Here is a 57,671-nt window from a genome sequence, read left to right as displayed (position 1 = left end):
TATATCACCAATGATGTCAGAAACTGCTTTATTAAGCTGTATTCCAAAGCTGTCATGAATGTCCGTTGATAGCTCCTGTATCGTTGCAAGAGCCAGCTTAACAGCACAAAGCTCTGTGTTATTCTCTCTTTGTTTTCGCTCCAGAGTATTAAGAACAGCCTTATTCTTTAAGAGCTTCGCTTCGTTGTCTTCTAAGGCTGTCAGTTCCCATTTTAACTTTTCGATTTGAAGCTTACAGTCATCATATTGTTTACTGGCCTCTGAATGTTTAGATGATTGTTCCAGCTTTCTATGATGTATTTCATCCTGCAGTCTCCTTATGGCATCGTTTGAAAGCTCTTCCTCCCTGATAAAAAACTGGATATACTTCATAATGGCATCGTGCAATAGATCTCTGTTGTCATCCAATTCATTTTTCCGGTAGTATAGTTCCTTTAACTGTTCCTCTTTATGAGTTAAGGCTAACGTATTTTGCAAATTTTCTGCCTGCTTTAGGGTAAGCTCCTCCGGTGTGGTTACTTTGTTTTTATATAAAATTTCACTCAATCTATCTTTTGCCTGGGATAGCTGTACGGACAAAGACTCGATATTACTATCCTTTTGATTGCTTTTTTCCTTGCTCTTTTTATGTAACAGAGAGACGAATAATCCTACGGTACAGACAGAACCGATTGACATAAATATTCGGCTACTCACAGTCTCTGCCGCCAAAAAGGATAATAAAATCATTACGAACGCCAGACTAATGCCAATCCCATAGCTTCGTAGAGCTGCTGCCTGTAAAGCGGCTTTCCTCTCATTATAAAGTCTCGTTAGATTTAGCTCATACTCAGGAATAGCAGCCTTAAGCCTACCGGATTCCAGAATATCTTCCTGTAGCTCTTGAGAGGCTTGTCCCGTCTTCTTCCAAAGGTTGATTACCTCCGTTAACTCGCTTATTTGTTTATCCAAATGTAAGCTACTTAATGTCATTTCCTGATAGATATGGTACTTCTCCAAGATGGCAGGAAGCTGATCTATACGCATTCTTTCCTCCCGATCCTTCTCAGTATCCGCTTGGTCAATTATCTTCTTTAGTTCCTGTTCCTTACCCAACAGTTCTTTTAACTGTAGAGTAAGAGTATCCATCCTCTCTTCCTTCATAAGTCCTTCTTCAATCTCTGTTTCTATGCTCTTCTTGAAAGACGTATCCTTACTAATCGCATTTTCCAAAGATTTCTTCTTCTCAGATAAGGTGCTGATAGCTTGTGTAACATTCACTTCCTTCGCTTTTGCCATAGATAAATTAGCAATATAATTGCGAACCTCTTCTGCCAAACCAGCATCGGTTTGCGCTTTTAGCTGCTCGATGCTAACCGTGTTTTTAAAAGCTGTTTCGGTCAGGCCCGGTACTATCTCACTAATCAGTCCTTCCTTCAGTTTTATCTCCCTACCTGTTGTTAAATCCAGAACAGTGAAGTATTTATCGTTTGCATGAAAACTCCGTTGCAGTCGGTATTCTCTCTCTCCGATTTGGATGTCCATAGTGCCTGCATAAGCTCCGGGATAATCCCAGGGCAGATATCTGGTATAGGTATCCTCCTTTGAAGCTGCCCCTCTACCCCGCATACGATCAATCCCAAAGAGCATTCCCTTAATAAATGCATGTATCGTAGATTTTCCGGCTTCATTATCTCCATAGATTAAATTAATCCCGGGCTTTAGGTCTATCTCTTTTCCCTGAAACTTTCCAAAATGACTAAGTTTAAGCTTTTTTAATTGCAAATACACCAATCCCTTTCCTTATCCACTATTCCCTGGCATTAAGAAGTGCTTCCAGCCCATAATATAACGCCTTTTTCGCAACTTCATCCTGCTCTACATTTTCCCTAATTCTTCGAATGAATAAGCCAATCATATTATCCTCGTTTTCCTGATAGAGTTGATCGAAATCATAATCCGGTACCGTTTCATCCGTAACTTCCAGTACATTCCCTAAGGATAATAAGGCCTGTTTATCAAAGTGGATATCTTCCTCCCGAAAGCCCCTAATCGTAAATTGATATATATGTTGACTACCCTGCTTTTGAATCAACAGTTTGGTCTTGTCTACCAAAGAACCGTTGGTAGTATTCTTATCTATCATAAGGTCTAATCTCTTATATTGTCGTAGGGAACCAGGGATAAAACGGATCATTGTCTTTTTGATAGGATCTAATGTGATTTCACCCAGAATATAACCTCTTTCCCCAGTCTCATTTTTATCCAGGGGTTCTAAGGATCCCGCATATGCCATCTTTTCACCAACAATCTCTGGTTTATGGATATGACCCAATGCAATATAATCAAATCCGGATACGGATAGCTTCTTACGGTTCATCGGAATATTCTTTTCATCACCACCGTGGGCTAAAAGTATCTGAACTTTGTCTTGTTTCCCGACTTTTAAAGAGTCATAAAGCGGTTCTGTGATGTCCCTGTTATGGTAGCTAAGCCCATAAATCTCCGTATTAAGTTTCGGTAGTTCTATCACATCAATCTCTTCCTTTATAAACATATGAACCCGCGCGTCCCACAAAAAACCCGGATAATAGGATCTGGGTCCAATGTAATCGTGATTCCCGGCCATAAGAACCACCTCTGCGGTTTCTATTTTGCTAAACAGGTAGTTAACCTCCTTAAGATCCCTCAATCTCGGCTGTTTATGAAACAAATCTCCTGCAATAAGTAGAAGGTCAACCTTATTCTGATTGCATAACTCTATCACATTATATAAGCTGTCCCAGAGTTCCTTTTCCCGATCAGCACCCCAAGGCATGTCAGAATCCGGTGTCGCGCCAAGATGCACATCTGCTATATGTATAAACTTCATAGAGACCTCCTAACACAATTCATTATTTATAACAGCGTAATATACAATAATTTTTAAGTATATATTTTACTTATTATATCACAGGCATCCTTGTAACTGCAATAAGTCAATCGAACATTTATTCTGTATTATACATGGATTTGACTCTTAGTTAAATAGCTTAATTTATGTAGTTACCTGTACGTTCTACAGAAATCCTTTAAAATCTTTCATATTTTTAACTTTATCTTCTACATAGAACAATTTGGTAAATACACTTGACGCACTCTTAACTTAACAGTATAATCATCAAAAGCTTAATTCGTATGAAGGGGGTAATTTTAGCATGACAAAATTAATCAAACCACAGCACTTAAAACCCGGAGATAAGATAGCCACCGTAAGTCTCTCCTGGGGAGGCGCGGGAGATCCGGAACTTTTATGGCGCTATCAATTAGGAAAAGAACGCTTACAGGATTTGTATGGGTTTCATATAGTTGAAATGCCCAATACTCTTAAAGGCAGTGACTATCTATATCGTCATCCTGAAAAAAGAGCACAGGATTTACTTGATGCTTTTGCTGACCCTTCCATCAAAGGTATCTTTTCCTGTATTGGCGGAGATGACAGCGTTCGTATGCTACCCTTTATCGATTTTGAAATTATTCGCAAAAACCCTAAAGTGTTCTTAGGATATTCCGACAGCACGATCACACATTTTATCTGCCTGAAGGCCGGGCTTTCCAGCTTCTATGGTGCCTCTATTTTGGCTGAGTTTGCTGAAAATATTCAGGTCTATGAATATACTAGTACATGGATTCAAAAAGTCTTATGCGATCCAAGTCCGATCGGGGAAATCCCTGCTGCCACCATGTGGACCGGTGAACGTATGCCCTGGCTTGAAGAAAATATGAATAAGGCAAAAAAGCTATTAAAGAATCAAGGCTATGAATTCTTACAGGGAACCGGAAAAGTACAGGGCCACTTAATCGGTGGTTGTATTGAAGTTCTGGAAATGATGAAGGGTACCACCCTATGGCCTTCCGATAATTATTTTAAAGATGCCATTTTATTCTTTGAAACATCAGAGGATATGCCGGATCCCAGCCTCATCATCTATTGGCTAAGAAATTATGGAACCCTAGGTATTCTACAAAATGCAAAGGCTGTTATATGGGGAAAGCCCTATCAGGAAAAATATTATGATGAATATAAAGCTAGTATCAAAAAAGTAATCATTGATGAACTGGGACTTACAAATCTTCCTATTATCTACAATATGACCTTCGGTCATATTGAGCCAATGACCTGTCTACCCTTCGGTGCTTTAGCTGAAATCGACTGTGATAATCAAACCTTTAGTATTCTTGAATCCGGTGTGATTTAAAAGAATATGCTAGCGGAAGTATTGATATACAAGAACAATATTTTGTATACAAAAAATCAAGTCACAATTAGAAATATATGTTATTATGTCATTATACGGTACCGTTATATTGTAATAGTAATTCTTTAGGAAGGTGGTTACTTTTGAAAAACTTCTATATACTAACGGATGCAATTAATTATATTGAGGACAACTTGTGTAATGATTTTACATTAGATGATATAGCAGCTTCCTGCTATTCTTCTTTATCAGGCTTGAAAAAACTATTTCGTTATGCATTACATCATGGATTAAAGGAATATATTTCAAAACGAAGGATAACCCATGCTGCTCATGATTTGCTAAATACAGATCTGTCCGTAACCGAGATTGCGATGAAGTATCAATATAATTCTCCCGAAGTATTTACAAGAGCCTTTTCAAAAGTATGGGGTACGACCCCTTCTGCCTTCAAGAAACAGTGGAAATTCTCCGGAATTTTCCCACGAATTTTATTCGAATATGACGGAGGCGAAATTATGAGTAAAAAAAATGTGGATTTATCTGAGTTGTATGATTTATTAAAAAGCAGAACCAACAGTTATGTATTATGTTTTGATATGATTTGTTTAAAGCCAATCAATGACACCTACGGCCATGAAGCCGGTGACAAAGCGATTCTAGAATGCCTGCGGAGAATTGATACCTTATCGGATGACAACTGCATCTTATTCCGTATTGGCGGCGATGAGTTTGCACTGGTAACCGATCTGCAGGATCCCAAGAAAGTGGAAGTCCTGGCTAAGAGAATACTTAAGGAAAACGGTCAGCCAATTCTTTACAGCAATACAGAAATACCAATTGGAATGAGGATTGGATGTACGCGAATTGTAGGAAGTAATATAAGATACAGTAATCTCTATGCGAATCTTTATCAGGCCATAGAAGGTGCCAGGGATAATAATGAATGCTATTATATAGCATGATTTTAACTAAAATAATATAAGACTACCCTTAGAATTAATCTATTCTTAAGCAGCTCCCTTATTGTATGAGAATATCCGCTATGATAATCCTTTTACCGGATGTTTTCTTATAATAGGTGAGTTGCTTAATTTTCTATTTATATCTAAGTTTATATATACCTCTCAAATTTCTTATAGATAAGCCTATCTTTCAATATACACAAACATACATTGTTAATAAATTGTATAAATACAGGTATTTTTTCTTTTTCCTATTGACAAAGCTTCTTTTATGTAATATATTACATATTAATAAGTAACATATTACCTATTGAGGAGGTGACGTATGAAACTACCTGATAGAGACAGCGAGCATTTGGTTTTTGGCTTACTCTTCCTACTTTCTAACAAGTTACAGACTTTAGGCGATACTTTCTTCGAGGAGGTCACTACAAAACAGTGGTTTATCTTACTGGTATTAAAAATCCTTTCAGGCAATGAACCAACGCTAAACGAATTATCCGACGCAGCAGGAAGCTCCCGACAGAATGTAAAACAAATTATATTAAAACTGGAGAAGAAAGGGTTTGTAGAGCTAAGGAAGGACGAAACCGATGGTAGAAAATTCAGAATTAAAATGACTCCAAAATGTGAAGAGTTTAGTAATGCTTATGCCCAAAAAAGTATAGAGTTCATGAAAAAACTATTTGCAAACATAGACGAAACAGATCTTAACACTACATTAAAAACACTAAATAGGTTGCAAGAAAACTTGGAGAGGATGGAGAATGAATATGTATAACAATAGAAAAGCCGTAGTAATTTATCGCTCTAAAACCGGATTTACCAAAAATTATGCCCAGTGGCTTGCTCAGGATTTAAACTGCGAGCTCATCAATGGAAAAAAGGTTAAAATCTCTGATTTACAAGGATATGATACGATTATTTACGGTGCCGGCTTATATGCTGCCGGAATCAGTGGCATCAAACTGATTACAAAAAATTATGAACAGCTAAAAGATAAAAACCTGCATGTATTTGCTGTGGGAGCTACGCCGGTTCGGGAGGAAACCACCGAGGAATTAAAAAATATGAATTTTACCGAAGAACAGCGTAAAAAGATACATTTTTACTACCTGAGAGGAGGTTTCGATTATACAAGACTTAGCCCCCTTTACCGATTTTTAATGACCCTGAAAAAGCTTCAGCTGAAAAAAGTTAAAAATCCGGATGCGGATGTCAATGGTATGCTGGCCAGCTATGACCATCCCTTGGACTTTACCAAAAAGAAGTATATCGAGCCCATTGTTAATGAAGTTATGAACTCTTAAAGCATCGTAGTAACTACGTTTTTATATCTGACTTAAATCATATTTTCGGCAACATACCGTTAGAATATAAGAAAAAATTAAATTATTTTAAAGGAGATCAAGATGGAAAAGAATAGAAAGAAAGGGCTTCTCACAGCAATCTTAATTTTGATGGTGGTTATAGTTGTAGCAGCTTTTGTAGTTCTTAAATTAGTTCAGAATAAATTAAACAGTTTTGAAACTGTGAATTCTACTGACTTGGATTTGACAACCGTTGAGGACGGAACCTATACCGGTAGCGCAGACGGGTTTATCGTAAAAGCAGAGGTGGAGGTTACGGTAAAAGATCATGTAATAACCGATATAAACCTTCTGTCACATGACAGCGGAAAGGGTCAACCTGCCGAGGTAATTGTGGAAGAGATAGTAAAACAAAACAGCCTGGAAGTGGATGGAGTAAGCGGTGCAACCCATTCCAGCAATATCATTAAAACAGCAATCTATAATGCTTTGAAAAATCAATAGACAAAAATTTTAGTTAACCAAGTTTTATTCTTTTCAGTTCATGATAGTCAACTCTGTGATTAGCAATTTCATTTTCTAAAAGAATATAAGGCTAGAACTAATTGTTTGTCAGGTTAGAAATATAATCACCCCTGTATTATTAAGGCAAACTGACTTTGATTACATCGGATTAGCGCTATGAAAATCACAGCTTATCGATGTAGCAAAAGTTCAGAAACTTAAAACAGGGGTGATTTAATTGTTAAAGATATAGAATCCGTAGGAAACTTCAAATTTACATTTCCTTTTTAACCCCAAACTTACCTGAGGCTTTTACTTTACTATCGAACGGATCCTTCTTCCAAACCAGATTCCGATACATCTCATGGGTTCCTGTGGATGCCAAACCGCTGATTAAACCACCAAGTAAAATCTCCGGTGTAAACTTCCATCCATTAATCCAAACATTTAAGATGGTACCTGCTATTGCCATAATCAGAGGTATATATTTATTAGGTATAAAGGAAATGCTGTGTTTTATAATATATCCTAAGCATAAGCAGATTGCCACTACGATAAGAACTATGTATTGAGATAAAAAGTCCATAATTACCCTCCCTTCTAAAGATATATCTATTTTACGCCAGCCTAAGTTTTCTCAAGAAAAAACCCATTTGTATCATTCTTAACCCTTATGGTATAACAAATATATCTTATATATAGAAATCATATGTATTTTTCACTACTGTAATGAGTATAACTTTCGTTTGAGATAAAATATAAAAGGACTGAGTCCGGTTCAATACCGAATTCAGCCCCTAGGACTAGCTTAGTCAAAACGCCCAACATTTGGTGTTAAGTTAATTTCGATGGTCTGTCTTTCATATAATAAAATATTACATACCGCATTTTTTTACAATTTTTACTTGAATTTAACTGCAGTTCCGTATGCCATAACCTCGGCTGCACCTTGAGTAACTGTGGCTGAAGCATAGCGAATATTAATAATAGCATCTGCCTGGAGCGCCTCTGCCTCAGCTACCATACGTTTTGTTGCAAGTGCTCTTGCAGTATTCATCATTTCCGTATAGGATTTCAATTCTCCGCCTACAATCGTTTTGAAACCTTGTGTGATATCACGACCAATATTTTTAGATTGGATCGTGCTGCCTTTCACAAGACCTAACATCTCAAGTTCTTTACCGGTAATATAATCAGTATTTACTAAGATCATCTTCCTCACCACTCCTTATTTCTTTGATTCGTTCTACAAGAACGTATATGCCAACCCCTGCAAAAAACAAAGGGATTATGCCGCCCAATAATTTGACATACATAGGGATACCGTCAATAAATATTAATAGACATGCAAACCCTATATAATATAATAATATAAAAATCGTTATTAGTATCGGAGCGATCATCTTTTTCATATGCATATTGTTACCTCACACAAATAAACTGTTATAAGTAAAGCCACTTGAATTTCATGTTATTATGGTAATTTCTTTTCTTTGGTGCTTCCTATATTCTTAGGATAACCCAAAGCAAAGTTTTTTACAATGGTTTTCTGGTTTATAAAATATATACTAACTTTAGGTTTCTGTTATACGGCTACAAGCTGTATTACCTCTTTCTATTGCTAGAGGTAATACAGCAAACTTCGAATGTAACCTGAATTCATCCAACATCTAGCTTGTAATAAGGATACGGGATACATAAAAACAGGATTTTTTCATATTACCTATGTTCTTTTTAGGTTAAAAGCTTAGAACGGTAATTATGCAAAAATCCCATTTTTATGTGTTTATATATCAGATATATCAGTTTATTGAAATCAACCCTTATGCTTCATTTCTGATCATATAATCAAATGCGCTTAATGCTGCATTCGCTCCGGATCCCATAGAGATGATGATTTGTTTATACGGACTATTCATACAGTCACCGGCTGCAAAGACTCCTGGAATGCTAGTTGCATTATGATCATCCACAACTATCTCACCCATTCTATTGCGTTCGAGGGTATCCTTTAACCATTCTGTGTTGGGTACAAGGCCGATTTGAACAAATACACCTTGTAGATTAATATGCTGTTCCTCACCGGTTTCACGCTTTTTATAGTTAATCCCATCCACCTTATCTGTGCCGGTTATCTCTGTTAACTGAGCGTTTTTTATAACGCTTATGTTCGAAAGACTGTAGAGACGTTTTTGTAATACAGCATCTGCCTTTAGCTCAGGCATGAATTCAAGTACCGTAACATGTTTTGCGATTCCGGCCAAATCAATCGCTGCCTCAATGCCGGAATTGCCTCCGCCGATGACTGCAATCTCTTTTCCTTGAAAGAGTGGTCCATCACAGTGAGGACAATAAGCAACCCCTTTATTCTTAAATTCGGCTTCACCCGGTACTCCGGTATTACGCCAACGGGCTCCTGTAGCGATAATAACCGTCTTAGCCTTTAAGACCGAACCATTTGCTAAGGTAACCTCTACGTATTCGTTTTTCTTAATGCTTGCGACCTGTTGAGCTGTTATGATATCTACATTATAATTTCTTACATGGGCTTCTAAATTATCAGCAAGCTTTGGTCCTTCAATATATGGAACACTGATTAGGTTTTCAATTCCTAAGGTATCCCTTACCTGTCCGCCAAATCGCTCTGCAACAATTCCTGTACGAATTCCCTTTCGAGCCGCATAGACTGCAGCGCTACATCCGGCCGGACCACCTCCAACCACCAATACGTCGAATGGTTCTTTTTCATCAAATTCCATTGTATCAGGAGCACTACCCAGTTTCACAAGAATTTCATCCAGCGTCATTCGTCCACTGCCAAAAACTTCTCCATTAAGGTAAATCGATGGTACTGCCATAATGTTTTTACTCTCAACTTCTTCTTTGTAAGCAGCTCCGTCAATCATAGTATGAGAAATGCTCGGATTTAAAACACTCATTAGGTTGAACGCTTGCACTACCTCCGGACAATTATGACAGGATAAACTAATGTAGGTTTCAAAATGGTAGGTTCCTTTAATATTCTTAATTTGATCTATTGTTTTTTGATCCGCTTTCGGCGCTCTTCCACTTACTTGTAATAACGCTAATACTAGCGAAGTAAACTCATGGCCCAGAGGAACTCCTGCAAAAGTTACTCCGGTATCCTCACCGACCCGATTAATACAAAAGCTCGGTGTCCTAGGTAGAACTGTCTGCTCTATCTTAATTTTAGAAGACATGACCTGTAATTCTTGGATTAATTCTGTCATATCCTTCGATACCTGATCTGCTCCTGCACTTACTTTAATCAGAACCTCATCTTCCATTAACTTAAGATACTCAGACAGTTGTACTTTAATCTCACTATCTAGAACCATAATGAACTCCTAGATCTTTCCTACAAGATCCAAACTTGGCTTCAGAGTTGCAGCTCCTTCTTTCCATTTTGCCGGGCAAACTTCACCAGGATGATTTCTAACGTACTGCGCTGCTTTGATTTTACTTACAAGAATATCTGCATCACGTCCAATATTTCCTGCGTTAATCTCAACAGATTGGATTACACCATCCGGATCAATGATAAAAGTACCGCGATCTGCAAGACCGTCTTCTTCGATTAAGACATCAAAGTTACGAGATAGCGTATGAGAAGGATCTCCGATCATGATATAGGTTAATTTACCGATTGCTTCTGAGCTATCATGCCAAGCTTTATGGGTAAAATGTGTATCCGTTGACACGGAATACACTTCTGCTCCCAGCTGCTTCAGCGCTTCATAATTATTCTGTAAATCCTCTAGCTCTGTTGGGCAAACAAAGGTAAAGTCTGCCGGATAAAAGCATACAACGCTCCACTTTCCTTTAAAATCCTCTTCCGTAACCTGAAGAAACTTTCCATTCTGGTAAGCCTGTGCTTTGAAAGGCTGTACTTGTTTTCCTACTAATGACATAATCAATACCTCCATATAATAATTTTATTGTTAATGATAATAGTAATCATTACTGATATTATCAATATAGTCCTTCAATATTCATTTGTCAAGTACTAAAATTGAATTTAAAGGTAAAAAGAATATGTTTGGGTTTACTCTTTTTATATATTCCCATCCATACCGATCTATTATGCATTACTATAATGACCGCTAACCAAAAAAATGATTATCCTCAACCGTCCATAAATTTATTATTTCCAAATCAAGTTAAAATCGTGTCAACGCTTGACATCCACCATTTTCATGCTATACTAAATAAGTCGCAAACCAATACAAATCAATGGTTTTGGCAAATCTTACAACGTCAGTTCGAGACCTTCCTGACGAAGGGATTATCACAAAACAAAGGAGTAATCCCTTAAAACAAAACTAAAGGAGAATGAAAAATGAATAAAAAAACGATCTTTATCACACAGGCTGCAGTAATTGCGGCCCTCTATACCGTGCTGGTATTAGTATTTCAGTTTTCCAGCTTCGGTCCTATCCAGTTTCGAGTAGCGGAAGCCTTAACGATCCTGCCTTATTTCACTCCGGCAGCGATACCGGGAGTAGCTATCGGGTGTTTCCTTAGCGCTATTCTATCCGGTGCAGATGTATTGGATATCGTATTCGGTTCTCTGGCAACCTTATTTGCCGCTCTATTATCCTATCAGCTAAGAAGGAGTAAATTCTTAGTACCCATACCCCCTATCCTTGTGAATGCTTTGGTCATTCCCTTCGTATTAAAGTATGCATACTTTGAGGCCGATCCGGTTCCCCTTATGATGCTGACTGTCGGAGCGGGACAATTATTTGCAGCCGGAATACTGGGAATGGTTTTACTCTTCGGTCTTGATAAGGTAAAGCATGTAATATTTAAAAATAATTAATCGAACATATTATGTTAAAAGAAATAATTAGGTCTGTAACAATGATATTAATAAGATAGTTTTCTTATAAAGAATATCTCCGTAAGCGATATTACTGCTGCCGGAGATATTTTTTTGTTTTCAACATTTACATTAAATACCATCTAAGCTATAATTGAAATTACACTTCACTGATAGAAACGACATGGAATTTTGTATAAAGCTATATCACTCTTTCTAAAATTGATTTGTTAACTTAGATTATATATAAACTATCCTAAATGGAGGTAACCATGGACCGGTTAGCAATTACTGCTCTACATAATCAATTTGAATCATCTTATCAGATGTTAGATAACCTTATTCAGGTGATACCGGAGGATAAATGGTATTCCAAATATCACGATATCCCCATGTGGAAACAGGTATTTCATATATTATATTTTATTGAGTTTTGGATCCGCCCCGAATATAATGACCGTGAATTTCGGTGCATGAAATTCGATGAACGGATCAGTCCTGAATTAGATGTACATACCGAAGGGGATATATCCATCTCCAAAGAACAGATGTTGGAATATCTTAATAATATTCATTTAAAAACCTTACAGGTGTTTGAAGAATTACAGGATAAGGATTTAGGCGAACCAATCATTAACGGAGTTGATAATTACACCTATCTTGATGTAATTACCGGTCAGATTCGACACATCATGTATAATATCGGCTACTGTAATGCATGTTTAAGAGAGCATGGACTGCCGGAATCGGACTGGTATTCCTATAATGAAAAGGACTAATCTGAAATACTCCTTTATATAAATTCCTCTTTATATGAAATTCAGAATATAGTTAAGTTCTATTAAATTTCGAATGGAAATTTTTAGATAACCACAGAAGAAAAAACAGAATAGGAGTACTGAAATATGCAAACATCATTTTACCAAAAAATCGAGAATTATATGCTACAGAATATGACGGACAGCGCCCATGATAAGGAGCACGTATACCGGGTGCTATATGCGGCACTAGATATTGCTAAGCAAGAAGATGAGGTTGATATGGATGTCCTTATTATAGCCTGCCTCTTACATGATATCGGCCGTGAAGACCAGTTTAAAGATCCAAGCCTTTGCCATGCAAAGGTAGGTAGTGAAAAAGCTTATTCCTATCTTACATCCAACGATTTTCCTGAAAAAAAAGCTGCTCATATAAGGGATTGCATCCGAACCCACAGATATCGGAGTGATAATCCTCCAAGCAGTATTGAAGCAAAGATCTTATTCGATGCGGATAAGTTAGATGTTACCGGCACTATAGGAATCGCCCGTACCTTTGTATATAAAGGAATTGTAACCGAGCCCTTGTATACCGTTGACCCCGATGGCAATGTCCTGGACGGTACTACCGATACAGAGCCTTCCTTTTTTCAGGAGTATAAATTTAAGCTTGAGAATATCTATGGATCCTTCTATACCAAACGGGGCTATGAAATTGCCAAGGAACGGCAACACTCTGCTGTATCCTTCTATAACAATATGCTAAAAGAAGTAAGAGACTGCTACTCGAAAGGTCAGATATACCTGAAGGATAATTTAGAATAAATGAATTGTATAAGGCACAGCTTTATTCAGCAAATACACAGGAGGAGCATTCATGCCACTAGATTTTTCTCATATTCTTGGAAAAAAAGTAAAAGGTATCATTGATCGGCCTATCGGCTGTACTCATCTCAACCGTTTTTCCGGTTTAACTTATCCCGTTAATTATGGATATGTGGAGGATGTGTTTGCTGCTGATAGCGAGGAACAGGATATATACTTTTTAGGAACCGATCACCCTTTATCCACATTTGAAGGTGTTGTGATCGCTGTTATCCACCGTTTAAACGATATTGAGGATAAATGGATTGTGGCACCAGAGGGTATGACTTTTACTGATGATGAAATCATACGTCAGATTGAATTCATGGAGAAACATTTTGATATAGAGCTATATCGTTAGAATGATACACGTAAGCACTCTATGGGGATATTACGTATAGCTATAGGATAATCTAAATTCTTTATAATGATTAAGAATACTATATTACAACTGACTCATTAATTTATCTAATCGAATGCATTGAATGAATGGAGGATTATTAATATGGCGAATAGGGAATTTCGAAAGCTCTTACCATCAGACCTTAACCTTGTTTTACAGATGAACTGGGATTTTAGGGAGGGTTTTACTCATGAAAGCAGTGCAAAGAAGTTTTTATCCAATCCGATGAATTGGATCTATGCCTGTATACAGGACAACCAAATCATTGGCTTTGCCTATGGATATGAATTAAATCGATTAGATAACAAAGGAAATATGCTATACATACATGAAGTCGGAGTTTTGGATTCATATCAACGACAGGGTATTGGTTATCAATTACTAACCGATCTCAAATACTTATGTAAAACCACCGGCATATGCCGAATTTTTTTATTTACTCAAAAACATAATACTGCTGCCTGCGCCTTATATGAAAAAGTAGGCGGTAAGAAAACTTCTGACTCTAGGGATGATGATATTACCTATTTTTTTAATGATTTTGACGACATTTCTGATAAACTAACGCAAATACTGACCTGTTCTAACTGATAATACCTTCATTCCCAAATCCACCAATTGATCAATTCCAAATAAATGTAAATTTAATCTTATGTTCGATTGAAACATATGTTCGCCTATGTTAAAATAGTGGTAAATTTTGCTTCTCGAGTAACATGGAGGTACCTATGAGCATTTCAAACGACCCATATCTACAATGTCCCAGCTACGAAGCTAACCATTTTATAATAAGACAAGTGAAGGAAGATGATGCTAAGGACTTATTAGCCTGTTATTCCGATCCAGTTTCGGCTCCTTATTTTAACAGTGATAATTGTACCAGTAATTTTGTTTTTCACACAGAAGTCGAAGTACTATCTTGTATCAGATTTTGGCTTATGGAGTATGAGAATAAAAACTATGTGCGTTTTAGCATCGTAGATAAGATAATTAATAAGGCAATTGGAACAATTGAAATATTTGCAAAGGAAGGCACCTTTCATGAATCCGGCAAGGTCGGCATATTAAGACTTGACTTGGCATCCGAATATGAAAACAGAGAAGATATTGGTGAAATTTTAGATTTAATTAACGATACTTTCTATGAAACTTTTCATGTAGACTCTATCGCAACAAAAGCTATTCCGGAAGCAGTTCAAAGAATAGAAGCCTTAAAAACTAGGCGATTTATAGCATTAACCTCTGGTAACATAGTATCCTATGATAACTATTTTATAGCCGCAAAACAAAAGCAAATAAACATCTCTCAATTAGATATATAGATAGGTTCATAAAATCAAGAAAAGTAGGAAGGTGAATGATATTGGTACATCACATAGAAAAGATTGCAACATCACACGGTGATAGGTTAAAGGTAATACCAATTGACCGATTACAGGATCTTAAGTTAACTATCGAACAATTTAAAGAAAATGAAGACTTAAATAATTTCCAACAGTGGATTATCGATAAACTGTACCGTTATAAGCTTCCAAATACCGATTTTACAATTAACTCTATTCTCCTCCTTGCAATTCATCATCCCTTTTATGCTAAAGTTAATTTTTATAAAGGCGGAGAAAAATATACTTTTTTAAGTCTGGTACGATCCAATTTTGAAGGGGCAGAGGCTTATCTGATACAATATGCCAAGGATAATGGCTATCATATAAAAAAGGCGAAAAATTTACCCTTAAAAAGATTAGGGGTACACAGTGGTTTGGCAAAGTACGGCCGTAATAACATTACCTATATAGATGGTTTCGGTAGTAATTTCTCATATGCGGCATATTTTTCAGATCTGCCTAGTATAGAAGATACTTGGGGTGATATGGATCTCTCAAAAACCTGCAGTAAATGTAATTTATGCATAGATAGCTGTCCTACCGGAGCCATCCGAAAGGATAGATTTTTAATTGATAACCAAAAATGTCTCTCCTGTATCAATGAAATAAAAGGTGAGTTTCCCGAATGGATCCCATTAACGGCACATCATACTTTGTATGACTGCCTAATTTGTCAACGCGTATGTCCTATGAATCATAAACAGTTAGGAGATGTGCTTGATCCTATCTCATTTACAGAGGAGGAAACCAATCTACTGTTAAAGGGGGAATCCCTTACCTCTTTCTCGGAAGAAGCAAAATCTAAGATTTACTTGCTGGGAATTCATGAATGGTATTCTGCTATACCAAGAAATCTACAGATATTATTTGAACATTATAAACCATAACATATGGTGAACGCATTTATATATTAACAAACCAATAAACGAAAAATACGAGGAGATAAAATCATGGAGCGAAGAGATAAGACAAACTATTATTTAGACTTAGCCGAAGTAGTATCCCAGAGAGGCACTTGCTTGCGTAAACGTTATGGGGCTGTGCTTGTTAAAAATGACGAAGTGATTTCCACCGGATATGTAGGCGCACCAAGAGGACGACAAAATTGCTCTGATATCGGTGAATGTATACGGGCAAAGCTCAATATACCCAGAGGCGAACGTTATGAGATGTGTCGCAGCATACATGCTGAGGCTAATGCTATCATAAGTGCTTCAAGGGATAAGATGATTAGCAGTTCCTTATATTTAACCGGTTTTGATATTGAAACAGATGCGTATGTTGAAAACGCAAGCTGCTGCTCTATGTGTAAACGAATGGTTATCAATGCCGGTATTGAAAAGGTCTATATCCGGGACACGAAAAATACCTATCGAATGATTGAAGTTAATGATTGGATTGAGGATGATGAATCTCTTAACGGTGTTTTTGGTTACTAACAAAATATATGAAAACCAAGAAGAAACTTTTCAATATTAAGAATATATAGACATATTAAGGATGTCTTTTATGAAAGATATTAGGGTGATTAACATACCACCTCTGAAAGTAGTAAGCTCTGGAGCAATCACTTGGTTAAGCTTTCAACGAGTGATAATAATTCTGTAGAATGTTACGATATGTGTCCTGTGTTAACACCAAAGATTTTCAAGGAAAAATGGGGTATCATTTATCTGATGTTTTTGTTCCTATTGTAATAAAATAAGAGGTATAGTATGCAACCAATTACATTAAAAGCGATACAAGAAATCAAATTTCTAAACAAAGAGTGCTCTGAGGGTTGTCATATTAAAACGAATGATATTCGAAAGCTATCAGCCCGATTGTACCAAACTATTAAGGCTAAATCAATACAATCTATGCTTCCCCTTTGCGAAGAGTTGTTAGAACAACGGGACTGGGCACTAGGTGTCATAGCATATGACTGGGCCTATCGCATTAAAAAACACTATAGTATAGAAACCTTTCCTATCTTTGAGGCCTGGTTGATTAAATATGTCCGGGGTTGGGGAGACTGTGATGATTTTTGTACCCACGCCTTCGGTGAATTGCTATGTCAGTATCCGGAACTGATAGAATCTATAATCCCCTGGACCCATAGAGAGGAATTTTGGTTACGAAGAGCCGCTGCCGTGATATTAATACCAGCTATCCGAAAGGATAAGCTTAATAAAGCCATACCCTTTCAGATCTCAGATCTTTTACTTATGGATGAACATGATCTGGTTTTAAAAGGTTATGGATGGATGCTTAAGGTATTTTCTCTTAAGGAACCGGGAATGGTTTATAATTATTTAGAAAGTCATACAGACGATATGCCAAGAGTTGCTTTTCGTTATGCACTGGAAAAACTGGACAAGCAGTTAAGAACAGAATTGATGCAAAAATAATACTATAAATAAAGGTGGAAAAAAAGATGAATTCTTTTTCAGAAGTTAAAACATTTCAAGTAAAACCGGATAAGGTTGATGAATTTGAAAACTTAATTAAAACTATAGTAGAAGAGCAGAAAATACAATGCGGTTGTATCAACGCTAAATACTTGAAACGATTTTATATCTTTGATGTAATCGGAGAATTACCTAGAAAATTAACGAAGATTGTAAAATGTGTAAGGTATTATTCCTTTTGGGAATTCGATACGATAGAAAACTATACGGCTGCCACAAATTGGTTTTTTAAAAAATATAACAAGCAAATTAATAAATGTCTCATCATGCCCTTTGAAATTAATTGCGGTGATACACTGTTATATTAATTCTTAGAAAAAGCCTGCCGATGTATTATTGATAAATCAGCAGGCTTTTTGAAAACAACATAAAATTTGAATTTGAGATTCTTCATATTTGGGAAAGACATTAAACTATAAGCGCTTTCCAGGCTTTCGAATTACTAGTTATATCTCATATCAATTATTATAACTCACAATTGTTAACCGTCCTAGGGAACGGTACAACATCACGGATATTACCCATTCCGGTCAGGTACATTACACAACGTTCAAAGCCAAGTCCAAAACCTGCATGTCTTGCTGTACCGTATTTTCTAAGATCAAGGTAGAATTCATAATCTTCTTTTTTAAGGTCCATCTCTTCCATACGTTTCACAAGCTTATCGTAATCATCTTCTCTCTGGCTTCCTCCGATAATTTCACCGATACCGGGCACCAGAAGATCCATAGCAGCAACGGTCTTGTTATCTTCATTAAGCTTCATATAGAAAGCTTTGATATCCTTAGGATAATCGGTTACAAATACAGGTTTTTTAAATACCTGCTCTGTCAGATATCTTTCATGCTCCGTCTGAAGATCACAGCCCCAGGTTACCTTATAGTCGAAGTTATCATTATTCTTTTCTAATAATTCAATAGCTTGGGTATAGGTTACATGTCCGAAATCTGAGTTAGCCACAATCTGTAGACGCTCTAAAAGTCCTTGATCAATGAATTGGTTAAAGAACTTCATCTCTTCCGGTGCATGTTCTAAAACATAGTTAATAATATATTTTAGCATTCCTTCCGCCAAAGCCATATCATCCTTTAAATCTGCAAATGCAATCTCCGGTTCAATCATCCAAAATTCCGCAGCATGACGAGTCGTATTGGAATTCTCAGCACGGAAGGTAGGTCCGAAGGTGTAGATATTCTTAAATGCCATAGCATAAGTCTCACCGTTTAACTGACCACTAACCGTTAGATTGGTCTCCTTACCAAAGAAGTCCTGTGTGGTATCAACCTTGCCATCTTCTGTTCTGGGAAGGTTCTCCATGTCTAGAGTTGTTACCCGAAACATCTCCCCGGCTCCCTCAGCATCACTGCCTGTGATAATGGGAGTATGAACATAAACGAAATCCCTGTCCTGAAAATATTTATGAATTGCGTAAGCAACTAAGGAACGGACACGAAATACCGCTTGGAACGTATTTGTTCTGGCTCTTAAATGGGTAATGGTTCTTAAGTATTCCAGCGTATGTCTCTTCTTTTGCAGTGGATAATCTGCCGTGGACGCTCCTTCTACCATCACTTCCTCAGCCTGTATCTCAAAGGGTTGCTTTGCTTGCGGTGTTGCGACTAATTCACCGGTTACGATAATTGCTGAACCAACGTTTAATTTTGAGATAACATTAAAATTATCTAATGTATCATGATAAACAATCTGTAGTGTCTCAAAGTAGGTTCCATCATTCATAACAACAAAACCAAAGGTTTTAGAGTCCCTGATACTACGAACCCAGCCACCAACTTTAATCTTTTTGCCGATATAGCTCTCTTTGTTACGATATAGTTCTCTGATCTCAACTAATTCCATACAATAAACTCCTTTGTCTATATATAATTAAGTATTTCTTTATCTTGTACTTTCTTCTATCTCTTAAACGTTCCATCTTAAGTTATGATTATTTATTAAATACTATTTTACTTATATTCATCTATTCATAGATTGTTTCTATTGCTTTACTGCAACTAAATTACCAACACAATTAGTCTTCTTGTTTATAAAAACTGTGCGAGACTATTATATCACAAGTTTCCTATATTACAATAGTTTACCTTTTTCTATGATAATAATTATGATTTCATAATTATTCTTTGCAAAGTTTATTTTAGTCAATAAATAAGTAAAATAATATCTGTATTATTGCCTGAAAGCATCGTCTCTATTTTCCTTTTTCAAACTATCCTTCTAAGGAAAGACTGCAACACGGAACTTATACTCCTATCTTCTGCCTGCAGATAATGGATGGGCTCATTAATCTTCTCCAGAGTATGCGCATCCGAATTTGTGATAAATAAGCAGCTTGTAAGATAAGGATTATTATTCTTTAACTCTTCTTTCTTACTTATATCCATAATTTCAACACAGGAAAACTTTGATTCCGGAGGGATAAATCCAAGATTTGACAAAAGACTGTTAGAGCTCTTATCAATATGAGCCGGAATATAAATTCCTTGAAATTCTTTCATAATTGATTCTAAATCATCAAAGGAAATATCCGTAGCATTAATTAATAGATATGGCTCATATCCAATGATTTTGTCGTCTGTATCATATAGCTCCTGCTTACCAAAAATCATTTCATCATTGGGAATTTTCATAAGTCTTTCAGATACATAAGAATCGAATCTTAATGCATCCTCTAAAGTGGTAAATAAGCATAGTACATGGACCTCTTCCATGGTACACAGCTCCATACCCGGTATCGCAACAATATTATTACGCTCTGCCATGTCTAAAACAGCCGGACAGTTTTTACAGGAGTTATGGTCTGTTACAGCAATAACATCCAGATTCTTAAGCTTTGCCATATGAACGATATTCGCCGGGGTCATATCCTCATCTCCACATGGAGATAGGCAGGAATGGATATGAAGATCATAAGAGAGACTAAGCATGCAGCTTTTGATAAACCATCAGAGCAGTCTCAAATATCGGGTTCTCGGTTAACAGAACCGTTACTCCCTGCTCTTTTGCTTTTTGATAAGCCGCATCATCCAATCGACTGCCCTCCGCCAGGATAATGCAGGCTGCATCGGCTAAGGTTGCTACTGCCAGTGTATTTATATTAGCCATGACTGTTACCCAGGCAGCGCCTGCCGGCATTCTCCCCATGGCGATACTAAGTAAATCACAGCAAAAGGGTATGGTAACCTCCCTGTCCGTATGATTGCCTTCATTCATTACCTCAAAACCACATTGATTAATAAGCTCATTTACCTTCATCATTTTGATATTAAGAAACAAAAACCATATAAATTAAATTTTTTAAGAGATGTTGTGCCTCATGATCCCTATTTAAATTATAGATTAATTTCTTAATTAACCTCCTTATCTATCTTAATATATATTACTTGAACAACCAACATCCTATCAATATGTATTTATGACCGATAGAGCAGCGTAAAAATAATAAGATATGCACTGATTACCGCCATAAACTTATACGGGGTAGCCTCCTTTTCCGGCTTTTTAATAGCATAAATAATTCCCATCACGAAAGTTAATGGGGTAAGCCATATGGTATAGATTCCCAAATCAACTAGGATGCTCATTAAATTCATTACTTAATTCCTCCTGTTTTTATACATTTGATATATCCGTCACTTCATATGATAAATGTAAATTAATTTTATAGTTTAGGTTTCCTTAACTTACTAATCCATAACCTCTATAAATACCGACACAGATTGACTATACTGGGAACCTATGCTATCCTCCATTTCTAAGGAGCAGCTGATTGCTGCTGAAATTTCGTATTTACCCGTAGGAAGCACTAGGTTCTTATCCGAATAGAATTTCTCATAAAACGCAGCGTTTGGATCATCTCCTGACCAGCCTCCGCTTTTCGCATAATCATACTTTATCGTCTGGCCTTTATAAATCGTTGTAGTGATTAAGACATCATTGACTATATATCCACCATCAAAATATTTATCATCCTTTAAGCCAAAACCCAGCAAAGGATCCGAGCTATATATTGTTATACTGTCACCTTCACCAATATACTCCAAGGTAGCATAACAAAAGATAATTTCATCCTTTGCATATGTGCTCTTATCTACATATAGCTTAAGCTCAAACAGATCATCTGTACCAACGACTATATTATCATACTCTTTTTCTTCATTACTTTTTGAACAAGCTGAGAGAATTAAAATAAAACTTATTAAAATTATGTTTAATACAGTGATCTTTCTTTTCATTCTTTTCTTTTCCTTTCCTAATAGCTTACAGATGACTTGGTGATTTAATAAAGATTATTCTCTGCTCATAAATATACTTATTTAGATTATACAGAATTTTCTTATTAGATACCAAATAAATCAAATCTATTATAATAAATCATTTTGATCCTGAATAACTTTACTTCTTAATATCAATCTTTGATAATTCATCAGAAAGCTTATGGATATAATCACGGAGGATATGTATACAATCCTGCTCTTTTGCTACTCCACGGACAATATCCTCTGCCAGGGCTTTGCAGGTCGGTGCTCCGCAGGAGCCACAATCCAACCCCGGAAATCTCTCACATAGCTCTTCTACCCTTGACATCTTGGATATACTTTCCTTCATGCTTTTTCCCAGATTAAAGACTGGTTCATACTGAACTTCACCGGTCCAATATGCTTCCTTTAACTCTTTATCATCCAGATGAGAACAAGCTACAGGAAGATATTTTCTAAGCCGTTTCAGTTTAACTTTAGCGGCATACGGATTCTCTACGGTTAATACTCCCCCTACACAGCCCCCTGCGCAGGCATTTAACTCTATAAATTCCAACTGATCCAGCTTACAGTCCTCAAGATCTTCTAATACTCTGATTACATTCTCAATACCATCCGCTGCCAGATAACTGTCACTGAGCAGTCCTCCGGCTTCTCCACCGGTTCCGCCCCAACTAATCCCTATCCTTCCGGATGTTTTTAATTCCTCTACATCATCGATGCTCTGCATCATTAACGGCAATAAAAGCGGATATACTTCCTTCATTGCCAGTACAGCATCGATATCACTTTTTTCTATACCAATTGGCGACTTTACCGCGGTCACTTTAGCTGGGCAGGGAGATATAAAGATAATACCGATCTTTTCCGAGGGTAGTCCTGTTTTCTCCATCGCCTTTTGCCTTGCCAGTGACGCTGCCAGATCTACCGGTGCACTGATTGGTAGCAGATGTTCAATCAGGTTGGGAAATCTGACTTGTATCAACCGAACAACCGTTGGACAAGCCGTACTGATAATCGGCCATTGTTCCTTGTGCTCTTCAACATATTTTCTTGATATTTCAGAAACCAGTTCAGCCGCACCACTTACCTCAAAAACATCATCAAATCCCATTTTTTTTAAAGCAGTAAGTATGATATTAATATCATCTAAATGATTGAACTGACCATAGAGGGAAGGTGCCGGTAAAGCAATGGTATATTCAAATTGCTTCATTACTTCAGGAGAATCATAGGTAGCTTCTTTGGCATGGTGGGGACAGATACGGATACATTCTCCGCAGTCAATGCAAAATTCTTTTGTAATTACTGCCTTACCGTTTCTTACTCGAATGGCTTGCGTAGGACATCTCTTTATACAATTGATACAACCCTTACATAAGTCCTCCTTAAGGTGAACCGAAGTGAAAAATTTACCCATAATAACCTCCATATTACCGCACTTTTCAGCACAAATGTAAATCAAACAGTTTTTATGTCAAAAGCCTTTTGACACCCTAACCTTATCACTTAAAATATAGATGAAATCTCCTGCCGATTATATGAAAGGCAGGAGATTTTACTTGAGTTGTCTAATTTTTGCCGTTATATTAAAGTCATTTCACTCTTATATTATCTTTCATTCATCTTTACCTTCATTGTAACCGTTGTTCCTACTCCGACGGTACTATCAATGTTTAGTTCATCGGTATACTTTTTCATATTGGGCAACCCCATTCCGGCTCCAAAGCCTAATGACCTTATATTATCCGGTGCCGTAGAGTATCCGGCCTGCATAGCTAGCTCTATGTTTTCAATTCCCGGTCCATCATCCTTAAGCACCATCTCTATCTCATCCGGTGTTATCACTACGTCTATCGTCCCTCCAAAAGCATGAATTACCATATTGATTTCACCTTCGTACATAGCAATAGCTACTTTTCGGATTATCTCTGGATTGACACCCATCATTTTTAATTTGCTTTTTACATTACTGGATGCTTCCCCTGCTCTTGTAAAATCATCAGCCGGAACATCGTAACATAGTTTTATTTTATCATTCATCATCGATATGGCGAGCCTCCACGTAAACCTTTTTCATAAAGCATTCCGCATGCAGAAAACATTCGGTGTCCGGTTGATAAAAGAGCAATTCCTTTTTCCCTAGCCATCTCTATCATATTATCATCCGGCATCTTGCCACGGACAAATACAATACAGATAATATCCATCATCTCCGCAGTCCTGATAACCTGTGGGTTACATAGACCGGTAAGCAGTACCGCACTATCCTTTACAAAAGCCAGTACATCGCTCATCATATCGGAGCCACAGGCTGCATGTACTTCCCGATCCTTATGATCCTCTCCATAGATAAACCGTGCTCCCAATATATCCCGTATATCCTTAATTGTCATATACTATGACTCCTCTCCTCAAGCTAATCCAACTTTATTTATTGCTAAAGAATTCGCTTATTTATTCGTCGTCTCATAGAACACTTCAAATGAATTGTTATTTTCTTTTTTTGCCATAATTAATGCCGTCTTAGCATTGGCAAGCAAAGCAGAATATTCCATTTGCTCTTCTTTTTTGAATGCTACTCCAATACTTATGGATAAACCATTCTTGGTATGCTCATAGGAATAGCGATTTTCTACTTCTTTACAGATTTGATCCGCTTTTTCGTATACATAACGATCTGTCCTAATATCCTTTACATATACTATAAATTCATTTAGACCCAGACGGCCAATAATATCCGTGGCACGAAACCGTTCTTTAAAATAACCGGCTAATGTGGTTAGAATATTCTCCCCTTTCACCGATGTCAAGATTTCATTTACCCCTTTGTAATTCCTGATTTCAATTAATAAAAGGGCTGAAAGAGCATCCGGTTCCTGTTTTGACATGGCTTCTGTAATCATACTTTCCGCGCTATCTTTCGTACATACCTTGGTTAAGTTATCTAACTGTGGTTTTTGTGTTACTGTCTCTGCTTCTTTTTTTATTGTGTTAATAGAAGCCAGTTTTCCAATTACTTTATAAGGATTTTTATTATCATCAAATATAATAGATGCATAGCAGATATACCAAGTTGGTGCTCCCTCTTTGGAAATCAGCCTCAATTCAAATCTAACCTGTTTTCTTCCACTCATCATACTGCTATAGACCTTAATTACACCCGGCACCTCATCCGGATGAATCATCTTTGTCTTATCAAGTTTTTTCCGAAAGCCTGATATAACCGAATCTTTCCCAAAAACCTCCCGAAAAAGTTCCGTAAATACCAATGTATCCGTTGCAATCTCATATTCAAAATATAACTCTTTGGATAATTCCGAGATGATTCTATGATAGTTGTTGACCTGTTCCAACTTTTTATATTTCAACATATGTTCTGTAACATCCATGGCTATACAGGAATAAACCGGCACGGACTTATTACCGGACTGATGTACTTCCTCGGTCTTACTTCCTGTAATCATAACCCACTTAAAGCTGCCATTGGATTGTAAGGTTCGAAAGTTGAAATTTATGATATTATCTTTTCTAATTTTTTGAGCTGCCAATTGCTGCGTAACATATATGATATCGGCTGAATAAACAATCCGAAGTAGTGCCAATGTTGTTTTTGTATTTATTTTTTCTGATACATTCTTTATCAAGGAAAAGAATGTATCTGTTGCATAGAGAATTGTTAAAGTATCGTCCAATGCTATTTTCGCAACCCCTCCGGGAACGGTATTTAACAGTTGGTCTTTTTGATCAGTTGTTTTGTCATCCATTGCATTCACCTTTCTATATCAACCCATGGAATATTAAAGGAAATCTCATTATAATAAATTTGCCTTGGCGTATCTATCACCCATATTTCGTATCCTTCTAATCACAATACATTACCATACGTGTTTAGAATAACTTTCATCCGTAGACTCTCATCAATTCGGAGAAAAACCACTCAACAACTTCTCATACCTTAGATTATATTATAATCAACTTTAGAAAAGATTGTTTAATAGTGAAAAATCAGGATCGGAAACAATGTCATTATTATAATATAATCTACCTTAAAATACAATGTTTGAAGACAGATTAAATCTGAATAAATACGAAGGTCCTCCACCCTAGAAATTACGGTATACCAATATTATACACTTTGCCCACAACTCTCCTTAATTTATCGATATTGTTGTCAAATTTTTTTGTAGATTTTTTAACACACTTATGCTATAATGTCAATATTCAACGCGACAAAATCAAATTTCAAGGAGGTTTATACAATGGGTTCGCTAACAGCAGCTGTACCCTTTGCAGGAACTAAGGAGCAGGAAGCTGCTCTATTAAAGGTCATTGCTGATCACAAAAATGATAAAGGATCACTGATGCCGATTCTGCAACAGGCGCAGGAAATTTATGGATATCTTCCTATTGAGGTGCAGACCATAATTTCAAATGAAATGGATGTTCCTCTCGAGAAGATATATGGTATCGTAACATTTTATTCTCAGTTTTCATTGAATCCCAAGGGCAAATATAAGATATCCGTTTGCCTCGGAACTGCTTGCTATGTAAAAGGAGCAGGTGAATTATTTAACAAACTAAAAGAGATTCTTGGTGTATCTGATGGAGAATGTACTCCGGACGGTAAGTTTTCATTGGAATCCTGCAGATGTATCGGCGCATGTGGTCTTGCACCGGTTCTTACCATCAATGATGATGTATACGGAAAGTTAACCGTAGATGATCTGGATGGTATTTTTGATAAGTATAAATAAATAAAATGATGACAGAACTTTCTCTTAATGTTCTAGATGTAGCAAATAATTCAATAAGAGCAGATGCTAATCTGATTGAAATCGCAATAAGGTTACATACTAAATCAGATTTGCTCACTATTATGATAGCAGATAACGGTTGTGGAATGACCAAAGAACAGCTTTCACAAGTTGAGGATCCTTTCTTTACCACCCGTACTACAAGAGGAGTTGGATTGGGTGTCCCCTTCTTCAAGCAGGCTGCTTTAAGCACCGGAGGGAGTTTTCATATGGAATCAATGCCCGGCAAAGGAACTATCGTTACTGCCGTGTTTTGCATGTCCCATATTGACTGTATTCCTTTGGGAGATATTAACAGTACGGTATATACACTGATTATTACGAACAATGAGATTGATTTTCTATATACCTATGAAGTTGACGGCAAGCGGTTTCAACTGGATACCAGGGAGTTTCGTAATATACTAGGTGATGTCCCGCTAAATTCACCGGAAGTATCTGCATATATAAAAAGCTATTTAGAGGAAAATCAAAAAGAAGTGGATGCTGAGTTATCCAAAACAGAAAAACAATAACGTAAATTTTCAAGGAATTGGGGATCCCAATTCACTTTTTCATGAAATCAACCAATCTATAGTTAGGAGGGAAACAGATGAAAACTTTAGAAGAACTGAAAGCAATCAGAGAATCGATGCAAAGTCAGATGGGTCTTCGAAAAGAATCCGGCGAACAGATCCGGGTTGTGGTCGGAATGGCAACCTGCGGTATCGCAAGCGGTGCAAGACCGGTTTTAAATGCTCTTTCCGATGCGGTTCAGGCAAAGGGTCTAAAAAATGTAGCTGTAACTCAGACCGGATGTATCGGTTTATGTCAATATGAGCCTATCGTTGAGGTTATGGAACCGGGTAAAGATAAAGTAACTTATGTAAAAATGACTCCGGAGAAGGCGAACGAAGTGATAGATCAACACTTAATCCGCGGTCAGGTTATAAAAAAATATACGATTACCGAGATGCTCGGATAACTTAAAGGAGGTCACACTATGTATCGTTCACACGTATTAGTTTGCGGTGGTACCGGATGTACTTCCTCAGGTTGTCCTAAAATCATCGAGGCACTGCAAACTGAAATTAAAAAAGCCGGACTTAAGGAAGAAGTTTCTGTTGTTCAGACAGGCTGCCATGGTCTTTGTGCTTTAGGTCCTATTATGATCGTTTACCCGGAAGCAACCTTTTATGCCTTGGTAAAACCGGAAGATGTTCCTGAGATTGTTTCAGAGCATCTGTTAAAGGGACGTATCGTAAATCGTCTGGTATACAAAGAGACGGTTACGGAAGAAGGAATCAAATCCTTAAATGACACAGATTTTTATAGAAAACAGCATAGAATTGCTCTACGTAACTGTGGTGTAATTAACCCTGAAAATATTGATGAATACATTGCTACCGATGGTTATGAAGCTCTTGGAAGAGTTTTAACGGAGTATACCCCTGATCAGGTAATTCAAACCATCTTAGACAGCGGACTCAGAGGCCGTGGTGGCGGTGGTTTCCCTACAGGAATGAAATGGAAGCTAGCGAAAGGTAATGATGCAGATCAAAAGTATGTCTGCTGTAATGCCGATGAAGGTGATCCAGGTGCTTTCATGGACCGTTCCGTTTTAGAAGGAGATCCCCATGTAGTATTAGAAGCAATGGCAATCGCCGGCTATGCGATTGGCGCTTCCCAGGGATATATCTATGTTCGAGCTGAGTATCCGATTGCAGTTGATCGTCTAAAGATAGCAATTGCACAGGCAAGAGAATATGGCTTATTAGGTAAAAATATATTTAACAGCGGTTTTGATTTTGATATCGACTTAAGACTGGGTGCCGGAGCATTTGTCTGCGGTGAAGAGACCGCTCTCATGACTTCCATCGAAGGAAATCGTGGTGAGCCTCGCCCTCGTCCTCCGTTCCCGGCGCAAAAGGGATTATTTGAAAAGCCGACCATTTTAAATAACGTAGAAACCTATGCAAATATTCCTCAGATCATTTTACATGGTGCAGAATGGTTTGCATCTATGGGTACTGAAAAATCAAAAGGTACTAAGGTATTTGCTCTTGGTGGTAAAATTAACAACACCGGTCTGGTTGAGATCCCTATGGGTACTACCCTTAGAGAAGTCATTGATGAAATCGGCGGCGGTATTCCAAACGGTAAGAAATTTAAGGCGGCTCAAACCGGTGGTCCTTCCGGTGGATGTATCCCTATGGAACACTTTGATATTCCGATTGATTACGATAACTTAATTGGAATCGGATCCATGATGGGCTCCGGCGGACTCATTGTAATGGATGAAGACAACTGTATGGTTGATATAGCAAAATTCTTCTTAGAGTTTACTGTGGATGAATCCTGTGGTAAATGTACTCCTTGCCGTATCGGTACGAAACGTCTTTATGAGATGCTTGAGAAGATAACTAACGGTAACGGTACATTAGAAGATTTAGACAAACTGGAAGAATTATGCTATTACATCAAAGAAAACGCTTTATGCGGTCTTGGTCAAACAGCACCAAACCCGGTATTATCAACATTACGTTTCTTTAAAGATGAATATCTCTCTCACGTTACAGATAAAAAATGTCCTGCCGGCGTATGTAAAGCTCTTCTTTCCTATATTATCGATGCGGATAAGTGTAAAGGTTGTACCCTTTGTGCAAGAATTTGTCCGAATGGCGCTATTATAGGCAAAGTAAAAGAAGCTCATATCATTGAACAGGATAAATGTATCAAATGTGGCGCTTGTATGGAAAAATGTAGATTTGGTGCTATTTCTAAGAAATAGATTACACTTTTCATCTTTATTTGAATGGAGGAAAATATGGAAACGCTTAATATTAAAATAAATGGTATGTCATATGAAGTACCAAAGGGTTCCACTATTTTAGAAGCTGCAAAGCAAGCACACATTGATATTCCTACTCTTTGCTATTTAAAGGAGATCAATGAAATCGGTGCCTGCCGTATCTGCGTAGTGGAAGTAAAGGGTGCCAGAAGCTTAGTAGCTTCCTGTATGCATCCGGTAGCTGATGGCATGGAGATTTATACCAATACCCCGAAGGTACTTACGTCCCGTAAAAAAACGCTGGAGCTGATTTTATCTGATCATGACAGAAAATGTTTATCCTGCGTTAGAAGCGGTAATTGCGAATTACAAAAGCTCTGTAACGATCTCAAAGTAGATAATGAACTATTTTATGAGGGGGAGCGCACTCACTACACCGTGGATGATACCTCACCTCATATGGTTCGTGATAACAATAAGTGTATTATCTGCAGACGTTGTTCCGCTGTCTGCGAAAAGGTACAAAGCATCGGAGTAATTGGTGCAAATGATCGTGGATTTATCACGAATATCTCTTGTGCATTTGATATGGACTTAGGAGAAACTAGCTGTGTATCCTGCGGACAATGTATCGCTGTCTGTCCTACCGGTGCTCTTGCTGAAAAGGATTATACAGAAGAAGTATTTGCAGCTTTAGCTGATCCTGATAAATATGTGTTCGTTCAAACAGCACCTGCTGTCCGCGCAGCACTGGGTGAAGCTTTTGGCCTTCCGATTGGAACTAACGTGGAAGGTAAAATGGTTACCGCCCTTCGCCGCCTCGGCTTTGATAAAGTATTTGATACAAACTTTGCCGCCGATCTCACTATTTTAGAGGAGGCACATGAGTTATTAGATCGAGTTCAAAATAATGGTGTCCTTCCGCTGATTACTTCTTGCTCACCGGGATGGATTAAGTATTGTGAACATTATTACCCTGACATGATTGATAATTTATCAAGCTGTAAATCTCCTCAGCAGATGTTCGGAGCAATTACTAAGACGTATCTGGCTGAGAAGCTGGGAATTAATCCGGAAGACATCGTAATGGTTAGTGTAATGCCATGTACGGCTAAAAAATTCGAAATCGGTAGAGAGAATCAGAATGCTGCCGGTGTTCCGGATGTTGATATCTCAATTACAACCCGCGAATTGGCAAGAATGATTGAACGTGTCGGTCTTAATTTCTTATCACTGCCTGATGAAGGCTTTGATGATCCTCTTGGAAGATCAACCGGTGCCGGTGTAATCTTCGGTGCAACCGGTGGTGTTATGGAAGCTGCTTTAAGAACTGCTGTAGAAACCTTAACAGGAGAAGAACTTAAAAATCTCGATTTCACAGAGGTTAGAGGTACGCAGGGAATTAAAGAAGCAACCTACCGTGCAGCTGGTATGGATATTAATGTGGCAGTTGCTTCCGGATTATCCAATGCAAGAAAGCTTCTTGATGACGTTAAGTCCGGTAAAGCGAATTATCATTTTATTGAAATCATGGGATGCCCCGGCGGTTGTGTAAACGGTGGCGGTCAACCACAACAGCCGGCCAGTGTAAGAAACTTTACAGATATTAGAACTCTGCGTGCAAAAGCACTTTATGACCAAGATGCGGCATCTGAGCTTCGTAAGTCCCATGAAAATCCTAATATTAAGATGCTTTATGACGAGTATCTTGGTAAGCCGGGAAGCCATAAAGCTCATGATCTATTGCATACAACCTATGTAAAAAGAACCGTTAATAAATTTTAGCTTTAAATAAATATATTCGCTATAATCCAAAGAAAGGGTTTTTTGTACATTAAGCTTAGGAATTTACTTCCCGGCTTATCCATGTATAAAAGACCCTTCTTTATTTCTATATAATTTCATACCATAGTGTTTAAGTTTACTATAGATTATTGAAAGACTTAATTATAATTTCTATCTCTATTTTTATCTCTAAAATTGTTTTATTCATCTCTGTCCTGGCTTTCAACTCTTTTTTCTGCCTATAACATCAACAATCTAATACCTCTTATTGACATTAAACCATAATTTACCTATACTAAATATAGAGGTTAAGAATATAATTTAACATTCACCAGTTCTTTAGGAATTTCCAACTTACCGAAACTTATTCGGTGTATATCAGAAAGGAGCGGAACCTATGGCAAAAAAACCGGATATACCTCTACTATTGCTTGATAACAGCAATATGAACACCCTATTTAACGAAGGGGAGTACAAGTGTACAAATATGACCTTTGAAGAGGTAAGGGAGATTATCGGTATGTATAACAAAGATGAGATAATTCTTTGCTTTAAGCATCCAGATACCTATGATCTCATCTTCAACTATATTGGTATCCCGAAAAAAGACTATGAGTATAAGGAGTTTCGCAACATGTGGGTAAACCAGGATGGTATTATATTCAAAATCTATACCACACCATCTGAAACACAACCCATCATCCATGTAGATGGTGTCGAGGCTAAGAAAATCGAGAACATCTATGTATACTGCGTACATATCTCCAGAACAAAGTAATATATTTATCTTAATAATCACATAGACTAATATAAGCTTTTATCTTAAAATGATTTACAAACAATATTTTTACCACAATACTCTTTAGGGCTAAGAAGATGTTAAAGATGAATCTTTAGGTAGTATAACTTCCAAAATATTCATTTTTAACAGTTCCTTAGTCCTTTGTAAATTCTAGAAAAATCAGATTATTTACCTTGTTCCTGTAAGGAAACAATATTTTTATAAAGCAAGAAACGCCCCGGGGGGACGGGACGTTTCTCATAGCTGGGAACAATATATAAGGGGAACGGGGACGTTTATTATGTTATCTGTATACTGTCAAATTATAAATCAAAGGTCCCCTGGATATAAGCTTAGTTCTGTATGTCTATTCGTTAAAATATCTTTTTAACATACATTCGAATGCTCAAGGGCATTCCTTTTTATTGGAAATATCTTTGTAGTAAGCCTTGAAATGCCTTACCGTGTCTGGCTTCATCCTTAGCCATTTCATGAACTGTATCATGAATTGCATCCAAATTCGCCGCTTTTGCACGGATTGCAAGATCTTTCTTGCCCATGCAGGCACCATTCTCTGCCTCAAGTCTTAGCTCAAGATTTTTCTTGGTACTATCAGTAACAACTTCTCCTAAAAGTTCTGCGAACTTAGCTGCATGTTCTGCCTCTTCCCAAGCAGCCTTTTCATAATACATACCAATCTCAGGATAGCCTTCTCTGTGAGCCACTCTTGCCATAGCCAGATACATACCTACTTCGGTACATTCACCCATGTAATTATCTCTTAAATCTTTAATAATATCTTCGCTGACACCCTTTGCAACTCCAACTACATGTTCATCAGCCCAGAACATCTCACCGGACTTCTCTACGAACTTTTCTTGACGGGCTTTACAGATAGGACATGCATCAGGTGCACTGTCTCCTTCGTGAACGTAACCACATACTTGACATATAAATTTTTTCATAAATTCTTACTACTCCTTATTCTGATCATATTATGTATTAGTAATAGTAATCATTACTGTTATTAATATATTATAATATAATTTATTATTTGTCAATATATTATCCTAAAATTTTTCCACTTTTTATAGACTGGCATAAAAAAAGCGATGAAATAGCTTCTTGGCAATAGGACAAGAGTGTACCTCCGATATACTTTTCTCACACACAGGTTAAAGGACACATCCTCAATTATGTCTAATATAATCGAACATGCTTGTTCTATATAAGCAGACATAATTAGCAACGTGTCCTTTAAAAAGTGTATTACGGTAAATTATATTTCAGATAGTTTGACTTTCGACAGCCTCTTCTACCAATTATAATTTGAAGTAGTATATGCTTACTGATTACAATCCGGGCATGATCCATAAAAGAATGTAATATGCCCTTCAATATTACCCTTGAAATGTTCACCAGCAATCACATTAATATGATCGATCGATTCCATCTCTAAATCAAATACCCGGCCACACCCATTACATATAAAATGATAATGGGGATTAGGGTTTCCATCGAAACGGTCACTACCATCTCTACAATTTATCTTGAGTATCTCTCCCTGCTCAGCCAGTAAATTTAAATTTCTGTAAACAGTACCTAAGCTGATATTGGGATATTGCTTTCGGATATTCATATAAACAGTATCTGCAGTTGGATGTTCTATGGTCTGTGACAAATACTCCTTAATCGCTTCCCTCTGTCGGCTATATTTCATTACCGCCATTTCGCCTTCACTCCTAATCTAATAATAGTAATTATTATTATAAATTACTAGAAAAGTAAAGTCAAGATAAACTACTGATTCATATAAAGTTATTAATTCCTTGTCTTTATTTTTTATTTGCCGGTTCAATATTTATGCTTTTTCCTTTAATCTTAGCCATTTTCATAACCTGTATTACATCGGAAGCATATTCTCTGGGCACTTCAACAAAGGTATATTTATCATACATATCGATGGATCCAATTAATTTACCGGGCATTCCGGTTTCTCCGGCTATTGCTCCAAGTATATCTCCGGGTCTGACATTTTGCTTCTTACCAAGGTTAACAAACAACCGAACCATCCCGGCTTCTGCACCTGTATCACCAAAATCAGCAAGGCTTTTTTCATCAGACTCTTTCCCTTCATCTCCCATGGACATCTTAAGGAAAGCAGCTGCAATATCCAGAGCTGTATAGCCTTCTTCGTTAATCCTCTCGTCGATTAGATTAATCATTTTGCTGAGATCTTCTTCTTTGATAATATTTTGAATTTTATCTAGTATCTTATCGGCTTTTACTGCTGTTACATCGTTGATGGATGGAATTGGTTGTACTTTGATTTTAGTTTTACAATACCTTTGAATATCCCTTAGCTTGAAAACTTCTTTTCCCACGACTAGAGTAAATGCTCTACCTTCTCTTCCCGCCCGTCCGGTTCGACCAATCCGGTGAACATAGTACTCATCGTCCTGCGGTACATCATAATTAAATACAGCTTCCACATCATCTACGTCAATACCTCTTGCAGCTACATCGGTAGCTACCAAAATCTCGGTCTTTCCATTACGGAAGCTATTCATTACTCTGTCTCTTTGCTGCTGCTTCATATCTCCATGCAGTCCTTCGGCAAAATATCCTCTGCCCTGAAGGCTGCTGGTTAACTCATCTACCTGCCTTTTTGTATTACAAAAGACTAAGGATAATTTTGGATTATACATATCCAGTAACCGCGACAGAACTTCCTCCTTATTCTTCGGGCTTACTTCATAATAATATTGTTCAATCTTTGGTACCGTAAGTTCTTTTTTTACCACGCGAATCATTTCCGCATTTTTTTGGTAGGTTCTTGCTATCTCAAGTATTGGTCCGGGCATAGTTGCAGAGAAGAGAATCGTCTGTCTCTCCTGTGGAACACCCTTTAAAATAGTCTCAATATCCTCTCGAAATCCCATATTAAGCATTTCATCTGCTTCATCTAATACAACCATCTTCATATGATCAAGGCGAATCGTTTTTCTACGCATATGATCCATAACTCGACCCGGCGTACCGATTATTATTTGTACACCGCCCTTTAAGGACCTAATCTGCTTGGATATCTCCTGTCCTCCATAGACCGGTAATATCTTAATTCCGTGCATAAACATTGCCAGCTGACGAAACTCTTCCGCTACCTGTATCGCAAGTTCTCTGGTAGGACATAATACCAACGCCTGCACTGCCCTTTCTTTGGTATCTATCAATTGCAGTAAAGGAATACCAAAAGCAGCTGTTTTACCTGTACCTGTCTGTGCCTGACCCACCACATCTTTTCCTGAGAGAATAGCCGGTATCGCTTTCGCCTGTATTGGGGACATTTCTTCAAAACCCATTTCCTCAACTGCCCTAAGGATTTGTGAGCTTAATTCAATTTCATTAAATTTTGTTGTTTCCATTTTTTATTTCCTTTCTTCTATCTTTCTATCTATAATTCCCGTCATCTATATTTCCTATGTATTTTCCAATCAAGGGTTTATAGATGAACAATTTATTTCCAATCTATATTTCCATAAAAAAGCTCTTAGTCTGCCTGGACCAAGAGCTGATACAAGTTAACACATAATTTAAAAAACAGATGCACTGCGTAGTATAACATCCTGACATTTTTTTGTCAAGACGTACGGATAAGTTCGACCATTTTATCTTTTGCTGTATTGCTTCTTACCCTTATTGAGTTTTTTACTTACTTGGGTCATTTGTTTTTGCCCTCTGGGTGTTGTTTTCTTACCATTTGTTTTTATTTTTGTTTTGCTCTTAGATACTTGAGAGTTGCTTTGTTCACTCGTTTTACTTTTTTTATTATACTCTTTTTTACCATTATATTTTTCACCATGGCTTGCTGCCCTTGCTCTTTGTTTTTCCTTTGCCAATTGCCGCGGTCTTACCAGACAATGTTTATCAAATCCGATCAGATCCGTTCTGCCGGCCTTAGTCAAAGCTTCAACAACAAGATTGTAGTTTTTGGGATTACGATATTGGATTAATGCTCTCTGCATTGCTTTCTCGTGAGGAGACTTGGGAACATACACCATCTTCATGGTTCTCGGATCTAAGCCGGTATAATACATACAGGTAGATATGGTTGATGGTGTGGGATAAAAATCCTGCACCTGCTCCGGCATATAACCTAAATCCCTCAGATATTCTGCCAATTCGATCGCTTCCTTCAAGGTAGACCCGGGATGAGAGGAGATTAGATAAGGAACTACAAATTGATTTTTACCAAGTTTCTCATTGGTTTTTTTATATTTAGACAAAAACTCCTCATATACCGAATTCTCCGGTTTACCCATGAGCTTTAAAACGCTGTCGCTGATATGCTCCGGCGCAACCTTTAGCTGGCCACTGACATGGTGCTCACAGAGCTCCCTCATAAAGGTGTCGTCCTTATCGTGAGTAAGATAATCAAACCGAATTCCGGAACGGATAAATACTTTTTTAACATTCGGCAACTCTCTAAGCTTTCGAAGTAAGTCCAGATAATCGGTATGATCTATCTTAAGGCTTTTGCAGGGAGTCGGATAAAGGCACTGTTTATTGACACAGGCCCCCTTCGTATTCTGCTTCTCACAGGCAACATGCCTAAAATTAGCCGTAGGGCCACCAACATCATGAATATAGCCTTTAAAATCTTTATCCCAAACCATAAGTCCGGCTTCTGCTACGATGGATTCATGGCTTCTTGTCTGTACAATCCTTCCCTGGTGAAAAGTTAGTGCACAGTAATTACATCCCCCAAAGCACCCGCGGTTACTGATTAGGCTGAACTTAACTTCTTCTATGGCAGGTATACCGCCCGCTTCCTGATAGTTAGGATGATAATCTCTCATATAAAACAAAGAGTAAACTCTGTCCATCTCCATCTGTGTCAGAGGTTTTGAGGGAGGATTTTGAACCACGAACTCATGATCCTTATATTTTTCAATTAACCTTTTCCCTGTATAAGGATCTGTATTTAAGTATTGGATATAAAAACTCTTAGCAAACTCCTCTTTACTTTCCAGAATACTTTCATAGTCCGGTAACATCCTTCCTTCATAAACCGTATCCAAGCTTTTTGTCTTAAATACGGTACCATTTATATAGGTGATGTCTTTCACTTCTATTCCACTACTTAACGCTTCTGCAATTTCAACAATTGAATGCTCGCCCATACCATAAGAGATAAGGTCTGCCTGTGAATCAAGTAATATAGATCTCTTAACCTTATCTCCCCAATAATCGTAATGGGCCAGTCTTCTTAAACTGGCTTCTATACCTCCGATAATAATCGGTATATGTTTATATCTTTTACGAATCAGATTTCCATATACGACAGTTGCGTGATCCGGCCGTAACCCCATCTGTCCTCCAGGAGAATAGGAATCCGTCTGTCTACGCTTTTTTGCAACCGTATAGTGATTTACCATAGAATCCATATTTCCCCCGCTGACTAAAAATCCCAGCTTGGGTTCACCTAATACGGTGATACTATTACTGTCCTTCCAATCCGGTTGAGCTATCATACCCACCTTATAACCATGGCTTTCCAGTAGCCTGCTGATGATTGCCGGTCCAAAAGATGGATGATCCACGTAAGCATCTCCTGTCACGAAGACAAAGTCACATTGATCCCATCCCCTTTTAATCATATCCTCTTTACTAATCGGTAAAAAATCCTTTATCATAGATCCCATCTTTCTTTCTAATTAGAAAAGTTTTTTGCTGAAAATACTTGGGTTGTTAATTATCTTATAATGCAATATTTTTATCATATCTACGCCTTCATTCGTAAACTAATATTTATTTAATCTCTAATATTACATTTCTTAGAATTCATTTAGATGATAGAAGCTGTTGCAATTAATGTCAATTACCCATTATGCAACAGCTTCCGATTATCATTTAACAAATTCAATAATTGTGAATTTAAGTTATTTTTATTATATCTCTACTGCTTCTGCAGATAAGAACTCTAATACTTTACGGAATAATATATCTTCTCTAAGAATATCTTCATCCGCTTCCTCAAGGAATTGCTCACTGGATTCATATCCGTATTCTGCTACGTATTCATCTACCTTAGTATTAAATTCTTCTTCGGTAATCTCAATGTTCTCTGCCTTAATGATTGCATTTAATATTAATTCTCTGGTAGCGATTGATTCCGCATACTCCTGGGAAGTAGAATTAAACACCTCTTCTGTCATCCCGTTAGCGGTGATAAAGGATGCTAAATCCATTCCATACATCTGAGCAGTATTTGTATAAATAACTTTTATATCATTAACATAATAGTCAATTAAGCTCTGAGGTATGGAGATAATCTCTGCATTCTCCAGAACCTTGCTATAAACATTATTCTCTTTTGTTACTTTCATTGTTTCTTCATTGACAAGCACTAACTCCTCGCGAATTGCATCGGTATATGCTTCTATCGATTCATATTCCGTATTATTTAAAACATAATCCTCGTTTAATTCATATTGCTTAATAGAATTTACGGTTACTTTAAATACAACATCTTGACCTGCTAAATCTTCTGATTGATAATCCTCCGGGAAGGTAAGATCTAAATCTACCTTGTCACCAACATTCGTTCCGATTAACTTCTCTTCAAAGCCCGGAATAAACTGTCCGGATCCGATGGTTAAATCCACTCCTGCAGCTGTACCACCCTCAAAAGCCACATCATCTTTAAAACCTTCAAAATCTATGTTTACCGTGTCTCCATTTTGAACCGGTCTGTCCGTAATCTCAGTCGGTGCTGCACCGTTAGCTATCATGTCGTTTTGAATTGCAGTGTTAAGATCCTCTTCTGTTACTTCCAGTTTTTCAACGGTTACTTCTACGCCTTTGTATTGTCCTAATGTAATATGATCCTCTAATTTATAATCACCTTTAGAAAGTGTATTAACCAAAGGTTCGGCTGCCGGTGTATCCGTTCCATCTGTTATATCTGCTGTATCCGTTTCATCGGTGTTCTCTGCTCCTTCGGTAACCGTAGGCGCATTCTCCGTATTATCATCCGTGTTATCTTTTTTACTGCATCCCCCTATAAGCAATAGCATGCTTATACTTAATACTAATAGTAATACATTCTTTTTCATGTAAATTATCCCTTTCCTCTTTTTACAACCGATCAATCCAATAATTATCGGTTAAAATTTAAGTGCTATATTAGGTTATACCATACTTTTATATAAAAAGAAAGACAAAAACATTATTTCACAAATATTTCAATATTATATGGAAACAACCCCTTTTTCCTTCATTATTTGGAACTCGGTTATTCTTTGGAGAAGGTTTTCATCTGACAAAGACTATATTTTTTCAAAGCGATCTACATCCATAACAAATATAGTTGCTCCGCCTACATTGACTACGGCGTTAATGGATGCATATTCAGCAGTACCTACCGGATTGGAATAGATCTGCTGTCTGGGGCCGCATTCTTTTTTAACAATATCTATGACCTCATCCACTTTTTCTTCATCCGTACCTATCATCAAAGTTGTATTACCTTCTCTTAAAAATCCACCGGTTGATGCCAGTTTTGTCACATAAAATCCCTTCTTATTTAATGCTGCTGTTACATCACCGCTATCAATATTACGAACAATTACATAAATTAATTTCATGTATCATCCCTCCCTTTCATCAATTACTAATGGGTCTTTTAGTTACCATCTATACTTATATTATAGTATAAATCCTGTCACTTGTAAATGAATTGAGACCTTATTATACAACTGTATACTTATGCTAAGGCACAACTTAACCAGATGCTAAAATAATAGATACCAGTTGTCCTGTAAGAAATTGCGTAATTGACAGAGAACTTATTCATTGCAGGGCCTGTTCTTCTTATCTCTGTGATACATTTCTTCAAAGGAAAGGGCTGTCAGAAAGCGAGATGAAAAAAGTAAATTCTGATTATGAAGAAACCCACTATAAAGATTTTTTGATTGCCTATGATAATAAGATCCGCTTGGATGCCATCAAATCAAGTCATAAATTATAACATAATTATATTTATATAATAGCTAATAGCTTTAGAAAAGGCGGGACCCTAGGGTCCCGCCTTCTTTTTAAAATTCACTGTTTGAAACGGTAAATTCTATTCTTGTGATACAAAACCTTTCATACTATAACAAGTACCTCAAGTTAGCCACGAACAACTTTCATTCATTACATTACAGCTTCTCTACACCAAGGGTTACATTTTCACCGTTTAAGTTCCAGTCTTTCGTAAATCCTTGCGTCTCTCCAAATTTCAGTTCTTCTGCTAATACTTCTGACTTAATCTCTTCTGCATTACGTTCCATAATGACTCTTATCTTATCATTGCCGCTTTGAGATACGCGGATATGATCCATCACCTCAAAACCGGCATCCTTACGCATGGTCTGAATCTTACTGATGATTTCTCTTACAAAACCCTCTTCAATCAGTTCCTCTGACAGGTTGGTATCCAGTACCACCGTAATTCCATGGTCGGAATCGGATACATAACCCTCAGCCTGAGCCGCTTCAATTAAAAGATCTTCCTTATCAAGAACCGCATCTGTTCCTTCCAGGTTAATTACCAGTTTACCTGTTGTATTGATTTCATTCATCGCCTCGTTACCATTAAGCTCAGCAAGTATATTGCGAATTGCGCCGATCTGTTTACCAAACTTCGGTCCCAGAGTCTTAAGCTGTGGCTTAAAGTTATAAGAGGTAAACTCTCTTACGTCATCGGTAAACAGAACCTCTTTCACATTCAACTCCTCAGCAATGATATCTTTATAGAAATCAGACAGCTTATCATCTGCCTTTACATACATTTTACCAATCGGCTGACGGTTCTTAATGTTAGCGGCATTTCTACAGGCACGGCCAAGGACTACTACCTCTAGTACCTCTTCCATGTTCGCTTCCAGCTCAGTATCGATGTATGCTTCGTTGTAGGCAGGATAATCGCACAGGTGAATACTCTTAGGCGCGTTTTTATCAAGTTTTACAACCAAGTTTTGATAAATATCTTCTGTCATAAACGGAATAAACGGAGCTGCCAGTTTCGCCACTTCAACTAAAGTAGTATAAAGGGTCATATATGCATTAATCTTATCCTGAGGCATCTCCTTAGCCCAAAAACGCTCCCTGCTTCTTCTAACATACCAGTTCGATAAATCATCCACGAAGTCGGCAAGCATTCTGGCACCTTCTGTTATTCTGTAATTTTCAAGATGTGTATCCACCGATTTGATTAAGGTATTTAACTTGGATAGTAACCATTTATCCATTACGGGCAACTTATCGTATTCTAACTTATATTTTGTAGCATCAAACTGATCAATATTAGCATAGAGAACAAAGAATGCATAGGTATTCCACAGGGTACCCATGAACTTTCTCTGTCCTTCCGTAACCGCACCATGATGGAAGCGGTTCGGCAACCATAATGCGGAGTTGATATAGAAATACCAACGGATTGCATCCGCTCCGTGTTGCTCAAGGGCGTCAAAGGGGTCTACGGCATTTCCTTTGGATTTGGACATCTTCTGACCGTTTTCATCCTGTACATGACCTAGTACGATTACATTCTTAAACGGTGCCTTATCAAAGATCAAAGTCGATATTGCCAACAGGGAATAGAACCAGCCCCTGGTTTGATCCACCGCTTCACTGATAAAGTCAGCCGGGAAATTATCTTCAAATACTTCTTTATTCTCAAATGGATAATGCCATTGTGCAAAAGGCATAGATCCGGAATCATACCAGCAGTCAATAACCGGTTTTACACGGGTCATTTGCTTGCCGCAATCCGGGCATTTGATTGTAACTGCATCAATAAACGGTCTGTGCAGTTCAATGTCATCCGGGCAATTATCTGACATTGCTTTCAATTCTTCAATACTGCCGATGCAGTGACGATGCCCGTCTTCACATTCCCAGATAGGAAGTGGTGTTCCCCAATAACGGTCACGAGAAAGTCCCCAATCCTGAACATTTTTCAGCCAGTCACCAAAGCGACCCTGACCGATGCTCTCCGGCATCCAGTTAATAGTATTGTTATTCTTAATTAGCTGATCTTTCACCTCAGTCATCTTGATAAACCAGGATTCTCTTGCATAATAGATAAGAGAGGTATCACAACGCCAGCAGAACGGATAGCTGTGTTCATATTTTAGTATCTTAAATAGCAACCCTTTTTGGGCAAGCATTTTCATAATCGGCTCATCTGCCTTCTTAACGAAAGTACCTGCTAAGTCAGTTGCTTCCGGCTTAAATTCACCTTTACCGTCAACCAATTGTATAAATGGCAGATCATATGCCTTGCCAACACGATTATCGTCTTCACCAAACGCCGGAGCGATGTGAACAACACCGGTACCGTCGGTTAAGGTTACATAATTATCACAGGTAACAAAGTGTGCCTTCTTATCGGCTTTTACATAGTCGAAAAGAGGTTCATATTCCATGTATTCTAAGTCTTTACCAATATAGGTTTCTTCAACTTCATAGTCACCATCGATAACTCCCAGAAGCTCCTTGGCAAGAATGTATTTTTCTGTACCTACCGCAACCTGTTCTTCCTGGTGATGGTCATGCTCCTTACCATGGCCACAATCACAGCCTGCTTTACCAATCACATTACCCTTCTCATCCACAGATACCTTTACTTTAACATAAGTCTCATTCGGATTTACACAAAGCGCGGTATTGGAGGGCAGGGTCCAAGGGGTTGTTGTCCATGCCAATATATATTCATTATCAGTTCCCTTGATTTTAAATTTCGCAATTACGGACTTTTCCTTTACATCCTTATAACCCTGGGCAACCTCATGGCTGGATAGCGGGGTTCCGCACCTTGGACAATAAGGAACGATTTTAAAGCCTTTATATAAGAGACCCTTATCCCATATCTGTTTTAAGGACCACCATACAGACTCAATATACTCATTATGATAGGTAACATAGGGATCGTCCATATCAGCCCAGAAGCCAACCGTTCCGGAGAAATCCTCCCACATACCCTTATACTTCCATACGCTTTCCTTACATTCCTTTAAGAACGGTTCCAGACCATACGCCTCAATCTGCTCCTTACCGTCAATACCAAGCTTTTTCTCAACCTCCAGCTCAACCGGTAGACCGTGAGTATCCCAGCCTGCTTTACGAAGAACCTTATTACCCTTCATTGTCTGATATCTCGGAATCATATCCTTGATAACTCTCGTTAATACGTGTCCAATATGAGGTTTACCGTTCGCCGTCGGTGGTCCATCATAGAAAGTAAAGGTTTCTCCGTCTTTTCTTTCCTCTATGCTGGCTTCAAAAATTTTGTTATCTTCCCAGAACTTTAAAACCTTCTTTTCCCTCTCGACAAAGTTTAAATCCGTTGACACCTTATCGTACATGTTAATCCTCCTTATATAAAAATTATATTATTTAGCTATTGATACAGGAAGCTTTTCCCTCCCTTGTTAAGAATATTTAGTTATTAGATCTATAGGCGGGTTATTGTCCTCCTTAAGATAGATTGTATTGTTATGTTGTAATGTTTTGATATAATATAGGAACATTTCTCCCCCCTATATATTAATTTACTTAAAAGGAGAAGTTATCCTTCGTATAAAGACTATATTATTTGTTATCTTCTATAGAAGAAATTATCCTTCATATTATATAATCAATATGAGAACAAAGAGTTTGCATTGGCAAACTCTCGCGTCTGGCACGTTCGGTAAAACCGACAAAATTCCTTACGTGCTAGTACGCATCCTGTCTGGAAGGCTTTAATTTTATAGAAAATTTGGAGTTATTTCCTATAAAACAAAAAGCTCTCATCCGAAAAAGGATGAGAGCATAAGCTTTCATTTTACCACCTGTTTCACATACTCCGTCCATCCGACTTCATATATTATCCCTATAACGGGGGATACCGACATAACCTACTTGGTACTTTGTTCCCTTTGGGCCATGCAACTTGGGAGTGATTTTCGGACATCTGCTACTCATACCGGGCTTACACTATCCCCGACTCGCTGTATTTTTTGCACAATGCTTACTCTCTCCGTCATCGTTTTTATCAATTTTTGTTTATGATAGTATATAATATGAATAATGTCAATACTTTTCTTGATTTAAGTACATGCAAAGCTTGACTTCTTCATGATTCTGGTATATCTTGTGTTATAATGCAGATAATAAAGAAATAATTTTTCAGCTACATATTCGTATCGTCGGTAGCAGGTAAGGAGATATTATGGGTAAACAAAATTTAACGTTATTAACTGATTTTTATGAACTCACAATGATGCAAGGTTATTATAATAACAAAAATAATGATACTGTCGTATTTGATGTGTTTTATCGTGAAAATCCTTGTGGCAGCGGCTATGCCATATGTGCCGGTTTAGAGCAGGTTATAGACTATATTAAAAATCTGCGGTTTAAGGAAGATGACATTGAATATCTTCGAAGTCTAAAGATCTTTGATGAAGATTTTTTAACCTACTTAAAAACCTTCCGTTTTTCCGGTGATATCTATGCTATTCCCGAGGGAACTGTCGTATTCCCCATGGAACCTTTAGTTAAAGTGATTGCACCAATTATGGAAGCTCAACTGGTTGAAACCGCCTTGTTAAACATTATCAATCATCAAAGCTTGATCGCTACAAAAGCATCCCGTGTTGTCTATGCTGCCAATGGCCAGCCCGTAATGGAATTCGGACTTAGAAGAGCACAGGGGCCCGATGCCGGAACCCTCGGTGCCAGAGCCGCGGTAATTGGTGGCTGTATCGGAACCAGTAACGTACTATCTGCTAAATTGTACGATTTACCTACGCTTGGTACCCATGCCCACAGTTGGATTATGAGTTTTGAGGATGAACTTGAGGCCTTTCGTAAATATGCACAACTTTATCCCCATAGTACTACGCTTCTGGTGGATACCTATGACACTCTACGCTCCGGTGTTCCTAATGCCATTAAAGTATTTGAAGAATTATTACAGGCAGGAAAAATGCCTGAAAGATACGGTATCCGATTGGATAGCGGTGATTTAGCTTATCTATCTAAGAAAGCCCGAAAGATGTTAGATGCGGCCGGCTTCCCTAAAGCAACCATTACCGCTTCCAGTGATTTGGATGAATATATTATCGATTCTTTGAAAACACAGGGTTGTAAAATCGATTCCTGGGGTGTGGGAACAAAATTAATTACCTCCAGAGATTGCCCTTCTTTTGGCGGTGTATATAAATTGGCCGCCATCAAAAAAGACGGTAATTTTATTCCTAAGATAAAACTTTCAGAGAATCAAACTAAAATCACCAATCCCGGTAACAAAAAGATTTATCGGGTCTACGAAAAAGATAGCAACAAGATTAAGGCAGACTTAATTACTTTGGTTGATGAAGAATATTCCTCTGATAATCCCTTACTGCTATTTGACCCGAACGCCACCTGGAAAAAGACCTATCTGGAGCCTAATACGTATACCTTGAGAGAACTCATGGTTCCTATCTTTCTATCCGGTGAATGTGTTTATACTTCTCCGTCAGTTATGGATATACGAGAGTATTGTAAAAAAGAGCAGGAAACATTGTGGGATGAGGCTAGACGTCTTATTAATCCACATATTGTATATGTTGATTTATCCAATAAATTATATCAGATGAAAACTGAGTTATTAGATCATTATGTTGATAATCAAATAATCTAGCATATTTTTCTAATATAAAATTCTACAATATACTAGTTTTTTGCACTATATATGGTATAATATTTTATTATGTGTATTTATTATACTCGGTAGCATGCAAAGAACTAGTTTTTATATGAATTATCTACGACTTAATATGCCTTATAGGCATTTTTTATCGTACCACGCACAAAGTATCATACGAAGATTTGCAACAGCCGCGGTAACCAAACTGTCCTAGCTTATATGAAAGGAGGCGTCAGGTTGGGAAGAAATAAATTTATTATAATAATGTCCGTTTCCGCTTTAATGTTCCTTACCGGTTTTGTTATTTACTCCGTTACAAGCGACGCCCCGGAAAAGAACTCTTATTATGTAAAAGGAAGTGTCTCTGCTTCCACGGTATCACCAAGCGCCATAAAATATGAAATTAATACTGAGACGAATACATACAACTCATCTACCATAGAATATGATGATAATATTATTAATGAGGATATGGTGAATATGGAAGAGAATTTACCAACCGGCATTCCCTGGACACCTGCAACCGAGATGGACTTAGAACCAAGCAGCATCACTGTTTTTATAAACAAAGAGTATGGCCTACCCAAAGACTACGTTCCCTATAAATTAGTGGAGCCGAACATTCCCTTTGATATACCTCATTATGAGGAGCGAAAATTATTACATCCGGAGGCTTCTGTAGCAATAGAGAATTTATTTGCTGCCGCCGAAAAAGACGGGTATGTTCTATACGGAATATCGGGATATCGATCTTACAAGCGACAGCATAACATTTTCATCGACAACATTGTGAAAAAAGGAAAGAAACATACCTTGAGATATTCAGCCGTTCCGGGAACCAGCGAGCATCAGACAGGTCTTGCAATGGATGTATCTTCAAAATCTTTAAGGTACAAGTTAACTACGGCTTTTTCTACCAGCCCGGAAGGTAAATGGCTTGCAGATAATGCCCATCATTATGGATACATTATACGTTATCCGAAAGATAAAGCTGATATCACAGGGTACGCCTATGAACCCTGGCATATTCGCTATGTAGGTAAGGATCTTGCTACATATCTTTATCAAAATGATCTAACCTTAGAAGAATATTATAACTACATACCAAGCGAAGAATTTAATTTTGAAGAAGAGTATTCTGATCTGATAAACTACACTCCAACACCAACACCTACGCCTACCCCTACTCCGTTACCGGAGGATTTAGACGAAGCTGAGGAAGATTTAGAGGGAGAAGAAACTTCCGAAGAAGAACTTTCTGAAAATGACGATACGAATATATCTGAGGATGAAGAGCCTAATGAGGATAACATTTCTAATGACGGAGAATCGAATGACGACATAACCGATCATGAAAGCTCTGATGGTGGTACCATAGATGATAATGATAATACGAAAACCACGGAAGATGAATCAGAAACTGAGGAAAATCTCCCAATAGATGATATTGGGGCTAATAACTTCAAAGAGGATAATGAGGACGACATGAACAATCCCGGTGTAACACCAACGCCTACGCCTTAATTCCTTACGTTCGAGTGTACATCCTGCTTGGAAGGCTTTTTATGATATAGGATATTCCGAGAACTTTCCTATATCAAAATAAAGAGATTTTTATAATTATCTATGCTATAATGATAAGAATCTCTTTTTTCATGCATCGAATATTAGAATCAAGAATATAACAAAACAAAATTATATATACTGATTTACTGAATTATCTTACTTTTTGTAATAAGAATCAGGGAGGATCTGTTTATGCGTTTAATTTTAACCGGCTTATTTTTAGTGATATTTTTTATTCTTAGCATACCTGTTTTTCTAATCGAGTTTATCTTGGAAAAATATAACCGTCGGGCTATGGCTGTTAGTTCACAAGCGATTGTATCAGCTGCTTTTAGGATTGTTTTATTTATATCCGGTGTTAAAAGAACCGTCATCGGCAGGGATAACATTCCCAAAAATGAAGCTGTATTGTATGTTGCCAATCACAGAAGCTATTTTGATGTACCTGTTACCTATGTTTCTTTACCGAATTTGACCGGCTTCATGGCCAAAAAAGAGATTGCTAAAATCCCTTTCTTACGAACTTGGATGAGATTTATCCAATGTCTTTTCTTAGACCGGGATGACATTAAACAAGGATTAAAAACCGTCTTACAGGGTATAGAACAGATAAAATCCGGGTATTCTGTTTTTATATCTCCCGAAGGAACCAGAAATCAGAGCAATGAGATGCTACCGTTTAAGGAAGGAAGCTTCAAAATGGCAGAAAAGACTGGATGTGCCATCATTCCTGTTGCCATCTCTAATACCGATGCCTTATTCGAGAAGCAGACTCCATGGATACGCTCCGCTCATGTTATAGTGGAATTTGGGAAGCCTATCTATCCTAATCAGTTGGACAAGGAAGAACGAAAATTTTTAGGTTCTTATGTACAAAACATCATTAAAGAAGCCTTAGATAAAAACTCAAAGTTAATCTAATGATTAACCGTTTCACTTATTTTTATAATTTTTATATTTACTATTTATTTTTTAACAAAAAAATGATACAATAAACGATGCCTAACAAGAGGCATTATGTGAATTTGTACAAACTAGGAGGTACATAGTTAATGGATACCGTTTTAACCGTATTATTGATTGTTGGAGCTATTGTAATTGTAGGTCTTATCGTTTTATATTTTGTCGGAAAGAAATTACAGAAAAAGCAAGCAGATTCAGAAGCACAGATGAAAGCTGCAGCCCAGACTGTTTCTATTCTAGTTATTGATAAAAAGAAATTAAAATTAAAAGAAGCAAACCTTCCAAAGATTGTACTCGATCAGACACCAAAATATATGCGAGCTTCTAAAGTTCCGATTGTAAAAGCTAAAATTGGACCGAAGGTAATGTCCCTTATTTGTGATGCTAAGGTGTTTGATATCATTCCTGTAAAGAAAGAAGTAAAAGCCGTTATCAGCGGTATCTATATTATGGATGTAAAAGGCTTAAGAAGCGGCTTGGATGCTAAGAAAGAAAAGAAAAGTTTTATGAAGAAAATAACCGGTAGCTTCAAAAAAAACAAATAGACATCGGCAGTACTTTAAATATCATATATACCCGATAAATTGATTTCATTATATGATTTTAACCTATATTAAACAAGCAATATTCCTCTTACCTTATAGACATAATGAATATATAGGGTAGGAGGTTTTTTGAAAATGAAAGTGTGAAAAACAAAATGTTCCACACTATATATTTGTGCTACCACCCAATTTCTCGGGTTGGGGCAGAATGGAGTAACTTATGAAAAAGAAGAATCTTATTTTATTTACATTAATCATTGCGATAATAATACTTGCAATAACCGGTGTTGTAGCATATTCCTTTGAACTCCAGAACAAGAAGGATGTAAAAGAAAATTCCGTTCCTGAAAAAGATATCAATGAAAATTCTGTTCCTGATGTTGATGAAACCATACCAGGTAACACCGATAATACGGACGAAGCAGATAACAATATACCTATCACACCTGAAGCAGACAAAAAAAATGAGGAAACACAACCCGGTAATGCATCTACCAATGGTTCCCCCGACGAATCTTCTATCAACACTCCAATTGTTTTAGCATTTGCAGGCGATATTAATTTTAATGAAGGCTCCAGGCCCATGGCCAAATACGACAGTGAAGCAAAAGGAATTCTGGGCGGTATTTCCCCTGAGCTGATTGAAGAAATGGAAAACGCTGATATTATGATGTTAAATAACGAATTTACCTATAGTCTCAGAGGGAAAAAAGTCCCTGACAAACAATATCATTTCCGAGCAAATCCAAAAAGAGTTAATATCCTAAAAGAAATGGGTGTGGATATCGTATCCCTTGCCAATAACCATACCCTGGATTACGGTATGGATGCATTTTTAGATACCCTTGAAACGTTAGAAGGCGCCGAGATTGACTATGTAGGTGCCGGTATAAATATGGAACGGGCAAAAGCCCCTATCTATTATACCTTTGGCGATACTAAGGTTGCCTACCTGGCCGCCTCCAGAGTTGTCTTTGCAATGGATTGGTATGCTACTGAGACACGGCCCGGTATGATAGGCACCTATGATCCTACTTTAATCCTTACCTCCGTGGAGGAGGCCAAAGCAAACAGTGATTTTGTTGTCATATATCTTCACTGGGGCAAGGAGAAAGAACATTATCCTTTAGAGTATCAGAAGGATTTAGCTAAAAAATATATTGATGCAGGAGCTGATGCTGTTATCGGTTGTCATCCGCACGTTATGCAGGGCCTTGAGTTTTATAAAGGAAAGCCTATCGCTTACAGCCTGGGCAATTATTGGTTTAACGGTGTCAAAAGAGAAACCGGTTTATTAAAGCTTTATCTCAATCCGGATGATACGGTGCAGGTACAACTCCTTCCTGCCATGGGAGAAAACACTTATACTTATTTAATTCAAGAGGAAGCAAAAAGAAAGGATTATTATAAATTTATGGAGGAGATATCTTTCAATGTCGAATTTGACGAGAATGGATATGCCACCGAAAAAACCAGATAGATTTAAATTGCTTTCACCACAATTTGTATCTGGTTGTCCGACAAGGGAACCTGATTGGAGGATAGCGTATACAAAAGAAGAATTCGAATTTCGTTCTCTTCTTCCTTTATCTTAAGTGTTGTTGTATGAATTTGCAGGTGCAGACTTCCATAAGAAGTGTGATATAGGGAAGTGGTATCCTCCTTCAAATCAAAAATCATATGGGTCTTTGAGCTGCCATTCTTTATCATATCTAACTGTCCGGAAGTAAATTTAATAATGTTCTTTATCTTACCTTTACCACCTTCTTCTGTCTCTTCGTACTGCAGATAATGTTTTTTGTTTCGATGCAGATACACTCCCTTAGTTTTGGTTACAATGAGATTATTATCCTCCGCTCCAAGCTGTGAGCCTTTGATCGTAATAAAAACTTCTTTTGTCATGTTAAACTCCCTTATATCATTAATTCCTCTATATTAACATCCTTTGTCTCAATCACTTCACAGGGTAAAATAGAATTGGCAAATCGCCTGAATTTTTCAGCACCGTCGCTGACATAGAAGGTATGATCCATCTGTAGCAAACTCTCATTTTCCAATCCGCAATCTATTAAAATTTCTTTTAGGCTTTTTGCCGTTTCGTAAGCCGGATTAACCAATCTAACTGTTCCTCCGACCGTTTTTCGTATTGTTCTTCTTAACAAAGGATAATGCGTACATCCTAACACAAGAGTATCTATATTATGTGCTAAAAGCTCACCAATATATCTTCTGGCCATTTCTAGAGTTACAGGATCCTCAATCAACCCTTCCTCTACTAAGGGTACAAAAAGAGGACAAGCCTTCCCATAAACCTGAACATTCGGATTCGTTAAACTTAAAAACTCATTATAAATCCCACTGCTTATGGTTCCTTCGGTTCCTATAATTCCTATATTCCCGTTTCTTGTAGCCTCCGCAGCCACTTTGGCACCGGGTTTTACAACTCCTATCATTGGAATATTTACTTCTGTTTTTACTGTCTCTAAGGCAAATGCACTGGCTGTATTACAGGCAACGACAATTGATTTCACACCCTTAGCCATTAAAAACCTTACAATCTGCCTTGTATATGTTATAATCGTCTCCTTAGACTTGGTTCCATATGGGAGTCTTGCCGTATCACCAAAATAAATAATTGACTCTCTCGGTAACTGATGCATAATCTCCTTAACTACAGTCAATCCTCCGACACCGGAATCAAATACGCCTATTGGTGCGCTATTCGTCATGATAACCCTCCATGCTACCGCCTTTGGCAGTTCATATATTCAGTAAATTATAGAATACCTTTTCATTGTACTATCAAAATATCATAAGTTCAAGTGATATGGTTTCTAATTACAATATGCCTTCGAATATCAGTTTATGCTTTTCGTCCTTTCCCGTTACCGTATAGAAATCCAATAATTGGTAATAATTAAAAAAGTAAATATAAAACCTGTTACATAAAAGCTAACAGGGAAGGAGGTAAACATGAATGCAGATAACATAAACGATCCAAACTTTAATCGTAACATTAACACACATAATACTAAGATCAATAAAAAAATCATTTCATTTTATATGAATCTTTTGAATAGTAAACTTCGTTTGACACTATTGGTTTCTATACTTTTCATTTCTTGGATATTAACCCTGCTGATAAAAGCAAATGTAGTGAATGCCAGCCAAATACAAGAAGGAATAGCACATGAAATCATAAGATTTCATGTAATTGCAAACAGCGACAGCATAGAGGATCAGGAGCTTAAATATAAAATTAAAGATGTCTTAGTAAAGGAAATGACCCCTTATCTGAAAGACGCAAAAAGTATCAATGAAGGTCGTAACATTATTAAAAGCCGACTAGTTTTTATACAGGAAAAAACCAAAGAGCTCATCTTAAGGGAAGGGTACAATTACCAAGTTAGTGTCAGCTTAGAAAAAACCTATTTTCCTATGAAGATATATGGAGAATATACCTTTCCTCCCGGTATTTATGAAGCTTTAAAAGTCAAAATAGGCGCCGCGAGGGGTAAGAACTGGTGGTGCGTCATGTTTCCGCCCCTATGTTTTGTCGATGAAACCTATAGTATTGTCGACGAAGGCACCGACAGGCAATTGAAATACCTACTCGATGAAGAAGAGTATGCAACCCTGCGGGATCAAAAAACCCCTGTGAAAGTAAAATTCAAGTTGTGGGAATCAATAAAAAAGCTATTCAAAAGCTGATTGTAAAGACTTTCTCAATATGATAGAATACGGATATCCTATATAACCGGAGGCAATCATGAATTCCATCACGATGAAAGCATATGCTAAGATAAATTTGGGGCTGGATGTCCTAAGAAAACGGGAAGACGGTTATCACGATGTCAGCATGATTATGCAGACTGTCAGTTTATACGATACCTTAACCTTCCGAAAATCCAGGAAAAGAGATATTACATTAAAAACGAATCTCCCTTATCTTCCCTCGGATCAAAAGAATATTGTATATAAAGCAATCGAATTATTTAAAAATACTTTCCATATTAGCGAAGGAATACATGCCACCATATACAAACGAATTCCGGTGGCAGCCGGCTTGGCCGGAGGTAGTTCGGATGCTGCGGCTGCCTTAAAAGGATTAAATACTCTTTACCGTACCGGACTTACGCTTAAGGAGCTTATGGAGTTAGGAGTTACGCTTGGAGCAGACGTCCCGTATTGCCTTTTGATGGGAACCGCCTTATCGGAAGGAATTGGTGAAATATTGACTCCACTTGGGCCTATGCCTTCCTGTAATATATTACTTGTAAAACCGGATCTTAATGTGTCTACCAAATACGTATATGAGAATTTAGTACTGGATCATACTGTGCCCCATCCGGATATTCCCTCCATGTTAAAAGCCATTGAACATGGTGATTTAGCAGAGCTTATCGTAACTATGGGTAATATTCTTGAGACGGTTACCGTCAAAGAATATCCCGTTATTAATCATATTAAGAATGATATGATTAATAACGGTGCCCTCACTTCGCTCATGAGCGGAAGCGGACCCACTGTATTCGGTATCTATGATAATCCCGCGACGGCGGAAAAGGCCTATAAGTATTTTAAGAACTCCTCCTATAAAAAACAGGTGTTTCTTACAAATCCCTATTGGCCGGATCTACCTCTAAAACAATAATCATGCAAAAGGCTGTTTCAAAATAGTTAAACGATGAATATGATTTTACCGTAATGCACTGTTTGACGGACATATTGCTGATTTTGTTATGACTAGTACGAACAGAAGTGTTCGAACTAGGCATACAAAATCGAAATATGTCCTTCAATCTGTGTGTGAGGTAAATCATATTCCCATTGTTTATTTTGAAACAGCCCCTTGGTACTCATTATTTATTTTGACAGCTGAGCCGATGCGGCCTGCTGTTGAAATGCATTCTTGGCTTCTTCATCCATAGAAACCTCATCCCTAATAGAATCTCTCCACTCTTCCAGCTTGCAAATCGTTGCATCCAAGGTCTCTTTACAAATCCCCGGAAGTTCGCCTCCCCAGGCCTTTGTCGCCTCCTCAAAGCCCTTTTTAACAGCATCGATCATCTTATCCGCCATAGAGGGGTCCCCTCCCGTTAAGGCTTTTGCAAAGGATACCAACCTCTCAGAGGTTTGCTTGACACCCCAGTATCCGTCCTCGGCTACATCTTCCGCAGCCTTTGCCCTCGTCTCGGGGTCTACCTCCAGCTTACCTTCCCGAAGTAGGGCATAGATGTCAGTGGCTTCATTTAAGGTCTGTCCCTGTTTTAAAAGCATCTTCTCCACAAGATCTCTTAGGCTTTGGGTTCTCTTCTCAGCTTCCTCTAATAGTCGGTTAATCGTAGCTTCGTCTCTTTGGTATACCTTCTTGCTTTCTGTTTCCTTATTGTTTTTCTCGTATACTACTGCCGTATCTTGACTTGATTGTTTGTCTTTCTCTTTTACTTTCTCCTTACTATTACCTGCTTGGGCTTTTCCCTTACTGCCGGCTTCATAGCTGCTAACTGCATTTGTTATCTGACTTATACTCATTCGAATCCTCCATTCTTACGATGAGATCTCTCACCAGTTCTTAAATATCTCCTACCATCCTTGGTTACTGGAGGATGCACCTTCCTTGGTACATTGGAAATGCTATCCTATGCTTATATTTCGGCAAAATGACAAAAAATCTTTATATTTATACCGTAGCTTTCCATCAAAAAAGAATAAAGGGGACGTTTCAAAATAGTGAAGCGGGAATATGATTTACCGTAAAGCACTGTTTGACGTCAATGTAGCTGATTTTGTTATGCCTAGAACGAACAGAAGTGTTCGAACTAGGCATACAAAATCGAAAATATGTCCTTCAGCCTGTGTGTGAGGTAAATTATATTCTCATTGTTTATTTTGAACAGCCCTTATCAATCGCTTATCTTTCTACAGCCATTACTGTAGCTTTCTCTTATCTGTTTCATATTATATTTTAGTGGTATTCTTTATATTGTAACATCAACTTTCTTTAGGATGATAAGCTTATCGCCCTCTCTAATCTTATCCTCCTCCATATTGTTAATGCTCATAATTGTATCCACAGTGGTATAGTATTTCTTTGCAATATTCCACAATGTATCATTTTTCTTAACAACGTATCCGATAATTCCGGGCATGGACTGTAATTTATCCATATCAATATCTGATACTTCAATATCGGTAATGATCGGTTCCGTGATCTTATCAAATACAATGGTATTCAGGCTCATAGTAGCCTTCACTTCGATTTCATCACTATCCAACATCATAACACTCAGTTGATCAATGTTCGGCTTAATATCAAAGCTACTGTCAGGTTTCATTCCCTTCACTTCAATCACCTGGGTGAATGGAATGGCTCCTTTTAGTGCGTTCATCGGCCTTAAATCATCTTCGGTGATATAGAGAATTCCAACCTCAATAATACCTTCTACCTGAAGCTCCGTACCCTCCGGAATTATTTCATCAATTTTGATGGTTCCGTTGGCATGGCAGATTTGTAGTATTGTAGGCTCATTTTCAGGAACCTTAATCCGATCAGCAATACGGTACTTACTGTTATTTTTTATAACCAGATTTTCGTAGGTTGCATTGCGGATAATAGGTGTAACCTCTTTTGTCGGACTGTAAACATCATAAAGTATCTCAGGCTCCTCAATTTCATAAACCTTGATGCCCATCTCAAGTATAACTTCAAAATCCAACACCCTCTCTTCACCATCCACATCCGGTTTCATCTCGAGGTTTTTACTTACGATACGGAAGGTAATATCCTCAATCATATCCTCATTACAGCCGTTACACTCAATATTACCGCTAAAGGGAATTTCTGTCTCATAATATTCAATCGGATTCTCTTCATCCTCACTTGTGTAAAGGATAAAAACAGGTATCTCACCTTTAATGCTAAATCTGTTCTCCAACATACGAACTTCAATATTATTAAGTTGAAGATCACTGTACAATATGGAGGATACATTCCCTTTGTTCGTTGGTAGCATAATCTCATCTTTTATTCGAAAGGTATCCTTTTTATTAATGCTTACATCTGTAATTTCTATTTTTTTATTTAAATATTGTACGTCATCCGTGTCTTCCACCATTACTGCTGTTTCTTCATCATAAAGCTCTTCTATAGCCACATTGAGCCTCACAATAGATCTTATACTTAACTTTCTTGAATTAATTAATCCGGCTGATAAATCTTCTAATTCCCATTTTATAATAGGGTCATCATCCGCACAGGAAACATCCATATTAATAACTTCGTCAAACGGAATTTCCCCTGAAATATTATGTATCGGTTTTGAATTCTCTCCACCCAGGTAAAGAACATTAAAGGCAAGCGAACCCTTCACCATAAGCTTTCCGTTCATCGCCTGAATATCCGTTATCTTAACATCACCCTGCTCCGTAATAATTTTATCAATGTCCGGTTTAATATCGGGGACATTACAGTCATCATCCAATGTAAGCTGCAGGGTACTCTTACATTTTAATTTATTCATATGAATATTCTTTTTAATTAACTCCACTTAAAATCCCTCCTTGTATTTGGACATACGATGGAATGCCTCTGTCATATCTTATTCAAGAAAAAAGGGATTTATGAATATAATTAAACAAACTATTACTATATATAATACAATCATAAAGAGATACTTAATTAGTTAATAGAATAGAGAGCTTGCCTTAGCAAACTCTCGTGCCGAGCGTTGTCGGTAAAAACGACAAAATTTCTTACGCGCGAGTATACATCATGCCTAGAATACATTTAATATATAGTAAATTCGGATAAATTCCCTATATATTTTAAAAGGCCAAAACCGTATATTATATATAACGGTTTTGGCCCTACCTTATACTTATCCTCAGCTGCATAAAATAAGTTCAACATCCTTTGTCAATACATCCGTATAGCTGTATGACATAATTCGGACTGGCATATCCTTGTTCTCCTGAATTTTAATTAAAAAGATACTCGGATATGTTTCAGATATAACTCCTTCTGTCTCATCAATTTTATGTCTGCCCCTATTAATTCTAACTTTTACCTTCCTACCCGTATGGCTTATAACTGCGTTTCGAACCTTATTAACGTCATTTTGCTTCATCATTATTTTACTCCTTACTAATGCATTCATCTCCATTGCACGAGCCGATCTTCCATATGGATATATCATACATTCTTCCAAATAAATCTGTTACAAATTCTATGCATCATAAGTATTATAACATGAAATTCTAATAATTGTCAATAAATTTTCAGACAATTCAACACAATTCTCGGGTTTGTATAGAAAAATATGCACATGAAACAATTGAAAATTTGTTGCTTTTTATGGAATATTTTCACAAGCTTAGTTCGTTGTGCCCAGATAAATACAGTAATTTGCACAAAAATCTAACATCTAAACCATCTAAATTTATCCAATGTTCCAAACTTCAATTATTTCACACAATATATAGATGTATTCTTTTACATATTACTAAATATTGTTGTATTTTTCCAAATTAGTAAATTTTCTGTCATTTTTTTTATTAATTGTATAAAATCTTAAATCAATATACAAGAGCAAGCACCCATTAAGCTAACAAGGGCTTGATAAGATACCTCTTAAGTAGACAAGGGAAATAACCAAAATCTACTTAGGAGGTATTTTTATGTCCAAATCACCACACACTACTGAGTTCCGTGCGAAAGTTTCACAGGAATATCTTGATGGACTT

Annotated in this window: 56 protein-coding genes (1 of these 56 running past the window's edge); 28 read left to right on the top strand and 28 right to left on the bottom strand. The window is 37.4% G+C overall.

Annotation, left to right across the window (positions count from 1 at the left end; translation table 11 throughout):
* Both I5677_RS14525 and I5677_RS14520 read right to left on the bottom strand, forming a co-directional pair.
* Positions 1-1,764 carry the 5' portion of an ATP-binding protein gene (locus tag I5677_RS14525; protein ID WP_197662364.1) on the bottom strand. The gene continues 342 nt to the left of window position 1, outside the view, so only the first 1,764 of its 2,106 coding nucleotides appear in the window; its start codon is at positions 1,762-1,764; its stop codon lies off the left edge, out of view.
* A gap of 25 nt (positions 1,765-1,789) precedes the next feature.
* On the bottom strand, positions 1,790-2,851 hold the full coding sequence (locus I5677_RS14520; RefSeq protein WP_197662363.1) for a metallophosphoesterase family protein: 1,062 nt from the start codon (positions 2,849-2,851) through the stop codon (positions 1,790-1,792).
* A 325-nt stretch (positions 2,852-3,176) separates the two neighbouring features.
* Here I5677_RS14520 and I5677_RS14515 point away from each other — a divergent pair, with 325 nt between their 5' ends.
* From I5677_RS14515 to I5677_RS14495, 5 genes are all read left to right on the top strand, one after another.
* Positions 3,177-4,217 (top strand): S66 family peptidase, encoded by a 1,041-nt coding sequence (locus I5677_RS14515; protein ID WP_197662362.1) that lies wholly within the window; start codon positions 3,177-3,179, stop codon positions 4,215-4,217.
* 143 nt (positions 4,218-4,360) lie between these two features.
* Entirely contained in the window at positions 4,361-5,182 is an 822-nt protein-coding gene (locus tag I5677_RS14510) for a diguanylate cyclase domain-containing protein (RefSeq protein WP_197662361.1), read from the top strand.
* Positions 5,183-5,507: 325 nt separating this feature from the next.
* Positions 5,508-5,963: a MarR family winged helix-turn-helix transcriptional regulator gene (locus I5677_RS14505; RefSeq protein WP_197662360.1), complete on the top strand. Its 456-nt coding sequence runs from the start codon at positions 5,508-5,510 to the stop codon at positions 5,961-5,963.
* Positions 5,956-6,492 carry a flavodoxin domain-containing protein gene (locus tag I5677_RS14500; protein WP_197662359.1) on the top strand — a complete coding sequence of 179 codons (537 nt, stop codon included), beginning with the start codon at positions 5,956-5,958 and terminating at the stop codon, positions 6,490-6,492. Before I5677_RS14505 ends, I5677_RS14500 begins: the two co-directional genes overlap by 8 nt.
* 102 nt (positions 6,493-6,594) lie before the next feature.
* Positions 6,595-6,996 (top strand): FMN-binding protein, encoded by a 402-nt coding sequence (locus I5677_RS14495; RefSeq protein ID WP_197662358.1) that lies wholly within the window; start codon positions 6,595-6,597, stop codon positions 6,994-6,996.
* Between the two features lie 274 nt (positions 6,997-7,270).
* Here I5677_RS14495 and I5677_RS14490 read toward each other — a convergent pair whose 3' ends face one another.
* The 5 genes from I5677_RS14490 to ahpC form a co-directional block, all read right to left on the bottom strand.
* The gene (locus I5677_RS14490) at positions 7,271-7,582 is read right to left on the bottom strand and encodes a phage holin family protein (RefSeq protein WP_197662357.1); all 312 of its coding nucleotides are present in this window, start codon (positions 7,580-7,582) and stop codon (positions 7,271-7,273) included.
* A 315-nt stretch (positions 7,583-7,897) separates the two neighbouring features.
* Complete coding sequence (locus I5677_RS14485) at positions 7,898-8,209, bottom strand: YbjQ family protein (RefSeq protein ID WP_197662356.1); 312 nt, start codon at positions 8,207-8,209, stop codon at positions 7,898-7,900.
* Positions 8,190-8,414 carry a hypothetical protein gene (locus I5677_RS14480; protein WP_197662355.1) on the bottom strand — a complete coding sequence of 75 codons (225 nt, stop codon included), beginning with the start codon at positions 8,412-8,414 and terminating at the stop codon, positions 8,190-8,192. Before I5677_RS14480 ends, I5677_RS14485 begins: the two co-directional genes overlap by 20 nt.
* Before the next feature lie 405 nt (positions 8,415-8,819).
* Positions 8,820-10,355 (bottom strand): alkyl hydroperoxide reductase subunit F, encoded by a 1,536-nt coding sequence (gene ahpF, locus I5677_RS14475; RefSeq protein WP_197662354.1) that lies wholly within the window; start codon positions 10,353-10,355, stop codon positions 8,820-8,822.
* A 9-nt stretch (positions 10,356-10,364) separates the two neighbouring features.
* Positions 10,365-10,928, bottom strand: coding sequence for an alkyl hydroperoxide reductase subunit C (gene ahpC / locus I5677_RS14470; RefSeq protein ID WP_197662353.1), 564 nt, complete (start codon positions 10,926-10,928; stop codon positions 10,365-10,367).
* A gap of 428 nt (positions 10,929-11,356) precedes the next feature.
* Between ahpC and I5677_RS14465 the strand changes: the two genes are divergently transcribed.
* The 10 genes from I5677_RS14465 to I5677_RS14420 all read left to right on the top strand — a co-directional run bounded on the left by I5677_RS14465 (position 11,357) and on the right by I5677_RS14420 (position 18,007).
* The gene (locus I5677_RS14465; protein ID WP_197662352.1) at positions 11,357-11,839 is read left to right on the top strand and encodes a QueT transporter family protein; all 483 of its coding nucleotides are present in this window, start codon (positions 11,357-11,359) and stop codon (positions 11,837-11,839) included.
* A gap of 272 nt (positions 11,840-12,111) precedes the next feature.
* Entirely contained in the window at positions 12,112-12,618 is a 507-nt protein-coding gene (locus I5677_RS14460) for a DinB family protein (RefSeq protein WP_197662351.1), read from the top strand.
* 126 nt (positions 12,619-12,744) lie between these two features.
* Positions 12,745-13,422, top strand: a complete 678-nt coding sequence (locus I5677_RS14455; protein ID WP_197662350.1) for an HD domain-containing protein — start codon at positions 12,745-12,747, stop codon at positions 13,420-13,422.
* Between the two features lie 52 nt (positions 13,423-13,474).
* A complete protein-coding gene (locus I5677_RS14450) occupies positions 13,475-13,822 on the top strand; it encodes an inorganic pyrophosphatase (RefSeq protein ID WP_197662349.1) in 348 nt (115 codons plus the stop codon).
* Between the two features lie 144 nt (positions 13,823-13,966).
* Entirely contained in the window at positions 13,967-14,455 is a 489-nt protein-coding gene (locus I5677_RS14445) for a GNAT family N-acetyltransferase (protein WP_197662348.1), read from the top strand.
* A gap of 137 nt (positions 14,456-14,592) precedes the next feature.
* Positions 14,593-15,186 (top strand): GNAT family N-acetyltransferase, encoded by a 594-nt coding sequence (locus tag I5677_RS14440; RefSeq protein ID WP_197662347.1) that lies wholly within the window; start codon positions 14,593-14,595, stop codon positions 15,184-15,186.
* 35 nt (positions 15,187-15,221) lie between these two features.
* Positions 15,222-16,136, top strand: a complete 915-nt coding sequence (locus tag I5677_RS14435) for a 4Fe-4S double cluster binding domain-containing protein (protein ID WP_197662346.1) — start codon at positions 15,222-15,224, stop codon at positions 16,134-16,136.
* A 63-nt stretch (positions 16,137-16,199) separates the two neighbouring features.
* A complete protein-coding gene (locus I5677_RS14430; protein ID WP_197662345.1) occupies positions 16,200-16,688 on the top strand; it encodes a deoxycytidylate deaminase in 489 nt (162 codons plus the stop codon).
* A 276-nt stretch (positions 16,689-16,964) separates the two neighbouring features.
* Entirely contained in the window at positions 16,965-17,639 is a 675-nt protein-coding gene (locus I5677_RS14425) for a DNA alkylation repair protein (protein ID WP_197662344.1), read from the top strand.
* A 26-nt stretch (positions 17,640-17,665) separates the two neighbouring features.
* Complete coding sequence (locus I5677_RS14420; RefSeq protein ID WP_197662343.1) at positions 17,666-18,007, top strand: hypothetical protein; 342 nt, start codon at positions 17,666-17,668, stop codon at positions 18,005-18,007.
* Positions 18,008-18,164: 157 nt separating this feature from the next.
* On the opposite strand, the gene asnS is transcribed toward I5677_RS14420, so the two are convergent.
* From asnS to I5677_RS14375, 9 genes are all read right to left on the bottom strand, one after another.
* The gene (gene asnS, locus I5677_RS14415) at positions 18,165-19,556 is read right to left on the bottom strand and encodes an asparagine--tRNA ligase (protein WP_197662342.1); all 1,392 of its coding nucleotides are present in this window, start codon (positions 19,554-19,556) and stop codon (positions 18,165-18,167) included.
* A gap of 362 nt (positions 19,557-19,918) precedes the next feature.
* Complete coding sequence (locus I5677_RS14410) at positions 19,919-20,641, bottom strand: PHP domain-containing protein (RefSeq protein ID WP_197662341.1); 723 nt, start codon at positions 20,639-20,641, stop codon at positions 19,919-19,921.
* On the bottom strand, positions 20,634-20,969 hold the full coding sequence (locus tag I5677_RS14405) for a DRTGG domain-containing protein (protein ID WP_197662423.1): 336 nt from the start codon (positions 20,967-20,969) through the stop codon (positions 20,634-20,636). Before I5677_RS14405 ends, I5677_RS14410 begins: the two co-directional genes overlap by 8 nt.
* Positions 20,970-21,127: 158 nt before the next feature.
* Positions 21,128-21,307, bottom strand: a complete 180-nt coding sequence (locus I5677_RS14400) for a hypothetical protein (RefSeq protein WP_197662340.1) — start codon at positions 21,305-21,307, stop codon at positions 21,128-21,130.
* Between the two features lie 93 nt (positions 21,308-21,400).
* A complete protein-coding gene (locus I5677_RS14395; RefSeq protein WP_197662339.1) occupies positions 21,401-21,949 on the bottom strand; it encodes a hypothetical protein in 549 nt (182 codons plus the stop codon).
* A 160-nt stretch (positions 21,950-22,109) separates the two neighbouring features.
* Positions 22,110-23,393 (bottom strand): [Fe-Fe] hydrogenase large subunit C-terminal domain-containing protein, encoded by a 1,284-nt coding sequence (locus tag I5677_RS14390; protein ID WP_197662338.1) that lies wholly within the window; start codon positions 23,391-23,393, stop codon positions 22,110-22,112.
* Positions 23,394-23,584: 191 nt separating this feature from the next.
* Positions 23,585-24,016: an ATP-binding protein gene (locus I5677_RS14385; protein WP_197662422.1), complete on the bottom strand. Its 432-nt coding sequence runs from the start codon at positions 24,014-24,016 to the stop codon at positions 23,585-23,587.
* Entirely contained in the window at positions 24,016-24,369 is a 354-nt protein-coding gene (locus I5677_RS14380) for a DRTGG domain-containing protein (RefSeq protein WP_197662337.1), read from the bottom strand. The genes I5677_RS14385 and I5677_RS14380 overlap by 1 nt, the downstream gene beginning before the upstream one ends.
* A 57-nt stretch (positions 24,370-24,426) precedes the next feature.
* The gene (locus I5677_RS14375) at positions 24,427-25,740 is read right to left on the bottom strand and encodes a sensor domain-containing diguanylate cyclase (RefSeq protein ID WP_197662336.1); all 1,314 of its coding nucleotides are present in this window, start codon (positions 25,738-25,740) and stop codon (positions 24,427-24,429) included.
* A gap of 495 nt (positions 25,741-26,235) precedes the next feature.
* Between I5677_RS14375 and I5677_RS14370 the strand changes: the two genes are divergently transcribed.
* The 6 genes from I5677_RS14370 to I5677_RS14345 all read left to right on the top strand — a co-directional run bounded on the left by I5677_RS14370 (position 26,236) and on the right by I5677_RS14345 (position 32,123).
* The gene (locus I5677_RS14370) at positions 26,236-26,730 is read left to right on the top strand and encodes an NADH-quinone oxidoreductase subunit NuoE family protein (RefSeq protein WP_197662335.1); all 495 of its coding nucleotides are present in this window, start codon (positions 26,236-26,238) and stop codon (positions 26,728-26,730) included.
* A 5-nt stretch (positions 26,731-26,735) separates the two neighbouring features.
* Positions 26,736-27,305: an ATP-binding protein gene (locus tag I5677_RS14365; protein WP_197662334.1), complete on the top strand. Its 570-nt coding sequence runs from the start codon at positions 26,736-26,738 to the stop codon at positions 27,303-27,305.
* A gap of 77 nt (positions 27,306-27,382) precedes the next feature.
* Positions 27,383-27,754 (top strand): (2Fe-2S) ferredoxin domain-containing protein, encoded by a 372-nt coding sequence (locus tag I5677_RS14360; protein ID WP_197662333.1) that lies wholly within the window; start codon positions 27,383-27,385, stop codon positions 27,752-27,754.
* Positions 27,755-27,772: 18 nt separating this feature from the next.
* The gene (locus I5677_RS14355) at positions 27,773-29,560 is read left to right on the top strand and encodes an NADH-quinone oxidoreductase subunit NuoF (protein WP_197662332.1); all 1,788 of its coding nucleotides are present in this window, start codon (positions 27,773-27,775) and stop codon (positions 29,558-29,560) included.
* A 36-nt stretch (positions 29,561-29,596) separates the two neighbouring features.
* Positions 29,597-31,345 (top strand): NADH-dependent [FeFe] hydrogenase, group A6, encoded by a 1,749-nt coding sequence (locus I5677_RS14350; protein ID WP_197662331.1) that lies wholly within the window; start codon positions 29,597-29,599, stop codon positions 31,343-31,345.
* Between the two features lie 397 nt (positions 31,346-31,742).
* Entirely contained in the window at positions 31,743-32,123 is a 381-nt protein-coding gene (locus tag I5677_RS14345; RefSeq protein ID WP_197662330.1) for a hypothetical protein, read from the top strand.
* A 425-nt stretch (positions 32,124-32,548) separates the two neighbouring features.
* Here the strand turns inward: I5677_RS14345 and I5677_RS14340 are convergent, their stop codons facing one another.
* The 7 genes from I5677_RS14340 to ileS all read right to left on the bottom strand — a co-directional run bounded on the left by I5677_RS14340 (position 32,549) and on the right by ileS (position 43,540).
* Positions 32,549-33,091, bottom strand: coding sequence for an NADH peroxidase (locus tag I5677_RS14340; protein WP_197662329.1), 543 nt, complete (start codon positions 33,089-33,091; stop codon positions 32,549-32,551).
* 380 nt (positions 33,092-33,471) lie between these two features.
* Complete coding sequence (locus tag I5677_RS14335; RefSeq protein ID WP_197662328.1) at positions 33,472-33,855, bottom strand: Fur family transcriptional regulator; 384 nt, start codon at positions 33,853-33,855, stop codon at positions 33,472-33,474.
* Between the two features lie 106 nt (positions 33,856-33,961).
* A complete protein-coding gene (locus I5677_RS14330) occupies positions 33,962-35,551 on the bottom strand; it encodes a DEAD/DEAH box helicase (protein WP_197662327.1) in 1,590 nt (529 codons plus the stop codon).
* Positions 35,552-35,794: 243 nt separating this feature from the next.
* The gene (locus I5677_RS14325) at positions 35,795-37,822 is read right to left on the bottom strand and encodes a YgiQ family radical SAM protein (RefSeq protein WP_197662326.1); all 2,028 of its coding nucleotides are present in this window, start codon (positions 37,820-37,822) and stop codon (positions 35,795-35,797) included.
* Positions 37,823-38,077: 255 nt separating this feature from the next.
* Positions 38,078-39,244: a trigger factor gene (gene tig / locus I5677_RS14320; protein ID WP_197662325.1), complete on the bottom strand. Its 1,167-nt coding sequence runs from the start codon at positions 39,242-39,244 to the stop codon at positions 38,078-38,080.
* 213 nt (positions 39,245-39,457) lie between these two features.
* Positions 39,458-39,775 (bottom strand): cyclic-di-AMP receptor, encoded by a 318-nt coding sequence (locus I5677_RS14315; RefSeq protein WP_197662324.1) that lies wholly within the window; start codon positions 39,773-39,775, stop codon positions 39,458-39,460.
* 555 nt (positions 39,776-40,330) lie between these two features.
* Positions 40,331-43,540, bottom strand: a complete 3,210-nt coding sequence (gene ileS, locus I5677_RS14310) for an isoleucine--tRNA ligase (RefSeq protein WP_197662323.1) — start codon at positions 43,538-43,540, stop codon at positions 40,331-40,333.
* Between the two features lie 848 nt (positions 43,541-44,388).
* Here ileS and I5677_RS14305 point away from each other — a divergent pair.
* From I5677_RS14305 to I5677_RS14285, 5 genes are all read left to right on the top strand, one after another.
* Positions 44,389-45,846: a nicotinate phosphoribosyltransferase gene (locus tag I5677_RS14305; protein ID WP_197662322.1), complete on the top strand. Its 1,458-nt coding sequence runs from the start codon at positions 44,389-44,391 to the stop codon at positions 45,844-45,846.
* Positions 45,847-46,089: 243 nt separating this feature from the next.
* Positions 46,090-47,376: a M15 family metallopeptidase gene (locus tag I5677_RS14300; protein ID WP_243456613.1), complete on the top strand. Its 1,287-nt coding sequence runs from the start codon at positions 46,090-46,092 to the stop codon at positions 47,374-47,376.
* A gap of 234 nt (positions 47,377-47,610) precedes the next feature.
* The gene (locus tag I5677_RS14295; protein WP_197662321.1) at positions 47,611-48,339 is read left to right on the top strand and encodes a lysophospholipid acyltransferase family protein; all 729 of its coding nucleotides are present in this window, start codon (positions 47,611-47,613) and stop codon (positions 48,337-48,339) included.
* A 131-nt stretch (positions 48,340-48,470) separates the two neighbouring features.
* Positions 48,471-48,926: a hypothetical protein gene (locus tag I5677_RS14290; RefSeq protein ID WP_197662320.1), complete on the top strand. Its 456-nt coding sequence runs from the start codon at positions 48,471-48,473 to the stop codon at positions 48,924-48,926.
* 220 nt (positions 48,927-49,146) lie between these two features.
* Positions 49,147-50,406, top strand: coding sequence for a CapA family protein (locus tag I5677_RS14285; RefSeq protein ID WP_197662319.1), 1,260 nt, complete (start codon positions 49,147-49,149; stop codon positions 50,404-50,406).
* A gap of 2 nt (positions 50,407-50,408) precedes the next feature.
* On the opposite strand, the gene I5677_RS14280 is transcribed toward I5677_RS14285, so the two are convergent.
* Together I5677_RS14280 and murI are read right to left on the bottom strand one after the other, a co-directional pair.
* Positions 50,409-50,828: a DUF1934 domain-containing protein gene (locus I5677_RS14280; RefSeq protein ID WP_197662318.1), complete on the bottom strand. Its 420-nt coding sequence runs from the start codon at positions 50,826-50,828 to the stop codon at positions 50,409-50,411.
* Between the two features lie 11 nt (positions 50,829-50,839).
* Positions 50,840-51,655: a glutamate racemase gene (gene murI, locus I5677_RS14275; protein WP_197662317.1), complete on the bottom strand. Its 816-nt coding sequence runs from the start codon at positions 51,653-51,655 to the stop codon at positions 50,840-50,842.
* 244 nt (positions 51,656-51,899) lie between these two features.
* Here murI and spoIIR point away from each other — a divergent pair, with 244 nt between their 5' ends.
* Both spoIIR and ispE read left to right on the top strand, forming a co-directional pair.
* Positions 51,900-52,637 carry a stage II sporulation protein R gene (gene spoIIR, locus I5677_RS14270; RefSeq protein ID WP_197662316.1) on the top strand — a complete coding sequence of 246 codons (738 nt, stop codon included), beginning with the start codon at positions 51,900-51,902 and terminating at the stop codon, positions 52,635-52,637.
* Between the two features lie 58 nt (positions 52,638-52,695).
* Positions 52,696-53,580, top strand: coding sequence for a 4-(cytidine 5'-diphospho)-2-C-methyl-D-erythritol kinase (ispE, locus tag I5677_RS14265; protein WP_197662315.1), 885 nt, complete (start codon positions 52,696-52,698; stop codon positions 53,578-53,580).
* Positions 53,581-53,792: 212 nt separating this feature from the next.
* Here the strand turns inward: ispE and I5677_RS14260 are convergent, their stop codons facing one another.
* The 3 genes from I5677_RS14260 to I5677_RS14250 all read right to left on the bottom strand — a co-directional run bounded on the left by I5677_RS14260 (position 53,793) and on the right by I5677_RS14250 (position 57,058).
* On the bottom strand, positions 53,793-54,461 hold the full coding sequence (locus I5677_RS14260; protein ID WP_197662314.1) for a hypothetical protein: 669 nt from the start codon (positions 54,459-54,461) through the stop codon (positions 53,793-53,795).
* 446 nt (positions 54,462-54,907) lie between these two features.
* Positions 54,908-56,476: a DUF3794 and LysM peptidoglycan-binding domain-containing protein gene (locus I5677_RS14255; RefSeq protein ID WP_197662313.1), complete on the bottom strand. Its 1,569-nt coding sequence runs from the start codon at positions 56,474-56,476 to the stop codon at positions 54,908-54,910.
* 336 nt (positions 56,477-56,812) lie between these two features.
* Positions 56,813-57,058, bottom strand: coding sequence for a Veg family protein (locus tag I5677_RS14250; protein ID WP_197662312.1), 246 nt, complete (start codon positions 57,056-57,058; stop codon positions 56,813-56,815).
* Between the last annotated feature and the right edge of the window lie 613 nt (positions 57,059-57,671).

This window comes from Mobilitalea sibirica, from assembly GCF_015999265.1.
Classification (GTDB): Bacteria; Bacillota; Clostridia; order Lachnospirales; family Lachnospiraceae; genus Mobilitalea; species Mobilitalea sibirica.
Note: the sequence above shows the minus strand (reverse complement) of the source record. Positions and strands in the feature narration are given on the sequence as shown.

Coding starts and splice junctions, on each gene's coding strand:
- I5677_RS14520 (WP_197662363.1), bottom strand. CDS start 2,851: ATGAAGTTTATACATATAGCAGATGTGCATCTTGGCGCGACACCGGAT.
- I5677_RS14515 (WP_197662362.1), top strand. CDS start 3,177: ATGACAAAATTAATCAAACCACAGCACTTAAAACCCGGAGATAAGATA.
- I5677_RS14505 (WP_197662360.1), top strand. CDS start 5,508: ATGAAACTACCTGATAGAGACAGCGAGCATTTGGTTTTTGGCTTACTC.
- I5677_RS14500 (WP_197662359.1), top strand. CDS start 5,956: ATGTATAACAATAGAAAAGCCGTAGTAATTTATCGCTCTAAAACCGGA.
- I5677_RS14495 (WP_197662358.1), top strand. CDS start 6,595: ATGGAAAAGAATAGAAAGAAAGGGCTTCTCACAGCAATCTTAATTTTG.
- I5677_RS14490 (WP_197662357.1), bottom strand. CDS start 7,582: ATGGACTTTTTATCTCAATACATAGTTCTTATCGTAGTGGCAATCTGC.
- I5677_RS14485 (WP_197662356.1), bottom strand. CDS start 8,209: ATGATCTTAGTAAATACTGATTATATTACCGGTAAAGAACTTGAGATG.
- I5677_RS14480 (WP_197662355.1), bottom strand. CDS start 8,414: ATGCATATGAAAAAGATGATCGCTCCGATACTAATAACGATTTTTATA.
- ahpF (WP_197662354.1), bottom strand. CDS start 10,355: ATGGTTCTAGATAGTGAGATTAAAGTACAACTGTCTGAGTATCTTAAG.
- ahpC (WP_197662353.1), bottom strand. CDS start 10,928: ATGTCATTAGTAGGAAAACAAGTACAGCCTTTCAAAGCACAGGCTTAC.
- I5677_RS14465 (WP_197662352.1), top strand. CDS start 11,357: ATGAATAAAAAAACGATCTTTATCACACAGGCTGCAGTAATTGCGGCC.
- I5677_RS14460 (WP_197662351.1), top strand. CDS start 12,112: ATGGACCGGTTAGCAATTACTGCTCTACATAATCAATTTGAATCATCT.
- I5677_RS14455 (WP_197662350.1), top strand. CDS start 12,745: ATGCAAACATCATTTTACCAAAAAATCGAGAATTATATGCTACAGAAT.
- I5677_RS14450 (WP_197662349.1), top strand. CDS start 13,475: ATGCCACTAGATTTTTCTCATATTCTTGGAAAAAAAGTAAAAGGTATC.
- I5677_RS14445 (WP_197662348.1), top strand. CDS start 13,967: ATGGCGAATAGGGAATTTCGAAAGCTCTTACCATCAGACCTTAACCTT.
- I5677_RS14440 (WP_197662347.1), top strand. CDS start 14,593: ATGAGCATTTCAAACGACCCATATCTACAATGTCCCAGCTACGAAGCT.
- I5677_RS14435 (WP_197662346.1), top strand. CDS start 15,222: ATGATATTGGTACATCACATAGAAAAGATTGCAACATCACACGGTGAT.
- I5677_RS14430 (WP_197662345.1), top strand. CDS start 16,200: ATGGAGCGAAGAGATAAGACAAACTATTATTTAGACTTAGCCGAAGTA.
- I5677_RS14425 (WP_197662344.1), top strand. CDS start 16,965: ATGCAACCAATTACATTAAAAGCGATACAAGAAATCAAATTTCTAAAC.
- I5677_RS14420 (WP_197662343.1), top strand. CDS start 17,666: ATGAATTCTTTTTCAGAAGTTAAAACATTTCAAGTAAAACCGGATAAG.
- asnS (WP_197662342.1), bottom strand. CDS start 19,556: ATGGAATTAGTTGAGATCAGAGAACTATATCGTAACAAAGAGAGCTAT.
- I5677_RS14410 (WP_197662341.1), bottom strand. CDS start 20,641: ATGCTTAGTCTCTCTTATGATCTTCATATCCATTCCTGCCTATCTCCA.
- I5677_RS14405 (WP_197662423.1), bottom strand. CDS start 20,969: ATGAAGGTAAATGAGCTTATTAATCAATGTGGTTTTGAGGTAATGAAT.
- I5677_RS14400 (WP_197662340.1), bottom strand. CDS start 21,307: ATGAATTTAATGAGCATCCTAGTTGATTTGGGAATCTATACCATATGG.
- I5677_RS14395 (WP_197662339.1), bottom strand. CDS start 21,949: ATGAAAAGAAAGATCACTGTATTAAACATAATTTTAATAAGTTTTATT.
- I5677_RS14390 (WP_197662338.1), bottom strand. CDS start 23,393: ATGGGTAAATTTTTCACTTCGGTTCACCTTAAGGAGGACTTATGTAAG.
- I5677_RS14385 (WP_197662422.1), bottom strand. CDS start 24,016: ATGAATGATAAAATAAAACTATGTTACGATGTTCCGGCTGATGATTTT.
- I5677_RS14380 (WP_197662337.1), bottom strand. CDS start 24,369: ATGACAATTAAGGATATACGGGATATATTGGGAGCACGGTTTATCTAT.
- I5677_RS14375 (WP_197662336.1), bottom strand. CDS start 25,740: ATGGATGACAAAACAACTGATCAAAAAGACCAACTGTTAAATACCGTT.
- I5677_RS14370 (WP_197662335.1), top strand. CDS start 26,236: ATGGGTTCGCTAACAGCAGCTGTACCCTTTGCAGGAACTAAGGAGCAG.
- I5677_RS14365 (WP_197662334.1), top strand. CDS start 26,736: ATGATGACAGAACTTTCTCTTAATGTTCTAGATGTAGCAAATAATTCA.
- I5677_RS14360 (WP_197662333.1), top strand. CDS start 27,383: ATGAAAACTTTAGAAGAACTGAAAGCAATCAGAGAATCGATGCAAAGT.
- I5677_RS14355 (WP_197662332.1), top strand. CDS start 27,773: ATGTATCGTTCACACGTATTAGTTTGCGGTGGTACCGGATGTACTTCC.
- I5677_RS14350 (WP_197662331.1), top strand. CDS start 29,597: ATGGAAACGCTTAATATTAAAATAAATGGTATGTCATATGAAGTACCA.
- I5677_RS14345 (WP_197662330.1), top strand. CDS start 31,743: ATGGCAAAAAAACCGGATATACCTCTACTATTGCTTGATAACAGCAAT.
- I5677_RS14340 (WP_197662329.1), bottom strand. CDS start 33,091: ATGAAAAAATTTATATGTCAAGTATGTGGTTACGTTCACGAAGGAGAC.
- I5677_RS14335 (WP_197662328.1), bottom strand. CDS start 33,855: ATGGCGGTAATGAAATATAGCCGACAGAGGGAAGCGATTAAGGAGTAT.
- I5677_RS14330 (WP_197662327.1), bottom strand. CDS start 35,551: ATGGAAACAACAAAATTTAATGAAATTGAATTAAGCTCACAAATCCTT.
- I5677_RS14325 (WP_197662326.1), bottom strand. CDS start 37,822: ATGATAAAGGATTTTTTACCGATTAGTAAAGAGGATATGATTAAAAGG.
- tig (WP_197662325.1), bottom strand. CDS start 39,244: ATGAAAAAGAATGTATTACTATTAGTATTAAGTATAAGCATGCTATTG.
- I5677_RS14315 (WP_197662324.1), bottom strand. CDS start 39,775: ATGAAATTAATTTATGTAATTGTTCGTAATATTGATAGCGGTGATGTA.
- ileS (WP_197662323.1), bottom strand. CDS start 43,540: ATGTACGATAAGGTGTCAACGGATTTAAACTTTGTCGAGAGGGAAAAG.
- I5677_RS14305 (WP_197662322.1), top strand. CDS start 44,389: ATGGGTAAACAAAATTTAACGTTATTAACTGATTTTTATGAACTCACA.
- I5677_RS14295 (WP_197662321.1), top strand. CDS start 47,611: ATGCGTTTAATTTTAACCGGCTTATTTTTAGTGATATTTTTTATTCTT.
- I5677_RS14290 (WP_197662320.1), top strand. CDS start 48,471: ATGGATACCGTTTTAACCGTATTATTGATTGTTGGAGCTATTGTAATT.
- I5677_RS14285 (WP_197662319.1), top strand. CDS start 49,147: ATGAAAAAGAAGAATCTTATTTTATTTACATTAATCATTGCGATAATA.
- I5677_RS14280 (WP_197662318.1), bottom strand. CDS start 50,828: ATGACAAAAGAAGTTTTTATTACGATCAAAGGCTCACAGCTTGGAGCG.
- murI (WP_197662317.1), bottom strand. CDS start 51,655: ATGACGAATAGCGCACCAATAGGCGTATTTGATTCCGGTGTCGGAGGA.
- spoIIR (WP_197662316.1), top strand. CDS start 51,900: ATGAATGCAGATAACATAAACGATCCAAACTTTAATCGTAACATTAAC.
- ispE (WP_197662315.1), top strand. CDS start 52,696: ATGAATTCCATCACGATGAAAGCATATGCTAAGATAAATTTGGGGCTG.
- I5677_RS14260 (WP_197662314.1), bottom strand. CDS start 54,461: ATGAGTATAAGTCAGATAACAAATGCAGTTAGCAGCTATGAAGCCGGC.
- I5677_RS14250 (WP_197662312.1), bottom strand. CDS start 57,058: ATGATGAAGCAAAATGACGTTAATAAGGTTCGAAACGCAGTTATAAGC.